At 72.8% G+C, this 56358-nt stretch carries 54 protein-coding genes and 1 pseudogene (1 of these 55 only partly in view); 35 read left to right on the forward strand and 20 right to left on the reverse strand.

The features are described 5' to 3' along the window. The first annotated feature begins 1046 nt into the window (after window positions 1–1046). Window positions 1047–1172, forward strand: a complete 126-nt coding sequence (locus Dsi01nite_RS58500; protein ID WP_275423452.1) for a hypothetical protein — start codon at window positions 1047–1049, stop codon at window positions 1170–1172. Window positions 1173–1595: 423 nt separating this feature from the next. Here Dsi01nite_RS58500 and Dsi01nite_RS40395 read toward each other — a convergent pair whose 3' ends face one another. Further along, a complete protein-coding gene (locus Dsi01nite_RS40395; protein WP_239136527.1) occupies window positions 1596–2711 on the reverse strand; it encodes an alpha/beta hydrolase in 1116 nt (371 codons plus the stop codon). Between Dsi01nite_RS40395 and Dsi01nite_RS40400 the strand changes: the two genes are divergently transcribed. Together Dsi01nite_RS40400 and Dsi01nite_RS40405 are read left to right on the forward strand one after the other, a co-directional pair. Next, a complete protein-coding gene (locus Dsi01nite_RS40400; protein ID WP_239136528.1) occupies window positions 2710–3330 on the forward strand; it encodes a TetR/AcrR family transcriptional regulator in 621 nt (206 codons plus the stop codon). The two genes, Dsi01nite_RS40395 and Dsi01nite_RS40400, sit on opposite strands and share 2 nt — an antisense overlap. Then, window positions 3327–4745, forward strand: coding sequence for a flavin-containing monooxygenase (locus tag Dsi01nite_RS40405; RefSeq protein ID WP_203851689.1), 1419 nt, complete (start codon window positions 3327–3329; stop codon window positions 4743–4745). The genes Dsi01nite_RS40400 and Dsi01nite_RS40405 overlap by 4 nt, the downstream gene beginning before the upstream one ends. An 8-nt stretch (window positions 4746–4753) precedes the next feature. Here Dsi01nite_RS40405 and Dsi01nite_RS40410 read toward each other — a convergent pair whose 3' ends face one another. Further along, window positions 4754–5386: an acetoacetate decarboxylase family protein gene (locus tag Dsi01nite_RS40410; protein WP_239136529.1), complete on the reverse strand. Its 633-nt coding sequence runs from the start codon at window positions 5384–5386 to the stop codon at window positions 4754–4756. A 101-nt stretch (window positions 5387–5487) separates the two neighbouring features. On the opposite strand from Dsi01nite_RS40410, the gene Dsi01nite_RS40415 reads away from it, so the two are divergent. The 3 genes from Dsi01nite_RS40415 to Dsi01nite_RS40425 all read left to right on the forward strand — a co-directional run bounded on the left by Dsi01nite_RS40415 (window position 5488) and on the right by Dsi01nite_RS40425 (window position 7922). Beyond that, window positions 5488–6453 carry an alpha/beta hydrolase gene (locus Dsi01nite_RS40415; RefSeq protein ID WP_203851690.1) on the forward strand — a complete coding sequence of 322 codons (966 nt, stop codon included), beginning with the start codon at window positions 5488–5490 and terminating at the stop codon, window positions 6451–6453. Window positions 6454–6567: 114 nt separating this feature from the next. Next, the gene (locus tag Dsi01nite_RS40420; RefSeq protein WP_203851691.1) at window positions 6568–7497 is read left to right on the forward strand and encodes an alpha/beta hydrolase family protein; all 930 of its coding nucleotides are present in this window, start codon (window positions 6568–6570) and stop codon (window positions 7495–7497) included. Between the two features lie 107 nt (window positions 7498–7604). Beyond that, window positions 7605–7922, forward strand: a complete 318-nt coding sequence (locus Dsi01nite_RS40425; protein WP_203851692.1) for an STAS domain-containing protein — start codon at window positions 7605–7607, stop codon at window positions 7920–7922. Here Dsi01nite_RS40425 and Dsi01nite_RS40430 read toward each other — a convergent pair. Next, the gene (locus Dsi01nite_RS40430; protein WP_203851693.1) at window positions 7894–9162 is read right to left on the reverse strand and encodes an acyltransferase family protein; all 1269 of its coding nucleotides are present in this window, start codon (window positions 9160–9162) and stop codon (window positions 7894–7896) included. The genes Dsi01nite_RS40425 and Dsi01nite_RS40430 overlap by 29 nt on opposite strands. 311 nt (window positions 9163–9473) lie before the next feature. Here Dsi01nite_RS40430 and Dsi01nite_RS40435 point away from each other — a divergent pair, with 311 nt between their 5' ends. Genes Dsi01nite_RS40435 through Dsi01nite_RS40450 form a run of 5 tightly spaced genes read left to right on the forward strand, consistent with a single transcriptional unit; the run spans window position 9474 to window position 15795 of the window. Then, complete coding sequence (locus Dsi01nite_RS40435) at window positions 9474–10313, forward strand: TIGR03619 family F420-dependent LLM class oxidoreductase (protein ID WP_239136530.1); 840 nt, start codon at window positions 9474–9476, stop codon at window positions 10311–10313. Then, window positions 10310–10711, forward strand: coding sequence for a TIGR03668 family PPOX class F420-dependent oxidoreductase (locus tag Dsi01nite_RS57760; protein ID WP_239136531.1), 402 nt, complete (start codon window positions 10310–10312; stop codon window positions 10709–10711). Before Dsi01nite_RS40435 ends, Dsi01nite_RS57760 begins: the two co-directional genes overlap by 4 nt. Window positions 10712–10733: 22 nt before the next feature. Beyond that, window positions 10734–13652 (forward strand): ATP-binding protein, encoded by a 2919-nt coding sequence (locus Dsi01nite_RS40440; protein ID WP_203851694.1) that lies wholly within the window; start codon window positions 10734–10736, stop codon window positions 13650–13652. A 45-nt stretch (window positions 13653–13697) separates the two neighbouring features. Then, window positions 13698–14876 carry an amidohydrolase family protein gene (locus Dsi01nite_RS40445; protein ID WP_203851695.1) on the forward strand — a complete coding sequence of 393 codons (1179 nt, stop codon included), beginning with the start codon at window positions 13698–13700 and terminating at the stop codon, window positions 14874–14876. A 40-nt stretch (window positions 14877–14916) separates the two neighbouring features. Then, the gene (locus Dsi01nite_RS40450; RefSeq protein WP_203851696.1) at window positions 14917–15795 is read left to right on the forward strand and encodes an ABC transporter substrate-binding protein; all 879 of its coding nucleotides are present in this window, start codon (window positions 14917–14919) and stop codon (window positions 15793–15795) included. A 345-nt stretch (window positions 15796–16140) separates the two neighbouring features. On the opposite strand, the gene Dsi01nite_RS40455 is transcribed toward Dsi01nite_RS40450, so the two are convergent. Next, window positions 16141–16344 carry a cold-shock protein gene (locus Dsi01nite_RS40455; protein WP_203851697.1) on the reverse strand — a complete coding sequence of 68 codons (204 nt, stop codon included), beginning with the start codon at window positions 16342–16344 and terminating at the stop codon, window positions 16141–16143. A gap of 265 nt (window positions 16345–16609) precedes the next feature. On the opposite strand from Dsi01nite_RS40455, the gene Dsi01nite_RS40460 reads away from it, so the two are divergent. Continuing rightward, a complete protein-coding gene (locus Dsi01nite_RS40460) occupies window positions 16610–17194 on the forward strand; it encodes a hypothetical protein (protein WP_203851698.1) in 585 nt (194 codons plus the stop codon). Between the two features lie 52 nt (window positions 17195–17246). Here the strand turns inward: Dsi01nite_RS40460 and Dsi01nite_RS57765 are convergent, their stop codons facing one another. Then, on the reverse strand, window positions 17247–17351 hold the full coding sequence (locus tag Dsi01nite_RS57765) for an SIP domain-containing protein (RefSeq protein WP_239136532.1): 105 nt from the start codon (window positions 17349–17351) through the stop codon (window positions 17247–17249). 23 nt (window positions 17352–17374) lie between these two features. Here Dsi01nite_RS57765 and Dsi01nite_RS57770 point away from each other — a divergent pair. Beyond that, a pseudogene (locus tag Dsi01nite_RS57770) lies at window positions 17375–17648 on the forward strand (cobalamin/Fe(3+)-siderophore ABC transporter ATP-binding protein); the annotation flags it as partial. Between the two features lie 142 nt (window positions 17649–17790). On the opposite strand, the gene Dsi01nite_RS40475 reads toward Dsi01nite_RS57770, so the two are convergent. Continuing rightward, window positions 17791–18204 carry an NUDIX domain-containing protein gene (locus Dsi01nite_RS40475; protein WP_239136536.1) on the reverse strand — a complete coding sequence of 138 codons (414 nt, stop codon included), beginning with the start codon at window positions 18202–18204 and terminating at the stop codon, window positions 17791–17793. Between the two features lie 500 nt (window positions 18205–18704). On the opposite strand from Dsi01nite_RS40475, the gene Dsi01nite_RS40480 reads away from it, so the two are divergent. The 3 genes from Dsi01nite_RS40480 to Dsi01nite_RS40490 all read left to right on the forward strand — a co-directional run bounded on the left by Dsi01nite_RS40480 (window position 18705) and on the right by Dsi01nite_RS40490 (window position 22181). Beyond that, entirely contained in the window at window positions 18705–19982 is a 1278-nt protein-coding gene (locus Dsi01nite_RS40480; RefSeq protein WP_203851702.1) for an alpha-hydroxy-acid oxidizing protein, read from the forward strand. Window positions 19983–20115: 133 nt separating this feature from the next. After that, a complete protein-coding gene (locus Dsi01nite_RS40485) occupies window positions 20116–21204 on the forward strand; it encodes an acyltransferase family protein (protein WP_203851703.1) in 1089 nt (362 codons plus the stop codon). An 80-nt stretch (window positions 21205–21284) separates the two neighbouring features. Continuing rightward, the gene (locus tag Dsi01nite_RS40490; protein WP_203851704.1) at window positions 21285–22181 is read left to right on the forward strand and encodes a discoidin domain-containing protein; all 897 of its coding nucleotides are present in this window, start codon (window positions 21285–21287) and stop codon (window positions 22179–22181) included. A 28-nt stretch (window positions 22182–22209) separates the two neighbouring features. On the opposite strand, the gene Dsi01nite_RS40495 is transcribed toward Dsi01nite_RS40490, so the two are convergent. Together Dsi01nite_RS40495 and Dsi01nite_RS40500 are read right to left on the reverse strand one after the other, a co-directional pair. Next, a complete protein-coding gene (locus tag Dsi01nite_RS40495) occupies window positions 22210–23211 on the reverse strand; it encodes an ADP-ribosylglycohydrolase family protein (RefSeq protein ID WP_275423454.1) in 1002 nt (333 codons plus the stop codon). A gap of 48 nt (window positions 23212–23259) precedes the next feature. Then, window positions 23260–23607: a hypothetical protein gene (locus Dsi01nite_RS40500; RefSeq protein ID WP_203851705.1), complete on the reverse strand. Its 348-nt coding sequence runs from the start codon at window positions 23605–23607 to the stop codon at window positions 23260–23262. Window positions 23608–23762: 155 nt separating this feature from the next. On the opposite strand from Dsi01nite_RS40500, the gene Dsi01nite_RS40505 reads away from it, so the two are divergent. Together Dsi01nite_RS40505 and Dsi01nite_RS40510 are read left to right on the forward strand one after the other, a co-directional pair. Beyond that, window positions 23763–25019: a PQQ-dependent sugar dehydrogenase gene (locus Dsi01nite_RS40505; protein WP_203851706.1), complete on the forward strand. Its 1257-nt coding sequence runs from the start codon at window positions 23763–23765 to the stop codon at window positions 25017–25019. Window positions 25020–25051: 32 nt separating this feature from the next. Next, entirely contained in the window at window positions 25052–25693 is a 642-nt protein-coding gene (locus Dsi01nite_RS40510) for a pentapeptide repeat-containing protein (RefSeq protein WP_203851707.1), read from the forward strand. 1 nt (window position 25694) lies between these two features. On the opposite strand, the gene Dsi01nite_RS40515 is transcribed toward Dsi01nite_RS40510, so the two are convergent. Both Dsi01nite_RS40515 and Dsi01nite_RS40520 read right to left on the reverse strand, forming a co-directional pair. Further along, the gene (locus tag Dsi01nite_RS40515; protein WP_203851708.1) at window positions 25695–26816 is read right to left on the reverse strand and encodes a glycoside hydrolase family 53 protein; all 1122 of its coding nucleotides are present in this window, start codon (window positions 26814–26816) and stop codon (window positions 25695–25697) included. A 143-nt stretch (window positions 26817–26959) separates the two neighbouring features. Then, the gene (locus Dsi01nite_RS40520) at window positions 26960–27784 is read right to left on the reverse strand and encodes a class I SAM-dependent methyltransferase (protein WP_203851709.1); all 825 of its coding nucleotides are present in this window, start codon (window positions 27782–27784) and stop codon (window positions 26960–26962) included. A gap of 76 nt (window positions 27785–27860) precedes the next feature. Between Dsi01nite_RS40520 and Dsi01nite_RS40525 the strand changes: the two genes are divergently transcribed. Further along, on the forward strand, window positions 27861–28304 hold the full coding sequence (locus Dsi01nite_RS40525) for a helix-turn-helix domain-containing protein (protein WP_203851710.1): 444 nt from the start codon (window positions 27861–27863) through the stop codon (window positions 28302–28304). Between the two features lie 115 nt (window positions 28305–28419). On the opposite strand, the gene Dsi01nite_RS40530 is transcribed toward Dsi01nite_RS40525, so the two are convergent. Further along, window positions 28420–28899, reverse strand: a complete 480-nt coding sequence (locus Dsi01nite_RS40530; protein WP_203851711.1) for a DUF5677 domain-containing protein — start codon at window positions 28897–28899, stop codon at window positions 28420–28422. Window positions 28900–29174: 275 nt separating this feature from the next. On the opposite strand from Dsi01nite_RS40530, the gene Dsi01nite_RS40535 reads away from it, so the two are divergent. Both Dsi01nite_RS40535 and Dsi01nite_RS40540 read left to right on the forward strand, forming a co-directional pair. Beyond that, entirely contained in the window at window positions 29175–30362 is a 1188-nt protein-coding gene (locus tag Dsi01nite_RS40535; protein ID WP_203851712.1) for an IS4 family transposase, read from the forward strand. 376 nt (window positions 30363–30738) lie between these two features. Next, window positions 30739–30876: a hypothetical protein gene (locus Dsi01nite_RS40540; RefSeq protein WP_203851713.1), complete on the forward strand. Its 138-nt coding sequence runs from the start codon at window positions 30739–30741 to the stop codon at window positions 30874–30876. A gap of 97 nt (window positions 30877–30973) precedes the next feature. Here the strand turns inward: Dsi01nite_RS40540 and Dsi01nite_RS40545 are convergent, their stop codons facing one another. Both Dsi01nite_RS40545 and Dsi01nite_RS40550 read right to left on the reverse strand, forming a co-directional pair. Further along, window positions 30974–31282 carry a hypothetical protein gene (locus tag Dsi01nite_RS40545; protein ID WP_203851714.1) on the reverse strand — a complete coding sequence of 103 codons (309 nt, stop codon included), beginning with the start codon at window positions 31280–31282 and terminating at the stop codon, window positions 30974–30976. 369 nt (window positions 31283–31651) lie between these two features. Continuing rightward, a complete protein-coding gene (locus Dsi01nite_RS40550) occupies window positions 31652–34435 on the reverse strand; it encodes an FtsX-like permease family protein (protein ID WP_203851715.1) in 2784 nt (927 codons plus the stop codon). A gap of 82 nt (window positions 34436–34517) precedes the next feature. On the opposite strand from Dsi01nite_RS40550, the gene Dsi01nite_RS40555 reads away from it, so the two are divergent. From Dsi01nite_RS40555 to Dsi01nite_RS40570, 4 genes are all read left to right on the forward strand, one after another. Further along, complete coding sequence (locus Dsi01nite_RS40555) at window positions 34518–35054, forward strand: DUF3618 domain-containing protein (protein WP_203851716.1); 537 nt, start codon at window positions 34518–34520, stop codon at window positions 35052–35054. Further along, a complete protein-coding gene (gene aqpZ, locus Dsi01nite_RS40560) occupies window positions 35003–35770 on the forward strand; it encodes an aquaporin Z (RefSeq protein ID WP_203851717.1) in 768 nt (255 codons plus the stop codon). The genes Dsi01nite_RS40555 and aqpZ overlap by 52 nt, the downstream gene beginning before the upstream one ends. A 116-nt stretch (window positions 35771–35886) precedes the next feature. Then, window positions 35887–36627 carry a glycosyltransferase family 2 protein gene (locus Dsi01nite_RS40565; protein WP_203851718.1) on the forward strand — a complete coding sequence of 247 codons (741 nt, stop codon included), beginning with the start codon at window positions 35887–35889 and terminating at the stop codon, window positions 36625–36627. After that, entirely contained in the window at window positions 36624–37340 is a 717-nt protein-coding gene (locus Dsi01nite_RS40570) for a polysaccharide deacetylase family protein (protein ID WP_239136533.1), read from the forward strand. The genes Dsi01nite_RS40565 and Dsi01nite_RS40570 overlap by 4 nt, the downstream gene beginning before the upstream one ends. 50 nt (window positions 37341–37390) lie before the next feature. On the opposite strand, the gene Dsi01nite_RS40575 is transcribed toward Dsi01nite_RS40570, so the two are convergent. Continuing rightward, window positions 37391–37798 carry a hypothetical protein gene (locus tag Dsi01nite_RS40575; RefSeq protein WP_203851719.1) on the reverse strand — a complete coding sequence of 136 codons (408 nt, stop codon included), beginning with the start codon at window positions 37796–37798 and terminating at the stop codon, window positions 37391–37393. 228 nt (window positions 37799–38026) lie between these two features. Between Dsi01nite_RS40575 and Dsi01nite_RS40580 the strand changes: the two genes are divergently transcribed. The 7 genes from Dsi01nite_RS40580 to Dsi01nite_RS40610 all read left to right on the forward strand — a co-directional run bounded on the left by Dsi01nite_RS40580 (window position 38027) and on the right by Dsi01nite_RS40610 (window position 47855). Continuing rightward, entirely contained in the window at window positions 38027–39532 is a 1506-nt protein-coding gene (locus Dsi01nite_RS40580; protein WP_275423453.1) for a GGDEF domain-containing protein, read from the forward strand. 8 nt (window positions 39533–39540) lie between these two features. After that, window positions 39541–40566 carry a pyridoxal-phosphate dependent enzyme gene (locus Dsi01nite_RS40585; protein ID WP_203851720.1) on the forward strand — a complete coding sequence of 342 codons (1026 nt, stop codon included), beginning with the start codon at window positions 39541–39543 and terminating at the stop codon, window positions 40564–40566. Next, complete coding sequence (locus Dsi01nite_RS40590; protein WP_203851721.1) at window positions 40563–41759, forward strand: amidohydrolase; 1197 nt, start codon at window positions 40563–40565, stop codon at window positions 41757–41759. Before Dsi01nite_RS40585 ends, Dsi01nite_RS40590 begins: the two co-directional genes overlap by 4 nt. 71 nt (window positions 41760–41830) lie before the next feature. Further along, a complete protein-coding gene (locus Dsi01nite_RS40595; protein ID WP_203851722.1) occupies window positions 41831–43096 on the forward strand; it encodes an MFS transporter in 1266 nt (421 codons plus the stop codon). Window positions 43097–43233: 137 nt separating this feature from the next. Continuing rightward, window positions 43234–43824, forward strand: coding sequence for a response regulator (locus tag Dsi01nite_RS40600; protein WP_308442125.1), 591 nt, complete (start codon window positions 43234–43236; stop codon window positions 43822–43824). Between the two features lie 169 nt (window positions 43825–43993). Continuing rightward, window positions 43994–47275, forward strand: coding sequence for an alpha-L-rhamnosidase (locus Dsi01nite_RS40605; protein ID WP_203851723.1), 3282 nt, complete (start codon window positions 43994–43996; stop codon window positions 47273–47275). Between the two features lie 67 nt (window positions 47276–47342). Further along, the gene (locus Dsi01nite_RS40610; RefSeq protein WP_203851724.1) at window positions 47343–47855 is read left to right on the forward strand and encodes a GNAT family N-acetyltransferase; all 513 of its coding nucleotides are present in this window, start codon (window positions 47343–47345) and stop codon (window positions 47853–47855) included. A gap of 41 nt (window positions 47856–47896) precedes the next feature. Here Dsi01nite_RS40610 and Dsi01nite_RS40615 read toward each other — a convergent pair whose 3' ends face one another. Beyond that, window positions 47897–48712: a hypothetical protein gene (locus Dsi01nite_RS40615; protein WP_203851725.1), complete on the reverse strand. Its 816-nt coding sequence runs from the start codon at window positions 48710–48712 to the stop codon at window positions 47897–47899. 309 nt (window positions 48713–49021) lie between these two features. On the opposite strand from Dsi01nite_RS40615, the gene Dsi01nite_RS40620 reads away from it, so the two are divergent. After that, window positions 49022–49855: an alpha/beta fold hydrolase gene (locus tag Dsi01nite_RS40620; protein WP_203851726.1), complete on the forward strand. Its 834-nt coding sequence runs from the start codon at window positions 49022–49024 to the stop codon at window positions 49853–49855. An 80-nt stretch (window positions 49856–49935) separates the two neighbouring features. Then, window positions 49936–50511 carry a hypothetical protein gene (locus tag Dsi01nite_RS40625; RefSeq protein ID WP_203851727.1) on the forward strand — a complete coding sequence of 192 codons (576 nt, stop codon included), beginning with the start codon at window positions 49936–49938 and terminating at the stop codon, window positions 50509–50511. A 20-nt stretch (window positions 50512–50531) separates the two neighbouring features. On the opposite strand, the gene Dsi01nite_RS40630 is transcribed toward Dsi01nite_RS40625, so the two are convergent. After that, on the reverse strand, window positions 50532–50894 hold the full coding sequence (locus tag Dsi01nite_RS40630; protein WP_239136534.1) for a VOC family protein: 363 nt from the start codon (window positions 50892–50894) through the stop codon (window positions 50532–50534). Between the two features lie 77 nt (window positions 50895–50971). On the opposite strand from Dsi01nite_RS40630, the gene Dsi01nite_RS40635 reads away from it, so the two are divergent. Further along, window positions 50972–51448, forward strand: coding sequence for a phosphoribosyltransferase (locus Dsi01nite_RS40635; protein ID WP_203851728.1), 477 nt, complete (start codon window positions 50972–50974; stop codon window positions 51446–51448). A gap of 41 nt (window positions 51449–51489) precedes the next feature. On the opposite strand, the gene Dsi01nite_RS40640 is transcribed toward Dsi01nite_RS40635, so the two are convergent. The 4 genes in view from Dsi01nite_RS40640 to Dsi01nite_RS40655 are tightly spaced (each overlapping or abutting the next) and all read right to left on the reverse strand, a layout consistent with a single transcriptional unit that may run on beyond the window. Further along, window positions 51490–53406 carry a hybrid sensor histidine kinase/response regulator gene (locus Dsi01nite_RS40640; protein WP_203851729.1) on the reverse strand — a complete coding sequence of 639 codons (1917 nt, stop codon included), beginning with the start codon at window positions 53404–53406 and terminating at the stop codon, window positions 51490–51492. Continuing rightward, a complete protein-coding gene (locus Dsi01nite_RS40645; protein WP_203851730.1) occupies window positions 53406–53846 on the reverse strand; it encodes a response regulator in 441 nt (146 codons plus the stop codon). The genes Dsi01nite_RS40640 and Dsi01nite_RS40645 overlap by 1 nt, the downstream gene beginning before the upstream one ends. Beyond that, a complete protein-coding gene (locus Dsi01nite_RS40650; RefSeq protein ID WP_203851731.1) occupies window positions 53843–55018 on the reverse strand; it encodes a sensor histidine kinase in 1176 nt (391 codons plus the stop codon). Before Dsi01nite_RS40650 ends, Dsi01nite_RS40645 begins: the two co-directional genes overlap by 4 nt. Continuing rightward, window positions 55015–56358, reverse strand: the 3' portion of a protein-coding gene (locus Dsi01nite_RS40655; protein ID WP_203851732.1) for a hypothetical protein. Its footprint extends 51 nt past the window's final position; 1344 of the gene's 1395 nt are visible here — the last part of the coding sequence; its start codon lies off the right edge, out of view; the stop codon is at window positions 55015–55017. The genes Dsi01nite_RS40650 and Dsi01nite_RS40655 overlap by 4 nt, the downstream gene beginning before the upstream one ends.

Genomic DNA, 56358 nt, shown 5'->3' on the forward strand with positions numbered 1-56358 from the left:
CGAACACGCGGGTAGATGACGCGCGCCATCACCGCCGGGCGGCAGAAAGCTACGCCGCCTCGGGCAGGGCCACCTCGGACATGCGAGCGGTCAGGGCGGAGGGCGCGCGGCAAGGACCTGCAGTGGTGCGGTCAATCGACGGCAGCCACCGTGGTTGGCCGGGATCGGGGTGCGATCAGGGCGACTGCACTGAGGTGGAACGCTGTGGCGACCGCGGACCGAGGCCCGCGCACGGTGCTCGTTGCGTCGTGCCGGCGACCTAGGTCGACAACTGGCGGGCAAGCCTTGCTTGGAACGATGCCGCCGGATTGGTCGGAGGTCACGTTCACGGGCGTTGTTGCAACCGGGCGCGGAGACTTCGGCCGCGGCTGGTTCTGTCGTGGCCGCGCCCGGCACGGCGCTGGCGGGCGCGGGAGCCGGGGTAGCGGGCCCTGCAACCTGGCCCTCGACCGCTGCAATCGGCGCAGCAGGACTGACAACCGGGCCACCGATGTCGACACCCGGTTGAACGGGAGCGGCAGCCGGTTGAACCGGAGCCACCGCCTCCCGCGAAGGTGAAGGCGCAGGCATCGGAACGGCGCCTACGCGACCGGCCTCGGGGCGAGCAGTCTTGGAAACCGGGCTCCCACCGCCCGAACCCGGTTGAGCAGCGGCTGGAACCGGCTGCCCAAGCGACGGGGCATGAGCGGCACGATCAACCACAGACACTCGGCGCGCGGCTGCGGCACTCGATCCAACAACCCTGGCATCGGACGGAGCAATAGCCGGTCGAGCAGGCGAACGCACAGGATCTGAAGCCGCCCGCACAGACGAAACCATGCGCGTTGGAGTGCGCCGCCCGGGCGAAGGCACACGAGCCGGAGCAGGACGACCAACCACAGACGCTTGGGACGTGGCCGTGGCGCTCGAGCCGACAACCCCTGCATCCGACGGCACCGAAGCCGACCGCGTGGGTGAAGGCACAGGCACAGGAACCGACCGTGCAGGAACAGGCACAGCCGCAGAAGCCGACCGCGCGGGCGAGGGCACAGGCGCAGAATCCGACCGTGCAGGCACAGGCGCAGCAGCTGGCCGTGCAGGCGCGGGAGCCCGGCCAGCAGGCAGAGCAGACCGCCGCTCAGGAGCAGCCGGGCGCTCAGGAGCAGCCGCAGGCGCAGTCACAGGCGCCATAGGCGCAGGAGCCACGGGCGCAGACGCAGCAGCCACAGGCGCAAAAGCGGGAGCGGTGGCTGCTGGGCTGGCGTCAGCGGTCGGTGTGGCTGCGGGACGGCTTGACGCCGACAGTGCCTCCGCTGAGCGCAGCCGGGCCAGCTTCGTCGCGTGGCGGGCCGCCAGTCCGTGCATGCGGGCCGCCGCGAACTCTGCCCGCACCCGCGCCCGCTCCTCGCGTCGGCGCTGGCAGTCGGCCCTCGACGCTGCGAAACGTGCATCCCAGTCGATCGAATCGAACGGGACAAGAGGATTGGAATCTGGTGCTTCCAAAGAGAAGCAAGGTCTTGGCATGTGCGGCCTCCCCCCGGTAGGCGCTGCCTCCATTCTCGACGGTGCACACGACCGCGTCCAGTGCCATGACGCTCAGCGAGCGTTGCCGTACCTCACGTGGCGGTGGTCTGGATCAGGGTGGCGCAGGACGTAGGGTCGTCGGAGAACGGGAGGTGGCCGCAGCCGGGAAGGCGGACGTGGCGGGCGGAGGGCAGGGCGGCGGCGGCGCGGCGGGCCTGGAAGGCAGGCAGGATCGCGTCGCGGCTTCCCCAGGCCACGGTCACCGGGATGTGCGGTAACGCGCCCGGGTCGCTGAACCGGTGCCCGGCGAAGGCCGCCCGGGCGGCCGCAAAGGCCGGCGCGGCCACGAGGGCGTCGACGTCGGCTAGGCACGTCGCGGGGTCTAGGCGGCCGGGGTGGCCGAAGAACAGGCTGAACAGCACGCGGCGCCCGGCTGCTGTGGCGGCGAGGGACGGCAGCGCCGGGCGGGCGAGTCGGCCGAGCAGGCGTGCGCCGGTCAGTGACACCTGGCACCACCGCCGGGAGATCGGGCCCCAGAAGCCGATCGGCGCGAACGCGGTCACTGATCGGGCCACCCCGCGGCGACCGAGTTCGAGGGCGACGCCGCCGCCCAGCGAGCTGCCGGCGACGTGGAAGGACGGGGACGCGGGAAACATCGAGGCAGCGAAGGCCTCCACCGCGTCGGCGAGAGCCGACACATCCGAGGACGAGGACCCAGCAGACGAGAACGCGGAACCAGCGGACGGGGACGAGGACCCAGCAGACAAGAGCGCGGAACCAGCAGACGGGGACGAGGACCCAGCAGACAAGAACGAGGACCCAGCAGACGGGGACGAGGACCCAGCAGACGCGGAAGAAGACCCAGCAGACGCGGAAGAAGACCCAGCAGACGCGGAAGAAGACCCAGCAGACGGAGACGAGGAACCAGCAGACGGGAACGATGAACCGGCAGGCGGAGACAAGGAACCAGCAGACGGAGACCAGGAAATAGCAGGCGGGGAGGCGCCGAAGCCCGGTAGGTCGAGGGCGACGACGTCGAAGTGGGAGGACAGTGAGGGCAGGAGTGGCTGCCACAGTTGCCAGCGGCTGCCGATGCCGTGGATGAGCACGAGCGGGTCGCCCGTGCCCGATCGGTGGTGCGACAGGGCGGTCACCGGATCACCGTACTTGTTGACACCCGGCCAACAACAGGGCACGGTGGCTGCCATGCGGATGAGCGGCGGGCCCGCCGAGCGGGGCCGGCGGCTGGAGCCCGATGTGCGGCGTGAGCAGATCCTGGCCGTCGCGGTGCGGTTGTTCGGGGAGCGGCCCTACGCCGAGGTGTCCACAACGGACATCGCGGATGCCGCCGGGGTCGCGCGCGGGCTCATCAACCACTACTTCGGCACCAAGCGTGGGCTGTTCATCGAGGCGGTCAGGGTACTCGTCACGATCCCGGCGGTCGCGGTGGAACAGCTGCCCGAAGGGGACCTGGCGACCCGGGTCGACGCGAGTGTCACCTGGTTTCTCGACGTGGTGTCGCGGCACAGCCGGTCGTGGCTGGCGGCCGTCGACGGTGGTGGCGTGGGACGCGACGCGGACATCGAGCGGGTCCTGCAGGAGGCCGACGACGTGGCCGCGGACAGCATCCTCGTCGCGGTCGGACTGGACGGCGAGCGCGAGCACCGTGATGAGCTGCGGGCCATGGTGCGCGCGTACTGCGGCCTGGCGAAGGCCACCGCGCGCGAGTGGCTGGAGCACAAGACGCTCAGCCGGGCGCAGGTGCACGTCCTGCTCTCGACGATGCTGGTCACGCTCGTCGAGAAGGTCTTCAAGGAAATGTCATGAGGATCGCCGTCATCGGTGCTGGGTTCGGTGGCATCGCGGTCGCGCATCTGTTGCGCCAGGCCGGTTTCCGCGATGTCGTCATCTTCGACAAGGCGGACGGCGTCGGTGGTGTCTGGCGCGACAACGTCTACCCGGGCTGCGCCTGCGACATCCCCGCGCCGCTGTACTCGTTCTCGTTCGCGCTCAACCCGGACTGGTCCCAACGGTTCCCGCCGCAGCCGGAGATTCTGCGGTACCTGCAACGCTGCGTCCGCGACTTCGACCTGCAGACACGGCTGGGCATCGAGGTGACCGCCGCGGACTGGACCGGCGACGCGTGGCAACTGACGCTGAACAACACCGAGACCGAGACGTTCGACGTGCTGATCCCGGCGATGGGCCAGCTGTCCCGCCCGGTCATCCCGAAGCTCGCCGGCGCGGAGGACTTCGAAGGTCCGGCGATGCACACCGCGCGCTGGGACGTGAGCCAGGACGTCACCGGCAAGAGGATCGCGGTCATCGGCACCGGCGCGAGCGCGATCCAGCTCGTCCCCGCCATCGCCGGGCAGGCCGCACACGTCACCGTCTTCCAGCGCACGGCACCGTGGACGCTGCCGAAACCGAACCGGCGGTACAAAGCCTGGCGCCGGGCGCTCAACCGCAAGCTGCCGGCGCTGATGCGGGTGGCGCGGGCCGGCACGTGGCTGCTGACGTGGGTGACGGGCAAGGCGGTGACCGGCAGCCGACCGGCCCGGCTCGCGGTGTGGGCGCTGTCCAGCGGGCAGCGGCTCGTGCAGGCGCGGGGCATCCGGAAAGCGGTCACGCCGGACTACGCGATGGGCTGCAAGCGGGTGCTGTTCACCGGCGACTGGTTCCGGACGCTGCGCCGCCCCGACGTCGAGCTCGTCACCGCCGACATCGAGCGGATCACCACCGCGGGGATCCGCACCGTCGACGGCGAGAGCCACGAGTGTGACGTCATCGTGTACGGGACGGGTTTCGCGGCCACCGAGTTCCTGGCGCCGGTGCGGATCACCGGGCGGGACGGTCGCGCGCTGCACGACGAGTGGCAGCACGGCGCCTACGCGCACCTCGGCATGGCCGTGCCGGGCTTCCCGAACATGTTCATGATGTACGGCCCGAACACCAACACCGGCAACACCTCGGTGGTGTACTTCCACGAGGCGCAGGCCCGGTACATCGTGCAGGCGGTGCGGCTGCTGGCCGCGGGGGGCCCGGTCGAGGTGCGCGCGGAGGTGGCGGCGGCGTTCGACGCGGAGATGCAGCGGCGGCTCGGCGCGAGTGTCTGGGTGGGTTGCGACAGCTGGTACCGCACCGGCGGCGGCCGGGTCGTCACCAACTGGCCCGGCATGGCGGGCGAGTACGCCGCCCGCACCGCCACGCTGAACGAAGCGGACTACACGACAGCCCGCTGAACGAAAAGCTACACGACCACCCGCTGAGCGGTCCCGAAGCGCATCCGGAAGTCGGCCGCCACGAACGACAGCAGCGGCCGCCGTCCGGCGAGGAACCGCAGCGGCCCGTCGGGCGCGATCGTCCACGCGACCCTGGCCGGACCGTAGCGGGCAGTCGAACGGACCGGCGTCGTCACCAGACGCCCGGCGAGGTCCTGCAGGACCCGGAACCCCACCGGCAGCCGCGGCGGCAAACCCCGGCCGGACAGCCGCGCAGACGCGATCGCCCCGTCCGGCGTGAGCGCTGAAGCCGCCGTGCCGGACAGCGAGAACGACGCGAGGTCCTTCGGGATCCCCCACAGCTCCCGACCGCCGTCGCGGGAGGCGACGCTGTCGACCCAGATGTGCGTGATGGTGACCCGCGGCCGCCACCCGTCCCGGGTGAGCACGGCCGACAGCAGCTCGCGGTAGCTCAGGTCGCCGCCCGGCTGGTAGTCGACCCACGCGGTGCCGATGAACGCCCGGCCGAAGAGCCGAAAAGGGCGAACCGCGGATGGCACCGCAGGCACGGAGGCGAGCGGCACGGCCCAGACGGACACGTGCATCCGGCCGCGCAGCGACCACGGCGATGGTGGATATGAGCGAAGCCCGTCGATGCCCACGACGGCACTCTACGCCTCTTGACAGTCTGCCAACAAGCGGAGGTAAATGACTCTTCAGGAAACAGCGTTTCGTCCAGCGATACGTCAGGAGGTACCGAAGCATGTTCTCCAAACGGTTCGCCGCACTGTCCGCCCTCCTCATCACGGCCGCCCTGAGCCTGCCCGGCCAGGCCCAGGCCGCGACCTGGACCCAGGTCAGCAACACCGTCGACGTCTCATGCGCGGCGTTCACCTACCACCCCTCGGCCGACTGGTTCCTGCCGGCCGGCACCCCCAAGGGTCTGGTCTACCTGCAGCACGGCTTCTCCCGCTCCAACGGCAACCTGGCCGACCTGGCCGAGCACTACGCCGCGGCCGGGTTCGTGGTCTTCGCCCCGACGCTGCCGTCGGCCGACATCTTCGGCTGCACGGTCAGCAACCTCGGCAACAACGCCCCGTTCCTGAACAACGTCGCGACCTGGCTCGGCCAGGCCAACAACGCCAACGGCGCGCTCGCCCGCAGCTACGCCAACGCGCTGAGCAAGGCCGGCCGCCCGGCCGCGGCCCTGCCCACGTCGTACGTCATCGCGGGTCACTCCGCCGGTGGCGAGGTCGCCGCATACGTGGCGAACCGGCTGCGCACCACGTATCCGGGGCAGTTCGCCCGGGTCCGCCTCGTCCAGCTGCTCGACCCGGTGAAGTCGTTCATCGGGTCGAACATGGCCACCGGCCTCAACGGCCTCAACCTGACCAGCACGCCGATCTTCGCGATCTCGTCGCCGCCGTACACCGCCAACAGCAATGCCAACGGCACGGTCGAGCTCACCACTGACGTGCACCGGCCGTTCCTGGGTGTGCGGCTCACGACCGGATCCCACTGCGACGCGGAGGGGTCGAGCACCGACGGGCTGTGCACGACGCTCAACGGCGCCTCGCAACCGGGCAACGTCACCGCCCTGCAGACCTTCGCGGTCGCCTGGGCCAACGATGCGGTCGCGGGTACGACCAGCGCCACCTACTACCCCGGCGGCGCGTACTACCAGTCACTGCTGACCAGCGGCGTGACGCAGACCCTCAGCGGCGCCTAACCACGAACCCGGGTCCGCTGGAGATGCAAGAAGGCATTGACGGCGGACCCGGGTCTACCCGTACGCTGTCGCCCAAGGGGAAACTTCGTTTCACTATGGGAAACAGAGGTCCGAATGGCTCAACGCTTCAGCCGCCGCGGCGTGCTGCTCGCCACCGGCGGTGCGGTCGTCGCCGGCGCCCTGATCAGCCCGGCCAAGGCCGACGCCGCGTACTCGAACGTCGGCACGTACGGCACCACGGTCAACGGCGACCCAGCCGACGTGTACCACCCCAACACCTCCTCACCGCACCAGCCGTGGCCGGTCGTGCTGCTGCTGCAGGGCGCCAACGTCGGCCGGGCCAACTACGCCGGCTTCGCCCGCAAGGTCGCCTCCTACGGCTTCGTGGTCGTCGTCCCCGACCACACCCGCGTCATCTTCGGCGTCCCCGGCCTGTACGCCGACGGCGCGGAGGCCACCTGGACGGTCGCCTGGGCCGCCGCGGAGAACGCCCGCGCCGGTTCGCCGCTCCAGGGCCAGATCGACGCCGGCACGCTCCTGCTCACCGGCCACTCGTTCGGTGGCGCCGCCGGCCTCGGCCTGTCCACGGGCCTGTCGACCCCACCCTTCACCGACCTGCCGATCCCGGCGCCGCCGCAGCTGAGGGCGGCCGCGTTCTACGGCACGAACAACGCCGTCCCCGGCTCGCCGGTCATCCCGCCGGTCGCCAACACCATCCCGGTCGCGCTCATCCAGGGCGCCGCCGACGGCGTCGGCAGCCCCGCCAACGGCCTGGGCACCTACTCGGTCCTGCTGGGCGTGCCGAAGCTGTACGTCAGCGTCACCGGCGCCAACCACTACGGCATCACCGACGCCCAGAACCCGGCCGGCGCGCGCCCCGACCTGTCCCCGCAGACCCTCAACCAGGCCGCCGGGGTCGAGACCATCGCCCGGTGGGCCGCGCTGTGGCTGCGCGCCCAGCTCGGCGACCCGGTCGGCGCCGCCTGGGTCTACGGCATCGGCGACGCGGTCGACGCGGGCGTCGAAACCCAGTACGCCCGCTGATCAGGGGCGAGCGCCCGGCCGAAACGCCGGGCGCTTGCCGGATGACAACGAACCGTCGGTGAACTGGGCGGATAGTGTTCCAACGATCGACGTTGGGACGGTTTTCGGTGGGATTGAACCTGCACGTGCAAGGACGCATCGGTGGCGGCACCGTCATCGTCGCCCGGGGCGACCTCGACTACGGGGTCGCCGACCGGTTCCGGGCGTGTGTCGAGCAGGCGCTGCAACCGCCGCCCGGCGCGCTGTACGTCGACCTGCGGCTGGTCACGTTCGTCGACTCCAGCGGCCTCGGTGCCCTGGTCTCCGCCCACAAGCTGGCCGAGCGCGCCGGGTCGCGGCTGGTGCTGGAGAGCCCGTCGGAGGCGCTGCTGCGCACGTTGCGCACCGCCGGCCTGGTTACCCTGTTCGGCCTCCCACCGGCGTAGCGTCGTCCTGCCGGAGCCGCCCCGGTTCGAGCGCCTGCACCGGGAGCCGCACGGATGGCGGGACCGGCACCGCCCTGCGCGACCTGGGGGTCCAGTCCTTCCACGCCAGGGCACGCCGCTCGACCAGGTGCCAGGACAGCGCGGCGGCGGCGAACGCGGTGGCGAGCGACATGGCGATGAAGGGCAGGTAGCCCCACCGGCTCCAGCCGAGGCTCGCGAACACCTGCTGGCCGATGAAGCCGTAGATGTAGACACCGTACGAGTAGTCGTTGCGCCGCCCGATCCCGCGCAGGGCCGACGGCATGCGGACGCCCGCCCAGGCGAGGACGTACACCAGCGCCGGGAAGCCGATCACGAAGAAGCCGCCGAACAGCAGCGACCCGGCCAGTGCCGCCAGGCACGCGAAGCCGAGGCCGTCGTGGATGACGACGCGGTCGCGGTACAGCTCCAGCAGGGCCCCGCCCAGGAACAGCAGTCCCAGGTACATGAGCCAGTGCGGCGACACGGCCCCGAGCAGCGGCAGGTGCACCGAGCCGTAGTACGGGGTCGGCGGGCCGAGCAGCGGGCGGCCCTGGATCTGGTCGACGACGACGACGCCGTACAGCACGACCACGAGACACCCGACCAGCCACCGGCGGCGGCGCAGCACCGCGGTCACCGCCAGGGTGCCCGCCAGGGCGTAGCAGAGCACCTCGTACACCAGCGACCAGAGCGCACCGTCGAACACGCTGCCGCCGCTCTGCCGTCCCCACGGGGTGGAGGCGCCGAGCAGGTCGTGGATGCCGTACTGGCGCACACCGGCGAACCAGTTGCCGGTCACGTACTGCAGCGGCCCCTTCGGCCCGGACCAGAACCCGTGCAGGGTCCCCCATTCCCGCAGCGCCACCAGCGGCGCGACGACGAACGCGGTCACCAGCAGGCACACCCACAGCCCGGGCAGGATCCGCAGCATCCGGTGCCACACGAACCGGGGCAGCGACGTCCGCGCCGCGCTGCGGGTGATCAGCAGGCCGGACAGCACGAAGAAGCCGAACACGGCCAGGGTCCCGGTGTTGGTCTGGTTGCGGAACAGCGACTCGGCGAGGTCCTCCCAGCCGAAGCCGAGCGACGTGCCGTGGGTGAACACCACGACGACGGCGAGCCCGAGCCGGATCGCGCCGATGCCGTTGTCCCGCCCCGAGTACAGCTGCCCGAGGGTCGCCCGCGGCAGGCTGTGCCGCGCTTTCGAACGGTGCCACACCCGTGACCGCCGGCGTTGAGAGGGTACGGCCGGCCGTTGCCCGAGTTGCGTCAACACTTTCCTTTCCCTCGCGAGCGACAGCCTGATCAGCTGTCGCAGCACCATGCCGGGGGGAAGGTGTGGCCGTGACGGGCCGGAGGGCGGATGGGGTGACGGCCGGGCGGGCCCGCATCCACGCCACGAGGCTATCGCACGGGTCCGGCCACACCGGGTGAATGCCGGGCGGACCTCTGGTGAAGTGTCATCGGGTGAGATCCGGCGGGTTCGGCGCCACCCCGCGCCGGTGCGGGTCCGCCGGGTAGAGATGGGGCATGGATTTCGGAGTCGGATACTTCCCCACACACGACGCGATGGGCCCCGGGCCGCTCGCCCGGCTGGTCGAGGAGCGCGGGCAGGGCGCGCTGTTCTTCGCCGAGCACACGCACATCCCGGCGAGCCGGGACACCCCGTACGGCGACGGCAGCAAGGAACTGCCGCGGCGGTACTGGCACACCTACGACCTGTTCGTCGCGCTGACCGCGGCCGCCGCCGCGACCAGCCGGCTGCGCGTCGGCAGCGGCATCTGCCTGGTCATCGAGCGCGACCCGATCATCACGGCGAAGGAGGTCGCGTCCGTCGACCACCTGTCCGGCGGCCGGTTCGAGTTCGGTGTCGGCGCCGGGTGGAACCGCGAGGAGATGCGCAACCACGGCACCGATCCGCGGGTCCGCATGCAGGTCCTGCGGGAGCGGATCGAGGCGATGCGGGTGATCTGGCGAGACGAGGAGGCCAGCTACGACGGCCGGTACGTGTCGTTCGACCGGATCTGGTCGTTTCCCAAGCCGGTCCAGTGGCCGCACCCGCCGATCCTCGTCGGCGGCACCGGTCCCGGCGTCCTGGACCGGGTCCTGGCGTTCGGCACCGCGTGGTTCCCGAGCTACGACGAGAGCATCTTCCCGCGCATCGCGGAGCTGCGGTCACGCGCCGAGCGCCCGATCGACGTGCAGGTGATCAGCGTCCCCGACGACCCGGCGGTCCTGCAACGCCTCTACGACGCCGGGGTGCGGCGGGCCAGCCGCTGGCTGCCGTCAGCGCCGCAGGCGGCGGTGGAGCGGGCACTGGAGCGCTGGGAGACCGCGATCGCCGACTTCACCGGCAAGGGCGGCTGGTGACCGAGGCCGAGGCCAGGGCCAGGTTCGCGGCGTCGCCGGTGGCCCGCCTGGCCACCGCGACACCGGACGGCCGGCCGCACCTCGTGCCGATCGTGTTCATCCTGCGCGACGGCACGATCTACCACGGGGTCGACGCGAAACCGAAGCGCGGCACGGCGCTGCGCCGGCTCGCGAACCTCGACGCCAACCCCCACGCCAGCGTCCTCGTCGACCACTACGACGACGACTGGGACGCGCTGTGGTGGGTGCGCGCCGACGGCACCGCCCGCGACGTCGACCCGGCCGGCCCGGAGGGGCGTGCGGCGGTGCGTCTGCTCGCGGCCCGGTATCCGCGGTACCGGCTGCTGGGCCGCCTGATCGCCATCGACGTCACCGGTTGGTCGTGGTGGACCGCGTAGCGGGCGACCTTACGATGGCCACGTGCCCACATTCGTCGGTCGGGAGCGGGAGACGGCGCGGCTCGCGGCCCGGCTGCGGGCCGCCGTTGCCGGCGCCGGGTCGGTGGTGCTGGTGGGCGGCGAGCCCGGCGTGGGCAAGACCCGCCTGGCCACGCAGACCGCCGGCGTCGCGCGTGACCTGGGCATGGTGGTCGCCGCCGGGCGCGCCACGGACGACGAGGGCAGCCCGCCGTACCGGCCGGTGAGCCAGGTGCTCCGCGTGCTCGGCCTGCCCGACCCGCTGGGCGGCGGCGCGGTCGCGGACGGGCGGGCCGACGTGGCGGCGCAGGAGCGGTTCCGCCGCTACGAGGCGGTGAGCGAGGCGCTGCGCGCCGCCGCCGCGCCGGCCGGCCTGTTCGTGCTGCTCGACGACCTGCACTGGGCGGACGCGGGCACCCTGCGGCTGCTGGTGCACGTGGCCCGTGACGTCCCGGGCCGCCTCGTGCTGGTGGCCACCTACCGCACGACCGAGCCCGCGACCGACGCCGTGTTCGGCGGGTCGCTCGCCGCGCTCGCGGTCGAGCCGGTCGTGGAGCGGATCGTCCTCACCGGGCTGTCCGAAGCGGAGGTCGGCCGCCAGCTCGACGCGGTCACCGGTTTCGCCGTTCCGGCCGGGGTGGCGCAGGCCGTCCACCGGCGCACGCACGGCAACCCGTTCTTCGTCGGGGAGCTCGGCCTGCTGCTGACCGGATCGCCACCGGCGGTCGCGGAGCCGGGCCTCTTGCTCTTGCCAGCCGGATCACCGCCGGCGGTCGCGGAACCGGGCCCTTTGCCGGCCGGATCACCGCCGGCGGTCGCGGAGCTGCGGCTGCCGGACGGTGTCCGCGACGCGGTGCGGGCGCGGCTGGCCCGGTTGAGTGCCCAGTGCCGGCGCGTGGTGCGGGCCGCGGCGGTGCTGGGCGCCGCGCCGGACGCGGCGGTGCTCGCCGAGGTGACCGGCCTCGAGCCGGCCGGCGTGCTCAGCGTGCTGGACGAGGCGGCCGCCGCCGGCATCCTCACCAGGGATGCCGGGACCTGGTGGGGCACCGCGGGATCACCGGAGGGCGGCGGCGACGGCTTCACGCACGACCTGATCCGCGAGGCGGCCGCGGCCGAGGTGCCCACCGCCGAGCGGATGCTCCTGCACGCGCGGATGGCCGCGGGACTGTGCGGCCGCCCCGACGCGGACGCCAGGGCCGCCGAGATCGCCCACCACCTCGTGGCATCGCTGCCGTTGGGCGCCGCCGCCGAGGCCGTAGCCTGGTCGCGCCGGGCCGGTGACCGCGCCGCCGCGCTCCTGGCGTGGGAGGAGGCCGCCGCCTGGTACGGCCGCGCGCTCGACGCCGCGGCGGGCCTGCCACTGCCGGCGGCGGAGCGGGCCGCCCTGCTCACCGGGCGCGCCGCGGCGCAGGTGCGCGGGTACGACATGGACGGCGCCCGCGAGTCACTGACCGCCGCCACCGGCGTCGCCCGGGATGCGGGTGACCCGGAGGCGTTCGCGCGGGCGGTGCTCGTGATGGAAGGAGTCTCGGACTTCCTGTGGGATCCGGTCGGGCGGTCCCTCGCGCAGGAAGCGGTGGAGGCGCTGCCGGACGCCGACAGCGGCCTGCGGGCCCGGCTGATGGCGCAGGTGGTGGTGATGGACGCCTGGCGGCAGACCGCCGACGCCGGACCGCGGTCGCTCGCGGCGGTCGAGATGGCCGAGCGGACCGGCGACCGGCGCGCGCTGGTCGAGGCGCTGCGGGCCCGCCAGTTCGCGCTGAGCTCCCCGGCCGGCGCCGAGGAACGGCTGTCGCTCGGCACGCGGCTCCTCGCGATCGGCGCGGACGGCGACGACGACGCGCTGCTGTGGGGCCGGCTGTGGCGGTTCGACGCCTACGCCCAGCTCGGCGACCTGGCCGCCGCGTCCACCGAGGCCGAGGCGGTGGCGGCGCTCGCCGACCGGACCCGCAGCACCCTCGCGGGCTGGCACGCCATCCGGTCCAGAGCCGCGCTCACCGCCGCGACCGGTGACTTCGCCGAGGCCCTCGCACTCGCGGGGCGGAGCCTGGCCCTCGCCCGGCGCTCGGGCAGCGAGGGGTCGATCCAGCCGTCGGTGGGCGTCCTGCTGGGGATCTGCGCGCTCACCGGCGACCGCTCCGCCGTGGCCCTCGAGGGAGCCTTCGGGCTGCCCGAGACGATGGCGGCGGGCTGGCTGCGTGGTGCGCTCGCCCTGTGGAAGCTCGCGGCCGGTGAGCGCGCCGAGGCGGAGCGGCTGTACCGGGGAGTGCCGCCGGTCGAGCACATCCCGCCGTTCGTCCGCCTCCCGGCCGTGTCCGGCATGATCGAACTGGCCGCCGAGTTCGACGACCTCGCGGCGGTGGCCACGCTGCACGACATGCTGCTGGCCGACGCGGACCGGTTCGTCTGCGGCGGCGCGGGCGTCATCATGATCGGGGGCCCGGCCCGCCTGCCGCTCGGCATCGGCGCCGCGGCGCTCGGCCGCCACGACGAGGCGGTCGCGCACCTGCGCGCGGCCATCGACCTCGGCGGGCGGGCCGGGATGCCGCCGGCGGTGGCGACCGCGCGCTACCACCTCGCCCGGGCGCTGCTGCGCCGGGACGACCCGGGTGACCGCGCGGCGGCGGCCGTCCACGCGACCGACGCGGCCGCGGCGGCCCTGCGGCTGGGCATGCGGCCCCTCGCGGCCCAGGTGGCGGGCCTCGAGACGGGCGCGGCGCAGCGGCGGCCCGACCCGCTGACCCCGCGCGAGCGGGAGATCGCCGGTCACGTGGCGCGCGGGCTCACCAACAAGGCCATCGCGGCCGAGCTCTACCTCTCCGAGCGCACGGTCGAGACGCACGTGCAGCGGGTGCTGACCAAGCTCGGACTCGCCAACCGCACGCAGGTGGCGACCTGGCATCTGCGTAGCACGGATACGTGATTGCACGGACGCCCGGGCGGCACCCGCCGCCGCAGGCTGTCCGGCATGACCATCACCGTGTTGCGGGCCGACCGCCTCTTCGACGGCACCGGCGCCCCGCCCGTCGACAACCCCACCGTCGTCATCGACGGCCGGCGCATCGTCTCGGTGAACGCCGCCGATGTCCCGGCCGGGGCCACGGTCGTCCACCTGCCGGGCGCGACGCTGCTGCCCGGGCTGGTCGACACCCACGTGCACCTCGCGTTCGACGCGTCACCGGACCCGGTCGCCGCGCTGGCCGGCCGGGACGCCGCCGAGACGTTCGCCGTCATGTGCACGGCCGCGCGGCGGGCCGCCCGAGCCGGCGTGACCACCGTGCGCGACCTCGGCGACGTCGACCACCTCGCCCTCGGCGTGCGGGCGGCGGCCCGCACCGACCCGACATTGCCCGAGATCCTCGCCGCCGGGGTGCCGATCACCACACCGGGCGGGCACTGCCACTTTCTCGGCGGCGCCGCGTCCGGCGTGGAGGGTGTCCGCGCCGCCGTGCGCGACCGGCACGAGCGCGGCGTCGACGTCATCAAGGTGATGGTCAGCGGCGGCAACATGACGCCGGGCAGCCGGCCGGAGACCGTCCAGTTCACCGACGACGAGCTGCGGGCGCTGGTCGGCGAGGCGCACACGCTCGGCCTGCAGGTCGCCGCGCACGCGCACGGCGCCGCCGCGATCGTCGCCGCGGTCGCGGCCGGCGTGGACAGTCTCGAACACGCCTCGTTCATGACCGCCGACTCGGTCGAGGACATCCCCGACGGACTGCTCGACGAGATCAACCGCCGGGGCGTGGCACTGAGCCTGACCCTCGGCCTCCGGGTCGACGAAGGCTCGACCCTGCCGCCCGCGATGGCTGCCCGCCTGCCGAAGCTGACCGCGAACGCCGCCGCGATGTGCGCGTCCGGCGCCCGTGTCGTCGTCGGCACCGACGCCGGGATCGGCCCGGTCAAGCCGCACGACGTGCTGCCCACCGCGCTGGTCCAGCTCATCCGGATCGGCATGACCCCCGCGGCGGCACTGCACGCCATGACCGGCCGCGCCGCCGAGGTGGTCGGCCTGGGCGACCGGAAGGGCAAGGTCGTTGCCGGTTACGACGCCGACCTCCTGGCCGTCGACGGCGACCCGCTGGCCGACCCGTCGGCACTGCACCGGATCCGGGCCGTCTACGTGCGCGGCGCCGCACTCACCCGGTAACCGTCCATAAAGGACGGACAGGGCGGCGTACAGTCGGGGCATGCGCCTGGTGTCGTTGCTGCCGTCCGCCACGGAGATCGTCTACGCGCTCGGGCTCGGTGAGGACCTGGTCGGGGTCACGTTCGAATGTGACGAGCCACCGTCGGCGCGGGTCGACAAGACCGTGGTCGTCGGCGGGCGGGACACCCGCGGGATGGCGCCGGGGGAGATCGACGCCTACGTGCGGGGCCAGTTCGCCGCCGGCGCGGACCTGTACACGTTGCACGCGGGCGCCCTGGCGGCACTCGACCCGCAGCTGATCCTGACGCAGGACCTGTGCCGGGTGTGCGCGCTGCCGTCCGGTCACGTCGAGGACGCCCTGAAGCACCTCGGCTGCCGGGCCGACGTGCTGTCCCTGGACCCGCACGACCTCGACCAGGTGCTCGGCACGATCCTCGAGGTCGGTGCCCGGGCCGGGGTGCCGGAGCGGGCGGAGCGGCTGGTCGCCGGGCTGCGGGCGCGGCTGGCCGCGGTGGCGGACGCGGTCGGCGGGCGGCCACGGCGCAGGGTGCTCGTGGTCGAGTGGGTCGACCCGCCGTTCACCGCGGGGCACTGGGTGCCGGACCTGGTGACGGCGGCCGGTGGGGAGCCGGTGGCCGCGCACCCGGGCGCCCGGTCGCTGGAGACCACGTGGCCGGCGCTGGTGACGGCGCGGCCGGAGGTGGTCGTGGTGTCGCCGTGTGGCTTCCACCTGGACGGCGCCGTCGAGCAGGCGGAGCGGATCGCGCCGCGGTTCCCGGGCGCCGAGGTCTGGGCGATCGACGCCGACGGCATCGTGGTGCGGCCCGGCCCGAGGCTCGTCGACGGGGTCGAGGCCCTGGCCGCGATCCTGCACCCAGGCGCGGTGCCCGACCGGCCGGACCGGGTGCGACGCATCTGACCCGAGGCTCATCGACGGGGTCGAGGCCCTGGCCGCGATCCCGCACCCGGGCGCGGTGCCCGACCGGCCGCGACGCATCTGACACGGTCCCGGACCCGGGCGGGGCGCCCGATCGGGTGCGACGCACGTGACACGTTCCCGCACCCGGGCGCGGTGCCGACCGGCCGGACCGGGTGCGACGCACATGACAAAAGGGCCCGTGCCCGACCCACCGAAATGGGTCTGGCACGAGCCCGATCTGTCCAACCAGCGGGGCCGCGCTCAGGTGCACCGAACGGTGCTACGAGTCGACGGCACGCGCGCTGCGGTCACCGGCATGTGCACGGCTTCCGAAGCAGGTGTTTGTCAGACGCCGCGAACGTTGTCAGCCTGCGGGCCCTTCTGGCCCTGGGTGACGTCGTACTCGACCTTCTGGCCCTCGGCGAGCTCGCGGTAGCCGCTGCTCGCGATGGCCGAGTAGTGCACGAAGACGTCCGCGCCGCCGTCGTCCTGCTGGATAAAGCCGAAGCCTTTTTCGGAGTTGAACCACTTCACGGTACCGCTAGCCACGCGTTCCTCCTGAACACAGTGAGTCCTGCCAGCCATCTTTGCCGACAGTGAAGACCTCACCGAGAGACACGGTACTGCCAGTGACGTCGCAGAGACAGCCGGGAACGCCATCTAAACCCGGCTGATTGCAGCATTCCCCTGGTCGAATGAGCCATAAATCAGGCGAAAGTCCCACAAACAAACCTGAAAACTTTCACTAGATCGTTTGTATTTCGCAACACACCTGTTCGCCCGATGGACTGAACCGAAACAAGAATGTGCGGTCATGAGCGCCTTCACCCATCTTGACCTGACCGGGTTCCAGCAGATCGACCAGTTCGCGTGGCGCGACGAACAGGGCACGGTCATGTCCCTGCACTTCTTCAACCTGCGGCCGGACCTGCCGGCGTCGCTGACCGAGCCGGCCGCCCTGCTGGCCGGGCTGGCGAGGCACACCGCCGGCGCCGGCGCGGGGCTCATCGACGCGACGATCGAGCCGGTCGACGGCGTGCCGGCGGTGCGGCAGCTGCTGAAGGTGCGCCACCCGCAGGGCCACGGGCAGGTGTTCATCGGCTCCTACACGGTGCCGCGGGCGACCTGCAGCACCGTGCTGAAGCTGCAGGCGCCCGAGGTCGGCACGACCGGCATGCGAGAGGCGTTCATCATGGCCCAGCTCGGGCCGGACCGGTTCTACACGCCGTCGCCCTACGCTCAGGACGCCACCGGCGGGCTGCCCTACCACTGGGCGGACCACGAGCAGCACGACGCACAGTTCCCCCAGCACCCGCTGACGCTGATCCGGGCGGGGCTGCGCCGCCTGCTGCCCAGCGCCCGCCTGGACGAACGCTTCAAGGCCCTGCCGGCCTTCTGAAAGGCCGCACCCAACGGCCGCACCAACGGCCGCACCGAAGGCCGCCGTCGGATCAGCCGTCCAGCAGGTCGTCCTCGGTGGCGCCGCGGCGCCAGTACCCGGTGAACATCACCCGCCGCTTGTCGATGCCGCGCTCCGACACCAGGTGCCGGCGCACGCCGCGCACCACGGGACCGGCACCGCACGCTCGTCGCGGTGCTGCACGAGCTGAACCCTGGCGGCCCGCTACGCCACGCACCTCGTCGCGATGCGCGGCGGGCGGGTCGTCGCGGCCGGACCACCCGCCGGCGTGCTGACGGAGCCGATCGTCGAGGCCGTGTTCGGGTTGGCGTGCCGGGTCATGCCGGACCCGGAGACGGGAACCGCGATGGTGATCCCGCGTCGTACGCCCGCTGCCGCCGGATCCGGCGCACCTGGCGCTCGACCCGGACCTCCTGCAGCAGCGTCACCGTAGCCACCCCGGCGAGCGAACCGACGAACCACAGCACGGGCGCGGTGACGACCGCGGCGGCGACGGACAGCAGCACGAGATGCCTCCCAGGGGGTCGGAGCACTCCATGATGAGCGCCAGCCGTTGCGGCCCGGTTGCCGGGCGGTCACGCCCCGGAGAGGCTGTCCCGCCACGGACCTTCCGGGACGAGCGCGGCCAGGACCTCCAGCAGGTGCGGCGGCTCCAGCGAGTCGGGCAGCGCGGACAGCTCCGCCCACTCGACCCAGGCATGGGTCTGGAGGTTGGCCTGCTCGTCCGGCAGCAGCCCGGCCCGGCCGATCACGGGCCGCTCGCCGTCGAACCGGGCGAGGAAGAAGTGCTCGGTGCCGACATACCGGGTGCCGTTCCACCACAGGTCCCGCTCCACCGGCACCGCGCTGTCCCGCACCGCGGCCGGGTCCAGCTCGGTCTCCTCGGCCAGCTCCCGCCGCGCCGTCTCGAACGGCGTCTCGCCGGGCTCGATGCCACCGCCGGGCGGCTCCCACAGCAGGTGACCGTCGGACGGATCCCGCCAGTGCATCAGCAGCACACGGTCGGCGGCATCCAGGCAGATGATTCGGGCGGCGGGCCGGAACGTCGTCACGCCCCGACGCTACTTCCCTTCCCATGATCCGGAGGACCCGCGATGGGCAGCAGATGCCGGATCACCGGTGGGCCGTCGGCGAGCGCGGCGGCCGCCCGCTCCTGCGCCTGCTCGTCGCGGGTCTGCCGGAGGTGGTGCTGGACGCACGCTGTACGTCACGGTCACCAGCCCCGGACCGGCCACCGGTTCGGGTTCCATGACGAGGTGCGGCTCCGGCCAGTACGCCGCGGGGCTCTGGTTGACGCCCCTGGTGTCCGGCAGCGGCCAGCGGGCCGCCGTGAGCACCCCGGCCACAGGGCCGCGCCGACGCCGAGCGCGAACGTCGACATCAGCAGCAGCCCCGGCTCCAGCTCACCGGTCGCACCGAGCGCCGAGATGGCCGCCACCACGGGCCGCTACCCGCCCGGCGGAGCCAGCAACTGCCATGATGGGCAACCATGACGAGCACTCCCGGACCCGGGCGGGTCAGGCAGAACGCCATCTACCGTGCCGGGGTCCTCGGGCGGGCGCCGTCCGTGCCCACCGACGCGGCCGAGCTCGAACGGCGGGCCAGGAAGGCCATGTCGCGGAAGGCCTGGGCGTACGTGGCCGGCGGGGCCGGCGGTGGGGCGACCATGCGGCACAACCGGGCGGCGTTCGAGCGGTGGAGGATCGTGCCGCGGATGCTGCACGGCGTCACCGCCCGCGACCTGTCCACGACGGTGCTCGGCACACCGCTGCGCGCGCCGCTGCTCGTCGCACCCGTCGGCGCCGGGGCGCTCATCACCCCCGACAGCGACGTCAAGATCGCCGAGGGCGCGGCGGCGGCCCGGGTGCCGTACATCTTCTCCAGCCAGGGCTGCAGCCCGATGGAGCGCACCGCCGCCGCGATGGGTGACACCCCGTTCTGGTTCCAGCTGTACTGGTCCACCGACGAGCCGCTCGTCGACTCGATGATCCGGCGGGCCGAGGACTGCGGCGCGCGGGCGCTGGTCGTCACGCTCGACACGACGCTGCTCGGCTGGCGGCCGCAGGACCTCAACCTGGGTTCGCTGCCGTTCGCGCGGGGGCTGGGCATCGCGCAGTACACCTCCGACCCGCGCTTCGGCGAGATCGTCCGGGAGCGCATCGCCGCCGCGGCCGGCCGGCCGGCCGAGCGGCCGAAGGTCACCCTCGCGGCGCTGCGGGCCCTGCTGTCGATGGCCCGCGAGTATCCCGGCGGGAGCGTGCTCTCCCCCGAGCCGCGGGCCGCGGTCGAGACGTTCCTCGACATCTACTCCAACCCCGGCCTGAGCTGGACCCACCTGGAGACGCTGCGGCGGCGCACGACGCTGCCGATCCTGCTCAAGGGCATCCTGCACCCCGACGACGCCCGGACCGCGATCGCCGCCGGCGTCGACGGGATCATCGTGTCCAACCACGGCGGGCGGCAGGTCGACCACGCGATCGCGGCGCTCGACGCGCTCGTCGGCGTCCGCGCCGCGGTCGGACCGGACCCGACGGTGCTGTTCGACAGCGGCATCCGTTCGGGCGCGGACGCGTTCGTCGCGCTCGCCCTGGGCGCGGACGCCTGCCTGCTGGGCCGGCCGCACCTCTACGGGCTGGCCGTCGCCGGCGCGGACGGGGTGCGCCAGGTCGTCGAGAACGTCGTCGCGGAGCTGGACCTGACGATGGCCCTCGTCGGCGTCCCGGACGTCGCCGCCGTCACGCGGGACCTGCTGGTCGCCGCGCCCTGAGTGCCGCTACCCGGCCGCCTGCGCTCAGCGTCACTCTTTCGACAGTTCTCAACCCAACACACCTGCTCATGCGTGCTCTCGCGGTAGAAGCCGGCCGATGGAGGTCGATGGACTGACGCGAGGGGACCCCGACATGAGCGACACACTGCAGCTGAGCATCACCGCGACCACCGCGCCGGAGCGGCCGCCACGACCGCGCGAGTCGTGGGCGGACGTGGCCAAGGGCGCCTGCATCCTGCTGGTCGTGCTGTGGCACGTCATCACCAAGGACTATCTGCAGGTCGACTGGCGGCTGGCGCTGCCGCTGCCCGGCGCCTGGGGCCTGCTCGGCGAGCAGCTGCTGCCGCTGCGGATGCCGCTGTTCTTCGCCATCTCCGGCATGTTCGCCGCCGGCGCGGTCGACCGGTCGTGGCGGGTCCTCGGCCGGTCCAAGGTGGCGAAGTTCGGCTACCTGTACGCCGTCTGGCTCCTGATCCACACCGCGGTGCTGGCGCTGGTGCCCGACTTCGACACCGCCCGGGCCGGCGGTCCGCTGGAGCTGCTGGAGCAGCTGACGATCACACCGTCGAACCTGTGGTATCTGCTGGCACTCGCCGTCTACTTCACCGTCGCGAAGGCGGTGCGGCGGTTGCCGACGGCCCTGGTCCTCGCGGTCGCCCTGGCGCTGTCCGTCGTCGTCGCCGCGGACCTCCTGGCCACCCCGGGCAACCGCGGCGGGCTGCTGCAGAACCTCGTGTTCTTCCTCGCCGGGCTGCGCCTGCGGCCGGTCGTGGAGGGTCTCGCCCGCGCCGCCAACTGGCGGCGGCTGGCCGTGCTCGGCGGCGGCTACGCGGCCGGCCTGGTCGTGCTGCGCCTGCTGCCCGCCACCGGGCCACTGGTCAGCGTGGCCGCGGTCGCGTTCGGGGTCACCGCGGCGGCCCTCGCCGCGCGGTCGCGGGCGGTGGCGCGGGTGCTCGGCGACATCGGCCGGCGGACCCTGCCGATCTACGTGCTGCACATGCCGGTCCTGGCGGTCTGCCACGCGGTGCTGATCGGGCCGATGGACCGCGCGGACCCGCCGATGCAGCTGCTGCTCGCCGTCGCCGAGCCGGTGCTGCTGACGGTCCTGGTCACCTGGTTCTGCCTGGCGCTGGAGCGCAGCCTGCCGGCGGCGCTGCTCGACCTGCCGTCCCGCCCCACCCGCGTCGCCGCCGTCCCGTGGCAGTCCGGGCCGGTGCGCTGACGCCCGTTCCTCAGCGGCGGCGGCCCGCCGGCCCTATGCTGCGAACCGGCGGGGTGATCACACCGGAGGGAGTCCGTCCGGTGACGAACGAGGACCCCGAGCCGCCCCGCCTGGTCCGGCCGTACGTGACCGGGCCGGCGCCGGACCCCCTGGAGCCCGCCGGACCGGTTCCCGGGGCGCACCGCCCTCCCCCGCAGCCGGCCGCACCACGGCGGCGCACCGCTGGCCGGCCCGGCCCGGCCGGCGGGCCCGGGGCCGACGAGCGACCGCCCGCCGGACCGGGGCGGCGGCGGGCCGTCGTGATCGCCCTGACGGCGGCCGTGACAGTGATCGCCGCGCTGGTGGCGGTCGCCGTCCTCACCGGCCGCGACCGCACGGACCGGACCGGCGCGGTACCCTCGGCGCTGCCGGCGCCACAGGACACCGGTGACCTGTCGGGCGCGACACCGGACCCGTCCGTGCCGGGCCCGGCCACGCCGGGGTCGTCCGGCGCGGCCGCGACGTCCGGCGCCACCAGGACCCCGTCGCGGACCGGCCCGGCGAAGCGGTCGGCGTCGACTGCCGGCACACCCGAGGCGGCCGCCAACCCCGGCGGGACCGACCTGGCACTCGGCCGGCCCGCGACGGCGTCGTCCGTGGAGGGTGAGGCCTACGCGCCGCGGTTCGCGGTCGACGGTGACCTGGGCACCCGGTGGAGCAGCGCGTTCAGCGACCCGCAGTGGATCAGCGTGGACCTGGGCCGGCTGTGGCTGGTCACCCGGGTCGTGCTGCGGTGGGAGGTGGCGTACGGCGTCGAGTGCGACCTCGCGGTCAGCGCCGACGGCACGACGTGGCGAACTGTGTGGCGGACCGGTGAGGGCGCCGGCGGGGTGCAGGACGTGCGGATCGCCGCGACGCCGGCCCGGTTCGTGCGGATGACCGGCACCCGGCGGGTCACCCAGTACGGCTACTCACTGTTCGCCTTCGAGGTCCGCTGAGGCCTTTTCGAGGTCGTCTCCACCCCGGTCAGTCCCAGGCCTGGCCGAGGCGGGCCAGCTGCCCGGCGTATTCGATGCGGTCGAGCCAGGCCGGCGGCCACGCGGCCATGCCCCGCTCGGCGCCGATGAACGCGCCGGCCAGGCAGGCGATGGAGTCGGAGTCGCCGGAGGTGGTGGCGGCGCGGGCCAGCGCGGTCACCGGGTCGTCGGCGTGCCGGACGGCGCACAGCAGCGCGGTGGCGAGGGCCTCCTCGGCGATCCAGCCGGCGCCGGTGGCCGCGCACGGGTCGCCGCCGTCGTCGGGCCGCGACAGCGCGAGGTCGAGGCGGTCGAGCACGGCGACGCACTCGTCCCAGCCGCGGCTGATGAAGTCCTCCGGGCTGGTCACGGTCGGCTGCTGCCACAGCGTGCCGAGCCACTCGCCGTGGTACGTGGTGCGCTGGGACCGGCACCGGTCGCGCAGCGCCCCGGGCAGCGCCGCGAGCCCGGCGCCGTCGCGCAGGATCCGCACGGCGTACGCGGTGAGCTCGCTGGCCGCGAGGGCGGTCGGGTGGCCGTGGGTCATGGCGGCCTGCAGCTGCGCCACCCCTGCCAGGGTGTCCAGGTCGTAGCCTGCGACGAGCCCGACGGGCGCGACCCGCATGTTGGCGCCGCAGCCCTTGGAGCCGGCGACGGTGGCCTCCACCCAGGGCAGCCCCTGCGCGAGCCCACCGCAGGCGCGCAGGCAGGTCATCCCCGGTGCCCGGTTGTTGTCGGGGCTGTGCGCCCATTCGACGAACCGGGTCCGCAGCAGCGGCTCCAGTGCGGCCGGGGTCGGTTCGGCCGCGTCCAGCAACGCCCAGCCGACGGCGAGGGTCATCTGCGTGTCGTCGGTGACGAGCGCGGGGTCGCCTTCCAGGTCGCGGGGACCGCCGTAGCCGTACCGCTGCTCGATCGCGGAGACCGTCATGAACTCGGTCGGTTTGCCGAGCGCGTCACCGTACGCCAGTCCGAACAGGCACCCTGAGGCCGAAGTCGACACGCAGTGGATCGTAACGGCCCCGGCAACCGTTCGCCGGGGCCGATCGGGGGCGGTCGGCTACCGCAGCGGGTCCGCGAGCGTCGCCGGGGTGGCGGTGCTGCGGCGCGGGGCCTTCGGCGCGGCGGTCGCAGGCGTGGCGGTCGCAGGGGTGGCGGTCGGGGGGTTGGCGGTCGCGGGGTTGGCGGTTTTCGTCGCGGCCGGTCGGGTGATCGCGGCGGGCGTGGCCGGCACCGGCTCACCGGGGGCCGTCGCGAGGTGCTTCGCCGTCGCCTGCGCCTGGGCGAGCGTCGGGTTGGCACGCAACTGCCGGGCGCCCTCGACGATCTGCTCGTACTTGCCGCGGCCGGCCCGGGTGCCGAGCACGTAACCGGTGGCGAGCCCGGCGGCCAATGTCAGCAGTCTCATCCTGGTCTCCCTCTGCGTCGCTCGACTCCTCCGCCGTGGTGCCCGCCCCACCGGCCCCTCAAACCCCGCGTGACGATCCCTCCACGGAGGTGACGCCCCGCGCCGCGGAATTCGTGATCGTGCAGGGAGGCGATGTTCCAAGGAGGCACCGGTTCATGGGTACACCCCTTCGCACGGTCGCCTTGGTGCTGGTGCTCGGGATCCTCGGCGGCTGCACGTCGGATGCCCCCGCCAAACCGCCGCCGTCCACCACCCCGGGGGTGGTCGACCCCACGGACTTCAGCCTCGGCCCGGTCAACCCGTCGGCGAGCGGCGACGCCGCGGTCTCGGTCAGCACCGTCGCCCGGCACCTGGACATCCCGTGGGGACTGACGTTCCTGCCGGACGGCAGCGCACTGGTCACGGAGCGCCGGACGCTGCGGATCCTGCGGATCGGCCCCGGCCGGGCCGCGAACGGTTCGCTGACCGTGACGCCGGTGACGAAGATCAGCGAGGCGACCGCGGACAACGAGGGTGGGCTGCTCGGCATCGCCGCGTCGCCGCGGTTCGCCCTGGACCAGACCGTCTACATCTACTACACGACCGACATCGACAACCGGATCGCGAAGCTGAAGCTCAACGAGCGGCCCAGACCGATCGTCACCGGCATCCCCCGCGGCGGCATCCACGACGGCGGCCGGCTCGCCTTCGGCCCCGACGGGTACCTCTACGCGACCACCGGCGAGGCGTCGCTCACCGATGCCGCGCAGGACCTCAACAACCTCGGGGGGAAGGTCCTGCGGATGACCGTGGACGGCAAACCCCCGCCGGGCAACCCGTTCCGTGGCTCGCTCGTCTGGTCCTACGGCCACCGCAACCCGGAGGGCATGGACTGGGACGCCGACGGCAACATGTACGTCGCGGAGATCGGCCAGGCGGTCTGGGACGAGCTGAACGTGATCCGCCCCGGCGGCAACTACGGCTGGCCGCGCGTCGAGGGGATCGGCAACAACCCGAAGTACATCGATCCCGTGGTGGCCTGGCATCCGGAGGTCGGGGTCAGCGCCGGCGTCGCCGTGGTGGGCGGCACCGCCATCGTCACCTGCCTGCGCGGGCAGCGCATCTACCTCGTCGGCGTCGAGGGCGTCGGCAAGCAGGAGGCGGAGCAGCAGGCGGGCAGCCGCCCCTCGGAGGGCGCGGGCCCGGACACCCTCGGGGTCCGCTGGCGGCCGAGCGCCGGGGTGACGAAGCAGCCCGCCGAGGCGCTCACCATGAAGTACGGCCGGCTGCGCACCGCCATCAAGGCACCGGACGGCAGCGTCTGGCTCACCACCTCCAACCGCGACGGCCGCAACCCCAACGGGCCGACCGTCGAGGACGACCGGATCCTCCGGCTGATGCTGCGCCCCGTCGCGGCGCCGGGCCCGCGTTGACGCTCCGCCTGACGCTGCGAAAACGGCGGAGGGTGGCGGCCGCCTGCCTCGCCGTCGCCGTCGTGCTCGGTGTTGTGCTGTTGGCACGGGCGCGATCCGGCGAGACGCACGGCAGGCGCTGCGCCGATCCGGGCGCCGTGTCGATGGCCGGCCGGGCCGTCGTCGACTCGGACCTGTCCCAGCGGAAGCTGCGCTGCGCCGACCTCGAACGCTCCACTGTGGAGGGATTCGTCCGGGAGGCGAACCTGAGCGGATCCAACCTGCACGCGGCGCACCTGCGGTCGGTGTCGATGGAGAACGTCGACCTGTCCGGGGCGGACCTCACCGACGCCGCCGCCCGCGACACCACGCTCACCGGGGTCGAGCTCGGCCGCGCCGACCTGCGCCGCACGGCGTGGCAGGGCAGCACGTTCACCGACGTGGGGCTGCGCGACGCGGTGCTGCGCGACGCGGACCTGCGCCGGACCGAGATCCGCCGGTCCGACCTCGGCGGCGCGGACGCCCGCGACGCCGACCTCACCGGTGCCTGGCTCGTCGACACCGACCTGCGCGGCATCCGCCTCAAGGGCGCCAATCTGCACGACACCACCTGGGTGAACGTGGTCTGCCCCGACGGCACCAAGTCCGCCGCAGACCGGCACGACGACGGCTGCGCCGGCCACCTGAACTTCTAGATCAGCGGGTGCGGAACACGTCCAGCGCCGGCAGGGCCCGCCCGTCGAAGTCGAACAGCGCCTGGTTCTCCCATCCGTTGCCCGACGTCGGGTCGGCGGGATCCCAGCCGGCACCGGGCACCGCGGTCCAGGTCGGCTCCCAGTAGACGACGCCGAGCCCGCGCGGCACCGATGCGACAACGTCGCAGATCGCCCGCAGCGCGTCGGCCTGCCCCCGGGGCGTGGCGGGATGTCCACCTGCCGCGGCCAGATCAGCGGTGAAGATCTGCGGGGTCGGGTCGTCCTCCTCCGTCGTGAACCCGTAGGCGGTCTCGGCGACGAGGACGTCCTTGCCGTACCGGGCGGACAGATCAACGAGGTTGGCCCGCAGGCTCTCGGCGGTGCCGTGCCAGTACAGGTAGTGCGACACCGCGATGACGTCGAACGGCACACCGAGCGCGGTGGCGTTGTCGAACCACCAGCGGTGCCCGCCGTTGTTGCCGCCCTCGGCGAGGTGCAGCACCACCCGGGTGCGGTTGGAGACGGCTTTCGCGACGGTGGCGCCGGCGGTCAGCAGCGCGGCGAGGTTGGGCCAGTTGTCCCAGCGCCCGTCGGGCCAGAGCAGCCCGCCGTTGATCTCGTTGCCGATCTGGACGAAATCCGCCGGGGTGCCCTGGCGGTGCAGGGCGTGCAGGACGTCGTAGGTGTGGTCGCGCACGGCCGCCTTGAGCTCCTCGAAGGCGTAGGTCGCCCAGGCGGCGGGCTTGTGCTGCTTGCCCGGGTCGGCCCAGGCGTCGGAGTAGTGGAAGTCGATGAACAGCCGCATCCCGCGGGCCTTGGCCCGGGCCGCCATCCGCAGCACCTTCGCCTTGGTGTTGTAGCCGTCGGCCGGGTTCACCCAGACCTTCAGTCTCGCGACGTTGACGTCGTGCTCGCGCAGGATGGTGAGCGCGTCGGCGCGGCGTCCGTCGGCCCGGCGGTACACCGCGCCGAAGTCCTCGTTCTTGGCCAGCGTCGACACGTCGGCGCCGCGGACGGCCAACCGTCGCCGGGGCCTCGGGTTGGCGGCCGACGCCGCGGACGGTGTGGCGACTGCGGCGACCGGCGCTGCCGCGGCGGCGGCCAGCATGGTGCGTCTGCGCATCGGGTGTCCTCACTTCGACTGTGAACGCTCCCAGTTTCCGAACTGCATGATGCTGCCTTTTCCCTGAAGAAATCAAGAGGCTTGACTGGGAGCGTTCACGGACTTCTGCCGACGGCCGGGGCGCAATAGTTGGTCCGCCGGTTTCAGGCGGCCGCGTCGACCTGCCAGCAGGCGGCGGTGAAGCGGACCTCATCGCCGTGCACGTACGGGGCGAACGCGGCCCGGACGGTGTCCACGACCCGAGCCCGGGTCTGCTCGTCGGCGCCACCGAGGACCAGGCCGAGCGGGCCGAGCCGGGTGAAGTAGCGCACCAGGTCGCGCTCCGGCAGCACGCAGGCGACGTCGACCGGCCGGATGTCGACCCCGTCCCAGCCGGCCCGGGCGAGGATGTCGCGGACCCGCTCCGGGTCGGCGAACGCGAACTGTCCGGGCTCGTCGGGGCGGCGCACCGGCAGGGCGGGCACGAGCGGCGCGGCGGCCCGCTCGGCGGTCGTCATGAACGGGTTCTCCGCGACGCCCCGCCACACGACGGCCCGCAGCGCGGCGCCGGGTGCCGCGGCCCGGCGCAGGTTTTCGAAGGCGCGCACCGGGTCGGCGAAGAACATGACCCCGAAGCGGGAGATGACCGCGTCGAACCCGGCCGGCGCGAACCCGTGCTTCTGCGCGTCGGCGTGCACGAACGTCACCGGCACGCCAGCACGCTCGGCGCGGGCGCGGGCGGCGGCGACCATCGGCTCGGCGACGTCCACCCCGACACAGCCTTTGCCTTTGCCTTCGCCGAGCCGCCGGGCGACGGCGACCGTGGTGCTGCCGGTGCCGCAGCCGACGTCGAGCACGCTCCCGGCGCCGACCGCCGCGACCTCGCTCACCAGCAGGTCCTCGAACGGCTGGAACAGCTCGTCCAGCATGGCCTGCGCGTCGATCCAGGCCTGTCCCGCGGTGCCGCTCCAGCGTGCCGTCTGGTTCATGTCGTGTCTCCTGAGGTTGCGGTGTACCCGGTCAGGATGCGACGGTGTCACTTCAAGCCGACTTGAGGTCAACCCGATGACGAACCTGGACATCGCCGAGGTGGCGCGGCGCTCCGGCCTGCCCGCCTCGACCCTGCGCTACTACGAGGAGAAGGGCCTGATCGCCTCGTCCGGCCGGGCCGGGCTGCGCCGCCAGTTCGATCCCGGCGTCCTGCAACGGCTGGCGCTGATCGCCCTGGGCCGCACCGCCGGGTTCTCCCTCGACGAGATCGTGCTGATGTTCGGCCCGGACGGGCAGCCCCGCATCGACCGCACCATGCTCACCGCGAAGGCCGCCGAGTTGGACACCACGATCGGCAGGCTCACGGTCCTGCGCGACTCGCTGCGGCACGCCGCCGCCTGCCCGGCGCCGAGCCACCTGGAGTGCCCGACCTTCCGCCGCCTCATCCGCGCCGCCGAGTCCGGCACCGTCGACCCTCCTCCACCCGCGCCACTCCGCAAACACCGGCAGAACTGCTGACCTGCCCGCCACGTTCGTCGGCGGCGCTGGCTGTGCTCGACTGCCATGGTCTGGCAGGTCGGCTGCGTCCGGCTGGTCCTCAGCGTGCTTGATCGGAAACAACTCGCCACTGTCCTCAACGAGGACAGCGCCGCAGCGCGTCGAGTGCGTGGGATCCGCCGCTGAGGACTCTGAAGATCAGATAGAGCTGACTGTTTCCGTGGAAGGACTGGCACATGTCCTCCATCTTCTGGACCGAGATGTCGGGCGCGGGCTTGACAACGGACTTCCTGAGCTCGGTCACTCGGGCTTCGATCTCTGTAGGTATCGGAACGGCGGCCTTCTTGAGTTGCTGCATGAGGTTGTAGTCGTTGCGGAAGGTCTCATGCAGGAGGGCGTTTACGACGGCGGTGTCGGATTGCTGGACCCACGCCGCCAACACCGCAGACTCGAAGCAAGTTCGGGCCAATGGCACGGTTTCCGCGTAGATCCCTTGGTCCCAGAGCGTGCAGGCGACCCTTGCGTACCGATAGGCGTTCGCCGCGAAGGCCACGGCGGCCCGGCCGGTGGGTGCCTGCTTGATCCGAACTTCGAAGCCCTGGTCCGAGTCCCACACGTCGCAGCACGCCTGTCGGCAACACGGCTCCGACGGCGAACTCCACCACTGCTGCCTACCCGACCGGCTATTCCACCGCCGACGAGCTGAGTCGACCCCGGCGAACAGATCGACCGCGGCGGGTAGCGCGATCGCCGCGTGGCGCCCTGGCTCAATGCCGCGTAGCTTAAGTTGATCTTCGGTTGGTGTGGGCGGCTCCGACGCGGCGTGGACTGCGGTCGAGTACCTCGTTCTAATGTGGTCGGGTGGCGGATCGGTCTGAGGTGTCGGTTGGCGTGGGTGGGCTGGCCGGCGGCCCGGATCTGGTGTCGCTGGGGGTGTTGGTGGCGGCGGTTCCGCGGTTCAAGGTTGATGAGGCCGCGGCGGTGTGCGGGGTGGCGGAGGCGCGTCGTGGTGGGAAGTTGCCGCCGCATGTGACGGCGTATCTGACGATGGCGTTGTGTCTGTTCGCGCAGGAAAGTGCGGAAGAGGTCGCGCAGAAGGTGACTGGGTCGCTGTCGGCGTTCGGGGTGTGGGATGCGGCGTGGACGCCGCCGACGTCGTCGGGGATCACGCAGGCCCGGATGCGGCTGGGTCGGGAGGTGTTGCGGGAGACGTTCTACCGGGTTGCCGAGCCGGTCGCGGCGCCGTCGACCCGGGGTGCGTGGCTGAGCGGTCGACGGTTGGTGGCGATCGACGGGTTCGATTTCGATGTTCCCGACACGGCCGAGAACGCTGCCGAGTTCGGCTATGCCGGCAACGACCGGAGCAGGTCGGCGTTTCCCAAGGTGCGGGTGGTCGCGGTGTCCGAGTGCGGGTCGCAGGCGTTCATCGATGCCGAGGTCGGTCCGTGGGCGGCCAGTGAGAAGGCTATGGCCGCACCGCTGCTGGCGGCGTTGTCGTCGGATTGGCTGCTGCTGGCTGACCGCGGCTTCTACAGCTTCGCGGCATACACCGCCGCCGCGGGTACCGGTGCGGCGTTGTGCTGGCGGGCACCGACGCAGTTGGGGCTGCCGGTGGTGAAGGTCCTGCCCGATGGCACCTACCTGTCGGTGCTCATTGACCCGAGCATCCGGGGACAACACCGGGAACGGTTGCGTGCCGAGGCGGCCAGCGGTGCGAAGCCCGACCCGGCCGCAGCGCATGTGGTCCGTATCGTTGAGTACGAGGTCCCCGATCGTGACGGCAGTGAACTGATCTGCCTGATCACCAATGTCCACGACCCGGCCGACGTCAGCGCCGCCGACCTTGCCGGCTGCTATCAGCAACGATGGGAAAGCGAAGCGGCCAACGGCCAACTCAAGACGTCGCTGCGCGGGTCCGGGCGGGTGCTGCGATCCCGCAGCCCGGACCTGGTCCTCCAGGAGGTGTGGGCCTATCTGCTGGTCCAGTACGCGATCAGCGCCCTGATCTGTCAGGCCGCCACCAGCGCCGACATCGACCCGGACCGGAGCAGCTTCGTCAAAGCGCAGTCCAGATCATGATTGAGGCGGTCGCGATGTTGCCCGTATCCTGTGCCCCAGGTCAGGTAATGCGCCCCTTCCAGACAAACGGCAGATGCAGTCCAATGCCACGCATTCGATCCTACCCTTCGCCGGCACGGCGAGCTTCGCTCTCGACTCGACCGATGAACCGTACAAGTAGGCGCGTGTTCGCTAACGGATCGTCTGGCTGCTCATAGTTCAGTGCTCCGTCCGCGATCTCATCGACCATACTGAAGCGGTGATTCTCGTCTATCAATTCCCACAGAATTGACGAGCACGCCCTGAACAATTCCAAGGGCATCGGTCCTGCATAAGGTTGCACAGGTTCGTCACTACCAAGAGGCTGGCCGGGATATGTTCGATCCCACCACGCCCGATGAACCAGGATGGCGGCCGCACCGACATCCCGCCCCGCAGCCGCTTCCACGACAAGGTCCATAACGTCATTAATGAGCGCGCGATCGACAGCGGGCATATCTTCGTCGCACAGCCGCCGATAGTCGGAGAGAAATGAAGCGATACATCTCAGGTAACTATCGCAAGAGAGTGTGGCAAGCATTTCGCGGAGCCGCCTCCACACGTCCCACGGATCCACTCCTTCCAGCTCGACTTCACTTGTTCCACTCATAAACCAGCTGTCTCCCTGCATCTTTCAACCGCGTTACCTCGTACAGGTTCTGAGCCTTCTGTTCCGGGGTCAGGTTATCTTGCTCGTAGAAAGTAGCCGGACCATTGCCAGCGTATGCGTTACCATTGGCCTGTTGGGCATCGGCTACATCGGTAAGGGCGTCGTCGGAGATGAACCGGCCGGTGCTGGTTGGGCCAGGTCGGATCCGCGCCGCGGGGGTTGCCGAACTTGGCGATGAGGCGGCACCGCCGGCGTCGGAGATGTAGCTGCTGACACCAGCGGTGGCGGTCACGGTGGCGAGGTGGCCTTCGCTGTCCCAGGTGAGGGTCTGGCCGGGTTTGCCGGTGATGATCCCCGAACGACCTGTTCACACAGGTGCTAATCGTGTGCGCCCGGGCCGGGTTCGTTCGGCTCGGTGTCGTCGCGGTCGACGGCACGAAAATCACCGCGAACGCGTCCATCGACGCCAGCCATGAACGCGGGCACTACCAGGCCAAAGTCGCTGCGATGACCGCTGAGGCCGCAACCGGCTCCGCGGCCGCGACGGCCCGTAACGGTGGCTGGAGTGGAGCGCCGCCCCGCTTCCCGGGCAGGCGTTGATGGTCGCGGTCGCCCGCGACGTGACCGACGCGGTCACCGCCGAGGCAGCGCTGCGCCGCCGTCAGGTCTCCTCGGCCAGGAGCTGCGCGGTGGGGAGGCGTTGCAGGAGGGCGGCCGGGACCAGGGCGGCGCAGGTCGCCAGGACCGCGCCGGCCGCGACCGCCGACCCGGCGGTGGTGAGCAGGCCGCCGGTCAGGTCACCGACCAGCCAGGCGGCGCCGGCGACGCCGAGGCCCGCGCCGACCGCACCGCCGAGCAGGCCGATGCCGAGGCCCTCGGCGGCGACGAGCTTCGCCAGGGACGCCGGCGTCCAGCCCGTGGCGCGCAGGGTGGCGAGTTCGGCGGCACGGTCGCGGATGTTCAGGTAGAGCACGTCGGCGACGGCGAGGGCGCCGAGCAGGATCGTGGCCACGACCGCGATCGTGTCGACGGCCCTGACCCGCAGGGACACCGCGTCGCCGAGCAGGGTGCCGACGATGGCGCCGTGGAAGGTGTACGTGATCGCGCCGAGGACGGTGGCGGCGGCGATGCCGATGGCGAGCGCGCCCGCGCCGAGCGCGGTCCGGCCGGGGACCCGCACCAGGTTGAGCAGGCCCATGGTGAGCGGGCCGCGGGGGCGGCCGGCGCGGCGGGGGCGGGCGACGGCGGGGCGCAGGCCGGCCGCCGGGCGGGCGCGGGCCGCGCCGAGCGCCGGGATCAGGCCCGCGATCAGCGACAGCACGACCGCGGTCGGCACGGCGAGGAGCGCCTGCGTCCAGGTGGTGTGCACGTCCAGCAGCGCCCCGAGCGGACCGGCGAGGGCGAGGGCACCGAGGCCGGCGACGGTGCCGATGGTCGCGACCTCGCCGAGGACGGCGGCGAAGATCCGGTGCGCGGGCCAGCCGAGCGCGGACAGTGTCGCCAGCTCGGTGCGCCGGTCGCGGACCCCGGCGGCGACGGCGTTGGCGAGGAAGAGCGCGCAGACGACCAGGACGAGGCCGAACAGCACGGCGCTCTTGCGGTCGATCGCGGTGATGATGCTCGCCGCGACGCCCTTCTTCACCCAGTGCTCGGTGACCCGCAGCTCGGGTCGCTGATACTTGCCGGCGACCAGGGTCACGGTCTGCGGGGCGGGCGACGAGCCGTACGTGATGTCGACGTCGAGGCCGGTGCGGGCGGAGATCTCCTCGGCGACCAGGCGGACCCGCTCGCGGGAGGTGTCGGAGAAGCCGTGCACACCGGCGACACGGACCCGGATGGCGCTCAGCGGCGCGTCCTTGTTGGTGCCCTGCGTGTCGCTGAGCAGGTCCGGCAGGTCGGCGATGCTGGTCAGCAGCATCGGCGGCGAGGACAGGTAGCCGGCGGGGTTGCCGTTCGGCGCGAGGGTCCGGTCGCCGAGCAGGTCGCGGGTGCGCTGGTCGGCGCCGACGACCAGGGGCGGCTCGTAGGTCTCCATCGGCACCCGGCTGAGCGGGTTGAACGTGGTGAGCCGGGACGGGTCGAAGGTGCCGACGACGCCGAACTCGGTCGCCGTCGGGTCGCCGTCCGCGCGCACCGACACGTTGCGCACCGTGCGGAAGGACGTGTCGTCGATCTGCCAGGGCGTCGGAAAGCCGAACGAGTGCGGCAGGACGTAGGCCTGCGCGTCGTAGGGCACCGGCACGGCGGCGAGGCTGCCGTCGGGGGCCTGCAGGTAGGTAACGCCGCCGACCTGCAGGAGCCATTCGTGGCTGTACGCGAAGCCGTAGCCCTCGCCACTGCGGGCCAGCTGGACGGCGGTGGTGTGCCGGTAGGCGGCCTCGGTGTCGAGGAGGGCGTCGCGGAGGTGGGTCGCCGGCGCGGCCGCCATCGCGGCGAGCACGCCGTCGGGGGCGCCCGCCGGCAGCGGGGTGTCCAGCCGGGCCCGGGAGAGGCCGATCGACGCGGTGGTGTCCGCATATCGGCGCGAGGTGGCCAGGACGGGCACCACCTTCCTTGATGGCATGCCACCCTCGGTGCCGGTCGTGCGGGGCGGCGCGTCGCTGAGGAAGGTGCCCTGGGTCGCGCCCCGGAGCCCGACGAGCCGGTCCTCGGACTCGGGGTCGACGGCGGCGATGAGCATCGGCTCCCGCCACGTGACGGAGATGACCAGGCGGTCCCCCGTCGGCGGTCCGTTCCAGGCTCCCGTCTCGAACCGCCCGTCGGGGCGCAGCCGGGCCAGGAACACGACCTGGCCGGTGGCGTCGGTGATCTGGCCCTGCTCCGGGAACGGGCACACCTGCCGGCCGTCCTCCAGGATGCCGATATTGCCGTCGCAGAACTGCTGGGACGGGATCTTCTGCCCGCCGGTGAACTCCAGGTCTGCGCCGCCACCCAGCTTCGGCCAGGAGACCTCGTGCTTGGTCACGTAGACCCAGATCGGGGTGGCCGGGGCCCGGCTGAGACCCCGGTCGGCGAGCAGGGTCCGGTCGACCCGGATGACCTGCCGGTCCAGTGCCGGGTCGACGAGGTCGGTGATGTCGACCGGCGCGGCGACCCCGGCGTTGACCGAGCCGGCCATCGCGATCGGCGCCGCGACGTCGATGCCGGGCACGGCGCGGACCTTGGCCCAGTCGTCCATGGTCAGGCCGCCGTAGATGCCCGAGACCGCGTTGGGTCGCAGCAGCGCCCGGTCGTCCTCGAGGGGCAGCCGGCTGCCCTTGGGGCGCACGAGAATGTCATACGCGGCACGTACATTGGCGTCGACGGTGCCGGTCACCTCGAGGCGCGCGGTGGCGGTGGCACCGGTGAGCACGGTGAATCCGGTGGTGGCGGTGAGCACCCCGACGAGGAGTGCCACCGCCCTTCCCGCCCGCCCCCGTAGATGCGCCCAGACGAATCGGATCACGTCCACACCTTCGCGCATACATTGTCACAATGCAAGACCGGTTTTCGGTGATGGGAGGTGTACGGATGGGTACAGCGCCGGGGTGACCACACCGATCTCGCAGGACGACGAGGCGACCCGGCTGCGCGCCGACATCGCCCGGACCAGGGCTCGCCTCGCGGAGAGCGTCGACGCGCTCACCGCCCGCCTCGACGTGCCCGGCCGGGTCCAGGACGCGGCGTCCCGGCGGGCCGAGCCGCTGCGACGGCTTGCCGACGCCGCCGCCATGAGAGCCACCGGCGCCGCCACGAAGGCCGCGACCGCCGCCACCAAAGCCGTGAACGCCGCGACGAAGGCGAAGGGCGCCGCCACGAAGGCGAAGGGCGCCGCGGAGAAGGCGTCGGGCGTCGCACGGGGGCTCGCGCGGGACGGGGTGGGCATCGGTGTCGGGCTCGCCCGCTGGGGTGCCGGCAGCGTCGTCAGCGCGTTCATCCGCCGCGGGCGACCGGAGCCACGAACGGCCCCCGGCCAGCGCGTTCACGCGCCGCGGGTGAGGCCCGGCGGCGGCGACGTCGGCAAGGTCGACGGGTGGGAGAACCAACGCCGCCCGGGCTCGGCCGGCGGCTCGCCGTCGAGCTGATCGGCACGTTCTGGCTCGTGTTCGCCGGTTGCGGCACCGCGGTGCTCAGCGCCCGCTTCGACGACGTCGGGGTGGGCCTGCTCGGCGTCGCCCTGGCGTTCGGGCTGGCGGTGCTGACCGGGGCGTACGCGTTCGGGCACATCTCCGGCGGCCACTTCAACCCGGCGGTCACCGTCGCGCTGTGGCTCGGCCGGCGCACCCCGACCGCCGACGTGCTGCCGTACATCGTGGTCCAGCTGGCCGGTGCCCTCGCCGCGGCGGCGGTGGTGTTCGCCGTCGCCGAGGGCCGGTCCGGGTACAGCCTCGCGCGGGACGGCCTGGCCACCAACGGCTACGGCACGCACTCCCCCGGCGGCTACGGTCTCGGCGCCGCACTGCTGATCGAGGCCGTCCTGACGGCGATGTTCGCGCTGGTGATCCTCGGCGCGACCGACCGCCGGGCGCCGCGCGGCATGGGCCCGTTGGCGATCGGCCTGACCCTGACCGTCATCCACCTGATCAGCATCCCGGTGACGAACACGTCGGTGAACCCGGCCCGTTCGACCGGCCCGGCGCTCATCGCCGGTGGCGCCGCGCTGACGCAGCTGTGGCTGTTCTGGGTCGCGCCACTCGTCGGTGCGGTCATAGCCGGGATCGGCTACCGGTACGTGACGGGCGGCACCGGTACCGTCGAAGCCGCCGAAGAGGCACAGGACGTCGACGACCGTCCACTGTGAACAGAAGGCCCGCGACCTGAGGTTGTCCTCAGGGGCGCACTGGGGGATCACCCTAGGTCGAAGTCGGGGGATCTCCGGATCGTTTCGGCCCGGCCGACCGCCGAATAATCCAGCACATGACGGAAAAGCCCAGGTTCAGCGTCGTCATCCCGTGCCTCAACGAGGAGCGGTACCTCGCCGACGCGCTCCTCTCCCTGCGCAAGCAGGACTTCGACGGGCTGTGCGAGGTCATCGTCGTCGACAACAACTGCACCGACGAGACCGCGGCGATCGCCCTCGAGCTCGGCGCGCGGGTCGTGGCCGAGCCGGTGGCCGGGGTGTGCAACGCCCGCCAGCGCGGCACGGAGGCGGCCCGCGGTGAGATCGTCGTCTCGGCCGACGCCGACACGGTCTACGACCGCGACTGGCTCAACCGCATCGACGCGCACTTCCGCGCCGACGCGGGTGTCGTCGCGGTCGTCGGCCCCTGCGCGTACGCCGACGGCCCGCGGTGGGGCCGGCAGTACGGCCGGACGCTGTTCGCGGCGGTGCAGGGCGTCTACCGGCTGACCGGCCGCGCCGTGTACGCCAGCGCGACGAACATCGCCTTCCGCCGCGACGCCTGGACCGGCTACGACACCAGCCTGACGCAGGGCGGCGACGAACTGGACCAGCTGCGCCGGCTGCGCAAGCGGGGCCGGGTCGTCTACGACCACGCCAACCCGACCTACACGTCGGGTCGCCGGCTCAGCCGCGGGCTCGCGTACAACCTCTTCGTGACCCTGCCCGTGCACTACCTGCTGACCTACGCCGTCAACCGGGCGGCGGGCCGGCGGGTGCTGGGATCGGCGCCCGCGTTCCGTGAGGTGGCCCCGTGATCGTCCTCGCCGGGTTGCTGTCACTCGCCGGGATCGGCGTGGCGTACTGGCTGCTGATGTCGCCGTTCGCCCCGACCGCCCGGGACTACCCGTACCACGGACCGACCGGCGAACGGCTCGTCGCGCTGACGTTCGACGACGGCCCGAACGAGCCGTACACCTCCCAGATCCTCGACATCCTGGCGGCGCACGACATCCGCGCGACCTTCTTCCACGTCGGGCGGTGCGTCGAGCGCCATCCCGGGACCGCCCGGCGCGCCGTCGAGGCCGGTCATGTGCTGGGCAACCATTCGCTGAGCCACCGGTTCGGCACCTACCTGCGGCCGGGGGCGTTCGAGCGGGAGGTCGGGCAGACCCAGCGCATCCTGGCCCGGGTCACCGGCCGGATCCCGGCGCTGGCCCGCACGCCCTGGTTGTGGCGCCGGCCGGCGCTGCTGCGCATGCTGCGCCGCAGCGGCCTGCACCCGGTCGCCGGGGAGTTCGGCCACGCGCTGGAGGTGTTCCAGCCCTCCGGTGTCCGCATGGCCCGCCGCGCCGTCGCCAAGGCACGCCCCGGCTCGATCCTGATCTTCCACGACGGGTTCGACGGCCGGGGCGGCAACCGCGCCGAGACGGTCGTCGCGGTGCGGGAGACGGTCGAGGGGCTGCTGGCCCGGGGCTTCCGGTTCGTGACGGTGGACGAGCTGCTCGGCGTCCCGGCGTACCAGACCTGAGGCGCCGCACCCGGAACCGCGGCATCACGGCGCTCGCGGCGCGTGCCGGCCTACAGCCGCGACAGCGCCGGGTCCCGGTCGACGCGGTCACCGTCGGCCAGGAGGTGCCGGGCGGCGGCCATGGCCGCGAGGGCCGCCCGGCGAGGGCCGCCCGGCGAGGGCCGCCCGGCGAGGGCCGCCCGGGCGCCGGCGGCGTCGCCGCGCTCGGCCCGGACGTGGGCCAGGGCGTCGAGGGCGAGGACCTCGATCTCGGCGTCGCCGGCCGCGCGGGCGGTGCCGGCCACCGACGCGAGCCGGACCGGGTCGCCGTCGAGGGCCGCCAGCACCAGCAGGGCCAGGGGCAGCCCGTCGCCGCCGCCTGCGGTCGCATACCAGTCGGTGCTCGGCGCGGTGTCCGCGGTGCTGATCCTCGCCGGGGTGCTGTCCCCGCTGGACCTGCCGGGGGTCGATCTGGCCAACTTCGCCGGTTATGTCCGGTGGAGTGCCTGGCTGGTCGCGTTCGCGGTCGTCCTGGTCCGCACCCCCGAGCCGGCGCGGGCGTGACCGGCACGCACGGCATCTTCGGCACCTGCGGAACCCGTGCCGGGCTGGTGCGGGGACGGTGCGGGATGGTCTGATCGTTCAGGTTCACCGCGGCCATGCCGATCTGACCGCTGGCGATGATCAACGGCACCGGGAGGCACGACATGCGGCGGCCCCGGGGTGTCGACGCGCTGCTGCCGGCCGGTGCGACCGCCGCGGTCGTGGCGGTGCTCGCGGCGCTGATCCTGCCGTCGCAGGCGGCCGAGCCGGTGATCGTCCTCGTCGACCTGGCGCTGATCGGCGCGCTGACCTCCATGTTCCACCGCACGGCCCGGGTGCCGGGACTGCCGCCGCCGACCGCGCGGTTCTGGGCCAGCATGACGCGGGCCCTGCTGGTCTACGCCATCGGCATGGCGGTCGACCTCACCGCGCTGCTGGTGACGGCGGCCGGCGGCCGGACCGTGCCGATGTACGGCGCGCAGCTGGTCTACCCCGTCGCCGGGCTGCTCATCATGTACGCCGTGTTCAAGTACCCGACAACGGCGCAGAACCGGTCGGAGCGGCTGCGGCTGGGCTTGGACGCCGCCATCGTGCTGGTGGGTGTCGCCTCGTTCGTCTGGTATTTCACGGTCAGCCGGCGCTGGGCACCGGGGCAGAGCTGGCTGTCGCTGTCGGAGAGCCTGGCGCTGCCGGTCACGGTGCTCGTCGCTGGGTTCGGGGTGCTGCGGGTCGCGTTCGTCGGCGCGCGGCTGCTCACCCGGCCGACGCTGGCGTGCTACGCCGCGTGCATCACGCTGACCGGGGTCGCCACGACCCTGCCCGCCCCGCCGGAGGCGGTGCCGCTGGGGGCGACCACGCTGCTGCTGCTCGCCCAGCTGTGCTCGCTCGGCGGGTCGTTGCTGCAGTACCACGCCAGCCTCGGCGGCACCACGCAACCGCCCGGCCCCACCCGGCGCCCGTTCAGCGTCCTACCCTACGGCGCCTCGGCCGCCGCGTTCGGGCTGCTGGTGATCGTCGTCGGGCCCGACCTCGACTGGCGCCGGTGGGGGGTCCTGGCCGGCACCGGCGTCCTGCTGTCCCTGGTCACGACGCGGCAGCTCACCGCGCTGCGGGAGAACGGCCACCTGCTCGCGCGCAACCGGCTCCTCACCGAGCAGTTGCAGCACCAGGCGTGGCACGACGAGCTGACCGGCCTGGCGAACCGTGCCTACCTGGGCCGGCACGTCGAGGAGGCGATCCAGCGGTACACCACCACGGGCGCCGACACCGCGCTGCTGCTCATCGACCTCGACGGGTTCAAGGCCGTCAACGACACGCTGGGCCACGAGGTCGGCGACCGGTTGCTGTGCGAGGTCGCGGACCGACTCGTCAGCGTGGCGCACGAGGGCGTCGTGTGCCGGCTCGGCGGCGACGAGTTCGTCGTGCTCATCGAGCGGCGGCTGGCCGGCCCCCTCGCGGACCGGCTGGTCCGTGCCGTCGCGTCCCCCGCCGTCATCGGCGCGCACACCACCAGGGTCGGCGCGAGCATCGGGGTCGCGTACATCAGCCACTCCCCGACCGGCATCGTCGACCTGCTGCGCCGGGCGGACGCCGCCATGTACGCCGTCAAATCCGCCGGCAAGAACAACTGGCGCCTCAGCGAACCGGAGAAGGTGGCCGCCCGCCCCTAAGGTGAGGCATGACTTCGTGGTTCGCGTCCGCGCAGGCCCGCTCCTGGACGTCGGTGGCGTCGGCCGGCGTCGCGCACGACTTCCACCGCTCACTGCCCGGATACGAGCCCACCGCCCTGGTGGACCTCCCCGCGCTGGCCGCCGAACTGGGCGTGGGTCGGGTGCTCGTCAAGGACGAGTCACGGCGGCTGGGCCTGCCGGCGTTCAAGGTGCTGGGCGCGTCGTGGGCCTGCCGGCAGGTCCTGCGCCGGCACCCCGGGGCGGACCTCGTCACGGCCACCGAGGGCAACCACGGGCGGGCGGTGGCACGGATGGCCAAGCACTTCGGCGTTGCCTCGACCGTCTTCGTGCCGCGGGCGATGCCCGAGACGACCGGGGAACGCATCGCCGCGGAAGGCGCCGGGATCGTCCGTGTGGACGGTGACTACGACGCGGCGGTTCGCGCCGCGGCCGGCTACGCCGAAGGCGCCGCGGACCGCGCCCTGGTCCAGGACACGGCCTGGGAGGGCTACACCGAGGTGCCGGCCTGGATCGTCGAGGGGTACCAGACCCTGCTCCGCGAGGTCGACGACCAGCTCGACGGTCACCCCGATCTGGTCGCCGTCCCGGCCGGGGTCGGTTCGCTGGCCGAGGCGGTGGTCCGCCACTACCGGCGGCCCCGGACGCATCACCCCGCCGTGCTGGCGGTCGAACCCGACACGGCCGCGTGCGTGCTCGCCAGCCTCACCGGCGGCCACCCCGTCACCGTGGGCACCGCGGACACGGTCATGGCGGGACTCAACTGCGGCACCATCTCCGGCGCGGCGTGGCCGGTGCTGCGCGACGGGTGCGACGCGGCCGTCACCGTGAGCGACGCGGAGGCGCTGCGCGCCGTCGAGGACCTCGCCCGGCTCGGCATCTCCTCAGGGCCCAGCGGTGCCGCCCCGCTCGCCGGGGTGCGGGCAGCGCTGGGCGACCCCGCGCGCCGCGCCGCTCTCGGACTGCGCGACGACGCCGTCGTGGTCCTTCTCAACACCGAAGGGAACCAGGCATGAGCAGCACCGACGATCGCCTGCGCGGCTGGCGGCACCACCTGCACCAGATCCCCGAGACCGCGTTCGCCGAGCGCGAGACCAGCCGCTTCGTCGCGGGGGTGCTCCGCGACCTCGGATTCGAGGTGACCACCGGGGTCGGCGGGACCGGGGTCGTCGGGTCGCTGACCCGGGGCCGGTCGACGCGAGCCGTCGCACTGCGATCAGAGCTGGACGCGCTCCCGATCGACGAGCGCAGCGGCGTGCCGTTCACGTCGAAGCATCCCGGCGCCATGCACGCCTGCGGCCACGACGGGCACCTGGCCATGGCGCTGGGGGCCGCCGCGGTCCTGGCCGAGGAAGGAGGGTTCGACGGCACCGTCCGCATCATCCTGCAGCCGGCCGAGGAACCGGGCCGCGGCGCGCGGGCCATGGTGGACGACGGCCTCTTCGAACGGTTCCCGGTGGACCGTCTCTTCGGGCTCCACAACCTCCCGGGCACCCCCGCCGGTCACCTGCTGACCCGCCCCGGGCCCCTGATGGCCAGCGAGGACAACTTCACCATCCGCGTCGCCGGGCGCGGCGGGCACGCCTCGGCGCCGCATCTCGTGATCGACCCGCTGGTCATCGGCGCCGAGATCGTCCTCGCCCTGCAGCAGGTCGTGGCCCGCAACGTCGACCCCATCCACACCGCCGTGCTGTCCTGCACCGACCTGCGCACCGACGGGGCCCGCAACGCCATCCCGAGCAACGTGACCATCACCGGCGACACCCGCAGCTTCGAGGCGTCCGTCCAGGCGCTGCTGGAGCGGCGGATCCGCGAGATCGCCACCGGCCTCGCCGCCGCGCACGGCGCCACCGCCGAGGTCACCTACACCCACGAGTTCGCTCCCACGGTCAACGACGAGGAGTGCGTGGCCATCGCGGGCGAGGCGGCGATCCGCGCGCTCGGCGAGGACCGGGTCCGGCTGGCCGCCGATCCCATCATGGGCAGCGAGGACTTCGGCGTCCTCGCCGGCCACGTCCCCGCATGCCTCGCGTTCATCGGCAACGGCACCACCGCCGGCGAGGGTGGCACGCCCCTGCACAGCCACGACTACACGTTCAACGACGGCATCCTCTCCGCCGGCGTCGCCTACTACCGCGAGGTCGTCCGGACCAGTCTCGGCTCGACCCGGCCGCACCTTCTGTCACCGGCCGGCTACGAGCGGTCGTAAATGCGCGCGTGACCGCTCGCTCGGCGCGTACCGTACGAGACCGCGCCGGGCGGGAGGGGGCGAACGACCGTATGAGCCAGGACGTGGTCGAGCGTGCGCCCGTGGGTGGGCTGCTGCGGACGCGGACCTTCGGCCTGCTGTGGATCGGGCAATCCACCAGCGCGGTCGGCTCCGCGATCACGTCGGTGGCACTCCCGCTGGTGGCCATCTCGACCCTGCACGCCGGCCCGGCCACGGTCGCCCTGCTCACGGCCGCCAGCTGGCTGCCGTGGCTGCTGATCGGGCTGCCGGTCGGGGTCTGGGTCGACCGGTGGCCGCGCCGGCGCACCCTGCTGATCGCCGACCTCGTCTCCGCGGCGGTGCTCGTCGTCATCCCGGTCGCCGCCTGGACCGACGTGCTGACCGTCGCCATGCTGCTGGTGGCCGCGCTGCTCGCCGGGACCGCCGGGGTGTTCGCCAACGTGGCGTTCAACGCGTTTCTGCCCCAGCTCGTCCGCACGGAAGACCTCATGGAGGGCAACGCCAAGCTGCAGACCAGCGCGTCGATCGCCCTGGTCGTCGGACCGGGCCTCGGCGGCCTGCTGGCCCAGGCGGCCGGCGCGGTCAGCGGTGTCCTCATCGACGCCGTCACCTTCCTGGTGTCGGCGGCCTGCCTGCTCGGCCTGCGGTCCGGGCCGGAGCCACGCCCTTCCCCGGGCGACCGCCCGGGGATGCTGCGCCAGATCGCCGAGGGCATCGGGTTCATCATGCGCGGACGGCTGCTGCAGGCCATGTTGGTGGTGGCGGCGCTGACCAACTTCGCGATGCTGGGCATCACGGCGCTGCGCATCGTCTTCCTGGTGCGCACCGAGGGCGCCGCGCCGGGAACCGCGGGCCTGGTGATCGGCGTGGGCAGCCTCGGCGCCATCCTCGGCGCCGCACTCGCGTCGCGGGCGTCCCGGCGCTTCGGCAGCGCCCGCACCTACCTGGTGGCGAACGTCGCGGCCGCGCCGTTCGTGCTGCTGCTGCCGCTCGGCGGCCACGGCTGGCGCCTCACGCTGTTCGCGGCGGGCTCCTTCATCGCCCTGGCCGGAGCCACGATGTCGAACGTGATGACCATGACGTACCGCGGCAGCTTCGTGCCCGCGCACCTGCTCGGCCGGGTCACCGCGGCGTCGCGGATCTTCGTGTTCGGCGCCGTCCCGCTGGGTGCGGCCACCGCCGGCCTCCTGGCCTCGACGCTCGGCGTCCAGGCCGCCATGTGGACGCTCGCCGTCCTCTACGTCATCGCTCCCCTGCCCCTGCTCGCCACCGAGGCCCGCACCGACCGTGACTTCCCGGCCCGGCCACCCGGCTGAGAGCGCAGCGCCCGACCGGGGCCGCCAGGTGGACCATTGCGTCGAATTTTGCGTCGATTTCGGCAGGGTGATCAGAATGCCGGGAGGGCAGGACCGTTCCGCCCGTCCGGTGGCGGCACCGGGCCCGGTGCCGTACTGTGCCGCTGTCAACGTCCGCGACCGGACGCACCCCGGGCCAGGAGACGACCCGCGCCCCCGACACCGCCGACCATCCGGCGGCGGGCCGAGCACTGGAGAACCCCGCGATGCCGACTGAGTCCGCCGTCCTGCAGGTCCTGCTCGTCGAGGACGACCTCGCCGACGTGGCCCTGATGGAGAGCGCCTTCGACGACCACCGGCTCCCCAGCGAGCTGCACCACGTCGCCGACGGCGAGCAGGCCCTCGCGTTCCTCTACCGGGAGGAGCCCTACACCGACGCGCCGCGGCCGGACCTGATCCTGCTCGACCTCAACATGCCCCGCGTCGACGGCCGGCAGGCGCTCACGCTCATCAAGCAGGACGAGAACCTGAAGTCGATCCCCGTGATCGTCTTCACCACGTCGTCGACCGACAGCGACATCATGGCGAGCTACAGCAGAAACGCCAACGCCTACGTCACCAAGCCCATCGACCTCGACCAGTTCGAATACGTCGTGGCCGAGATCCGCAACTTCTTCGGTCACACCGTGACCCTGCCCAGCCGCGCGTCCGACGCCGCCCGCCTCGAGGCCGGCGACGACGCCAACTAGCTTCTGGAAATACCTGACCGAACCCGGAGCGGCAAAAGCCGCGATTGCGGGCATCATCGCGGTCACATAAGGCAGGTACTGGCCTACCGGACATCGACGGTGTTAGCGTGAGACGACTCCCGATTGAAAGGTTTCAAACGACGTAGTCGTCCCGTGAAAGGACACCGCCATGTTCGTTCACATCCGCGCCGCACTGTGCCTGGCCGCCGCCGCCCTCGCCCTACCGGCCGTCATCGCCCCGGCCCCGCCCGCAGCCGCGGCAGCCGCCGCGCTCACCGTCACCGACCTGCGCGTCAACACCGTGACCGACCCGCTCGGCATCGACAACGTCCGGCCCAGCCTCAGCTGGCGGCTCACCTCGCCGGTCAACGGCGAGCGGCAGACCGCGTACCGGATCCTCGTCGCCAGCAGCCCGGGCCGGCTCAGCCCCGGCAGCGCGGACGTCTGGGACAGCGGCAAGGTGGCCACCGCCAACTCGATCGCCGTGCCCTACGGCGGCCCCGCGCCGCAGCCGGCGCGCACATACCACTGGACCGTGCAGGCCTGGGACGCCGGCGACCAGCCGTCGGCGTGGAGCCCCGCCGCCCGCTGGGAGACCGGGCTGTTCACCACCCAGGACTGGAAGGGCGCCCAGTGGATCAGCCCCGACGCGTCCACGGCCGCGGCGCCGATGCTGCGGGCCTCGTTCACGCTGCCGTCCAAGGCGATCGCCGGCGCCCGGGCCTACGTCGACGGGCTCGGCTTCCACGAGCTGCGGCTCAACGGCGCCAAGGTCGGCGACCAGGTCCTGGCGCCCGCGAACACGCCCTACGGCGAGCGCAACCTGTACAGCACCTATGACGTCACGTCGGCCCTGCGCGCCGGCGGCAACGCGGTCGGGCTGTGGCTCGGCGACGGCTACGGCCCGCGGTTCAGCCCGTACGGCTTCCGCTGGTCCGGCCCGAAGCAGGCGATCCTGCTGCTCGACGTCACGTTCGCCGACGGCACGCATCAGACGGTCACCACCGACCCGTCCTGGAAGTGGCAGACCGGCCCGATCACCGCGAACGACCTCTACGCCGGCGAGGCCTACGACGCGCGGCTCGAGCGCGCCGGCTGGGACCAGCCCGGCTACGCCGACACGGGATGGCGGGCCGTGCGCACCGTCGCCGCGCCGTCGGCCGCGTTGACCGCGGCCGCGCTGCCGCCGGTCCGGGTCGTGGCCACGCTGCCGGCCGCGCGGCTCAGCCAGCCCCAGCCCGGCGTCTGGGTGTATGACTTCGGCCAGAACATCGCCGGCTGGGCGCGCCTGCGCGTGCAGGGGGCGGCCGGGACCACGGTGCGGCTGCGCACCGCCGAGGAGCTCCTGCCCAGCGGCCTGCTCGACACCGCCACGAACCGCAGCGCCGCATCCACCGACACGTACACCCTCGCCGGCACGGGCGCGGTCGAGACCTGGGAGCCGCGGTTCACGTACCACGGCTTCCGCTACGTCGAGGTCACCGGCTACCCGGGCACGCCGGTCATGGGCAGCCTCGACGCCCGCGTCGTGCACGCCGACGTGCGCTCCACCGGCACCTTCAGCTCGTCCGACGCGCTGCTGAACCAGATCTGGCAGAACAACCGCTGGGCGATCCTGAACAACTCGATGAGCATCCCGACCGACAACCCGGTCCGCGACGAGCGCACGCCGCCCGGCATGGACGTCCAGGCGTATCACGACGCGTCGATCCGCGAGTTCGGGATGAACGCCTTCTACGCCAACTATCTCGCCGACCTGCCGCCCGGCACGGCGCTGCCGAACGACGCCGGCAACGCGCAGCAGCCGGACATGGGCGGCAACCAGGTCGTCCTCGCCTGGGCGCTGTTCGAGCAGTACGGCGACCGCGACACCCTCGCCGCCACGTACCCGGCGATGCAACGGTTCGTCGACACCAACGGGGCGAAGGTCTGGACCACCGGGTTCGGTGACTGGTGCCCGCCGGACCTCGGCCCGAACGCCAACGGCGGTCAGGGCAACCCGAGCGCCGGCGCCTGCCAGAGCGAAGTGTCCATTGTGAACACCGCGCTGTCGTTCCGCCAGGCGCAGGCGGTCGCGAAGGCCGCCGCGGCGCTCGGCCAGACCGCCGACGCGACCCGCTTCAACCAGCTCGCCGACAGCATCAAGGCCGCGTTCAACGCCCGGTTCCTCAACGCCGACGGCGCGAGCTACGGCAGCGGCCGGCAGACCACGAGCGTGCTGCCGCTCGCGTTCGGGCTGGTGCCGGACGCGAACGTGACCGCCGTCGGCGCGCGGCTCGTCGACACGATCCTCAACCGCAACGGCGGGCACCTCGACACCGGCATCTTCGGCACCCGGTTCCTCATGGACGCGCTCGCCCGCATCGGACGCGTCGACGTGGCGCTGACCGTCCTGGACTCCACGACGTACCCCGGGTTCGGCTACGAGATCGGGCGGGGCGCGACGACGCCGTGGGAGCAGTGGACCTACGTGTCCAACATGGAGACGCACGACCACGCCATGTTCGCCGGGATCAACGCCTCCCTCTACACCCAGCTCGCGGGCATCCAGCCGACCGGGCCGGGGTACGCCACGCTCGTCGTCGACCCGCACGTCCCGGCCGGGCTGCAACGCGCCGCCGCGTCCATCGACACGGTGCGGGGCACGGTCGCCAGCTCCTGGACCGTCTCCGGCAGACAGTTCGCGCTCGACGTCACCGTGCCGGTCGGGGCGACGGCGACGGTGCACGTGCCGAACTTCGGCCGCGGCACCGCCACGGTGAGCCCGTCCGCCGGCGCGACCCAGGTGTCGGCGGACGGCACGCGGACGGTGTACACGGTCGGCTCCGGCGGCTGGCACTTCACCGGATCGGTGGCGCCGGCCGCGACGACCGCGCTGCCGGGCGCGTGGCCACGGTGCGCGGGCGAGACCGGGACCTGCGCCTTCACCGGCGCCCAGACGGTGGCCTTCGGCGCCGCCGGCCGGTTCGGCTACGCGACGCTCACCGGCGGCACCACGTGCGGCAACGGGGTGTTCGGCGACCCGGCGCCGAACGTCTCCAAGGCCTGCTACGTCACCGCTCCCCCGCCGGCCGCGGACACCTGGACGCAGTGCGCGACCGAGACCGGCACCTGCGCGTTCGCCGGCACCGCCACGGTGGCGTTCGGCGCGGCGGGCCAGTTCCGCTACGCCACGCTGACCGGCGGGACGGCCTGCACCAACGCGGTCTTCGGCGACCCCGTCCCCGGCACCGCGAAGGCCTGCCATCTCACCGCCCCGCCGCCGGGGACCACGACCTGGACACCGTGCGCCGACGAGACCACGACGTGCGCGTTCACCGGCACCCGCGAGGTCGCGTTCGGCGCGGCCGGCCGGTACACGTACCGCCGCGTCACCGGCGGCACACCGTGCACCAACACGATCTTCGGCGACCCCGTCCCCGGCACCCCGAAGTCCTGCTACGTCCAATGACCGCAACGGCGACGGAGCGGGCCAAATCGGCTTGGCCCGCCCCGTCCCCGGGCCGTAACGTGCTCGCATGCAGACGACGCTGCGCGGTGCCCTGGTGACGCTGCGGCCGGCCGCGGCCACCGACGTTCCCGAGCTGGCCCGGATCCGCGCCACGCCGGAGGTGTACGAGCGGTGGCGCGGCGGTGACGACCTCGCCGCCGCGGTGGCCGAGGACCTCGACGACCCCGACAGCCATCCCCTGGCCATCGAGCACGACGGCCGGGTGGTCGGGATGATCCAGTGGGGTGCGGAGACCGACCCTGACTACCGGCACGCGAGCATCGACATCTACCTCGACCCGAAGGCGCACGGCCAGGGGCTGGGCACCGACGCCGTGCGGACCCTGGCCCGGCACCTGTTCGCCGAGCACGGCCACCACCGCATCGTCATCGACCCCGCCGCGGACAACGCGGCCGCCATCCGGTGCTACGGCAAGGTCGGCTTCCGGCCCGTCGGCGTCATGCGGCGCTACGAACGCGACGCCGACGGCGGCTGGCACGACGGGCTGCTCATGGACCTCCTCGCGGACGAGCTGACCTGACCCGCCGGACGGCAGCCCGAAGGCGGGTCAGGTCGGCCCGATCAGCACCAGCCGGCGGACACCGGGGCGCTCTGGAACGATCCGGAGACCGCGGTCACCGTCGTGCGGCAGTCCGATCCCGAGGTCTGGGTCGTGGCGGTGACTTCGTCGGTACCGGCCTGCGCCGGCACCGTGATCTGCCGGTCGACGTAGTACGCGCGGTACAGCTGGCCCCAGCGCGGGTCGGTGTACGGCTCCCAGTACTGCCGGGTGATGGTGACCCGGAAGGACGTCTCCTCGACGGAGTTGTCCTTGAACCCGAGCACCGTGGTGCCGTCCTGCGCCCGGGAGATGGTGCGCGGGTTGCCCGGTGCCGCGAGCACGCCGGTGTACGTCCTGCAGCCGAGCGACGGGTTGCCCGGGTTCGGCGCGCCGGCCGGCACCACGCTGATCGCCCACGCGCACACCTGGTGGGTGCCGAGGCCGGCCGGGACGGTGGCGTCGAAGCCGCGGTAGGCGCCGTAGGACGGGTAGGCGTCGGCGACGTCCTGGCGGTACGTGTCGGCGGTGAGCGTCCGCTTCCACGCGCCGTCGAGGTAGATGTCGACGACGAGCGGCGCGCTGCCGCTGTCCCGGTCGATGCCCCAGCCGCTGACCCGCACGGCGTTGCCGACGTAGGTGACCGCGTCGAGCGTGCCGTGGACGGGGATGTCCCGCGGCGCCGGCGGCGGGTCGTCCCCGCCGCCGTCACCGCACGCGGGCGGCGGCACCGGCCGGTCGCACATCGGCTCGGCGCCGGCCGGGCCGGCAGGGATGACGACCGCGCCGAGCAGACCGGCCAGCGCGACCGCGCCGGCTCGAAGAAGGTGTCGTTGCAAGGTGTGCTCCTCTGCTTCGGTCACCCGTGTTGGTGACGCAGAGCAATGTACGAATGCGGCTCGGCCGCCGATCCGGTCCACCGTGGACCGTGGCACAAACTGGGGACAGGCCCGGCTTCCGGGACACACGTCGGGACACAACTCGGGACACTTGTCCCTGTACGACCAGGTCAAGCGCCTGCTGTACTGCAACGGGTCCACTGTGGATCCACAGTGGACACCTCGTCGACCCCCGGCGGGCAAGCCCGACCCGGACAGCTACGGAAGGTAATCAACGGGGTGAGGGGTCGCGGCGGATAGCATCCACGGGTGGAAATCTTTGACGGTATCGACGGCGCCCGGCTCGCGTACCACCGCATCGGTGCCGGCAGCCCGCTGATCTGCCTGCCGGGCGGCCCGATGCGGGCCTCGGCGTATCTCGGTGACCTCGGCGGGCTGTCGGCGCGGCACACTCTCGTCCGGCTGGACCCGCGCGGCACCGGCGGGTCGGCCGCCGCGGACGACCCGGCCGGCTACCGGTGCGACCGGCTCGTCGAGGATGTCGAGGCGCTGCGGGCGCACCTCGGCCTGGACCGCGTCGACCTGCTCGGGCACTCCGCCGGGTCGGCCGTGGCGGTGCTCTACGCCGTGCGCCACCCCGACCGGATCGGCCGGCTCGTGCTGCTCAACCCGTCCCCGCGGGTGGTCGGCCTCGACATCACCGACGCCGACCGCCGCGAGGTCGCCGAACCGCGCCGCGGCGAGGCCTGGTTCGCCGACGCGTTCGCCGCGTTCGAGCGGATCTGGGCGGGCACGCAGACCGTCGCCGACTGGGACGCGATCACGCCGTTCACCTACGGCCGGTGGGACGACGCCGCGCGGGCGGACGTGATCCGGAAGAAGGACGACCGCAACGACGCCGCCGCGGCCGCCTACTACACCGGCTACGACCCGGCGCCGGCCCGGGTCGCCGTCGCCGACCTGCGGACCCGGGTGCTGCTCGTCGCCGGTGAGCACGACGTGGCGCTGCCGCCGAAGGTCGCCGCCGAATACGCGGGGCTGTTCCCGCACGCGGAGGTCGCCGTCCTGGCCGGCGGCGGGCACTCCCCCTGGCTCGACGACCCGGCCTGGCTCGCCACGACCGTCGCGGCCTTCCTCCGCTGACCCGCACGCAGCGCCGCATGCCGGGTTGACGGCGGTTTGTACGTTGATCCGCTCGCGGGATCAACGAAGAAGGAGCATGCATGCGACGCCTGGCGTTATCGACCTTCGTGGCCACCCTGCTGGGTCTGGCCCTCACCGGCTGCGACAAGGAGGCCGTGGACTCTCCTGCCGTACAGCAGCCGACCACGCAGGCCTCCACCGCGCGGAGCGCGGCCGGCGACGCGTACCCGGAGACCGAAGAGGGCGCGAAGGCGCTGCTGCAGGCGCTGCCGAAGAACCCGCCGCTGGTGCTGCGGCTGAAGCCGACGACCGAGGACTACCGCGCGCTGTTCGTGGGTGACGCCGCGGCGAAGGCCGAGCGGTTCTACGCGGCGAACCTGTGGAACGATGCCAAGCTCACCGCCGACGCCGGGCAGACGCAGCTGCAGGTCTTCAAGGCCACGAGCGACGAGATCCGGTCCTGGTCGCCGACCGCCGAGGCGAACTTCCCCGGCGGCTACCAGCAGGCCGGCCCGCATCTGAAGCCGGGTTTCACCTGGTACCGGTGGCGGTACGCCGAGCCGGGCAAGGACTCCGGGATGGCGTATGACGGCCTGGTCCATGTCAACGGTCACTGGGTGTGGACCCCGAAGCCGTGGCGGGCCCTGGAGGGCTGACGGCCCGCGCGGCACCGGCGTCACGCCGCCGGGTCGACCCGCTGCATCACGCAGAACTCATGACCGGCGGGGTCGGCCAGCACGACCCAGTGCACGTCGCGCTGGCCGATGTCGACGCGGGTCGCCCCGAGCGCGACGAGCCGCTCAACCTCGTCGGCCTGGTCCCGGTCGGTCGGCCACAGGTCGAAGTGGATCGGCGTCTTGCCGCGCTTGGGGTCGGTGGTGCCGATCAGCAGGATCGCCGGGCTGGACGGCGGCCCGGCGATGGCGACGCCGGTGTCGTCGCGTTCGGTGATCCGGTAGTCCAGCGCCGCGCACCAGAAGGCCGCGGAGGCCTCCGGGTCGGGACAGTCCATGATGATGTCGCCGATCTTCGATGCCACGCCGGTGATTCTCGCAGACGTCACCGCTGGGTAAGCTCGAAGCGGCACCGGCCCCCGCGATGTGAGGCAGACGAACGATGGATGAGCGGGAAGAGCTGGACTGGCAGACGTTCGGCGGCGCGTCGCGGGCCCTCGCCCAGGCGGTCGTCGACGACGGGTTCCGCCCCGACGTGGTCCTGTGCGTGGCGCGCGGCGGGCTGCTCCTGGCCGGTGCGCTGGGCTACGCGTTGGACGTGAAGCACCTCGTGATGATGAACGTCCTGTACTACACCGGCGTCGACGAGCGGCTCGACGCCCCGGTGGTGCTGCGGCCCACGCCGGATGGGGAGGACCTCGCCGGGAAGCGGGTGCTCATCGCCGACGACGTGTCCGACACCGGGGCGACGCTGCGGGTGGTCCGCGACTTCTGCGTACAGCACGCCGCGGACGTGCGCTGCGCCGTGCTGTACGAGAAGCCGCAGACCACCGTGCGGTGCGAGTACGTGTGGCGGCGCACCGACCGCTGGATCAACTTCCCGTGGTCGAACGAACCACCGGTGGTCCCGTCCCGCTGAGGTGGACCGCTGCGGTGGACCGCTGCGGTGGACCGCAGCGCTCAGGACAGCGTGCGGGTGCGGTGCAGGACCTGCCGCAGCTGGTGGAGCAGTTCGTCGGTGGTGAAGGGCTTGCGCAGCAGCGGGTCGTCGGTCAGGGTCCGCCCGCCGGGCAGGTTGCCCGCCGTGTAGCCGGACATGTAGAGCACCGGCAGCTGCGGGCGCAGGAGCCGGGCGGCGTTGGCGAGCTGCGGCCCCGCGATGTCGGGCATGATCACGTCGGTGAGGAGCGCGTCGACGGTGAAGGCCGGGTCGGCGCACAGTTCGAGGGCGGCGGTCGCCGAGGCCGGGGCGGTGACCCGGTAGCCGGCTCTGGTCAGGATCCGCACGACGATGTCGCGGACGTCCTCGTCGTCCTCGACCACGAGGACGTGGCCGCCCGGCTCGCCGGTGCTGGCGGGGACGGCGGTGCCGGCGGCGGCCGCGGTGTCGGGCAGCTCCGCCGACGGCAGCAGGACCGTGATGGTGGTGCCGCGGCCGGGCAGGCTGTCGATGTGGATGTCGCCGCCGGCCTCGGTGATGACGCCGTAGGCGGTGGCCAGGCCCAGCCCCGTGCCGTTGCCGGGTCCCTTGGTGGTGAAGAACGGTTCGAACGCGCGGGCGACGACGTCGGCGGGCATGCCACAGCCGGTGTCGGTGACGGTGAGGCTGACCGTGCCGGCACCCGAAACGCCTGGAGCCAACGGCATGACGCGGGTGGTGGTGACGGCGAGCCGGCCACCCTCGGTCATCGCGGCGCGGGCGTTGACGACGAGATTGACGATGACCTGTTCGAGCTTGCTGCGGTCGATGGTGACCGGCGGCAGGTCCGGGTCGAGGTCGGTGGTGAACGTGATGTCCTCGCCGATGGTGCGCTGCAGCAGCTGTTCGGTGTCGGCGACGACCTGGTTGAGGTCCAGGACCTCCGGCTGGGACGGCTCGAGGCGGCTGAAGATGAGCAGCTGCCGGGTGAGCGCGGCGGCGCGTTCCGCGGCGTGGCTGATCCGCAGGATGTCGGGCTGGCTCGGATGCGCCGGTCCGAGGGCGTCGGTGATGTCGCTGGCGTACGCGGTGATGATCGCGAGGAGGTTGTTGAAGTCGTGGGCGATGCCGCCGGCGAGGTGGCCGAGGGAGTCGAGCCGTTCGGCCTGGCGCAGTTCGTGGTCGAGCCGCTGCTGCTCGGTGACGTCGCGGAGGGTGCCTTCGACCGCGATCGGGGTGCCGTCCCCGCCGGCGATGAGGATGGCGCGCTGCTCGATCCACAGCTGCCGGCCGTCGGGGTGGTGGGCGCGCACGACGAGCGGTCGGGCCCGGGGCAGCAGCCAGGAGGTCTTGAACGCCTCCCGGTCCTCCTCGTCGACGATCCCGACGAGCAGCGACGGGTCGGCGCACACCTCGGCGGGGTCGTGGCCGGTGATGACGGTGATCGCCGGGCTGATGTATTCGAGCCGCCGGTCCGGTTGCAGGCGGAACCGGAAGATGATGTCGATGGAGTGCTCGGCGAGGAGCCGGAAGCGTTGCTCGCTCTCCCGCAGCGCCGCCTCGGCGGCCCGCCGCTGCCGCCGTTCGTCGGCGTCGCGCAGCTCGCGTTGCACCGCGGGCACGAGGCGGCTGCTGCGGTCCTTGAGGACGAAGTCGCTGGCGCCGGCCTTCATCATCGCGGCCGCGGTCTCCTCGCCGACCTGCCCGGACACGAGGATGAACGGCGCGTCGCCGCTGTGCTCGCGCAGCGTCCGCAGCGCCTCCTCGGCGGTGAAGGACGGCAGGTTGTAGTCGGAGATGACGAGGTCCGGCGGATGCTGGCGGAGCGCGGCGCGGAACTGCTCGGCGGTGGTGACGATGTCGACGGTGAGGTCGAGGCCGCCGCGGTGCAGCCGGGTGACGATGAGGCGGGCGTCGTCGGGGTCGTCCTCGACGATCAGGACCCGGGTCTGCGGCATCAGAGGCTGCCGGGGCGGGCCGGGACGGGTTCGTTGACCAGCAGCCAGTACATGCCGAGCACGTTGGTGGCGTTGACGAAGTCGGCGAACACGACGGGTTTGCGCACGTAGCTGTTGGCGCCGAGCCGGTAGCTCTCGACGATGTCGCGTTCCTCGCTGGAGGTGGTGAGGACCACGACCGGCAGCGGCTGGGTCGCCGGGTCGGCGCGGATGCGCCGCAGCACCTCCAGGCCGTCGTACTTCGGCAGCTTCATGTCGAGCAGGATCAGCGCGGGCCGCAGCGGCGTGGCGCCGTCGGGCGGCTGCAGCAGCTCGATCGCCTCGGCGCCGTCGGACGCGACGACGACCCGGTTGCCGATGTTGTTCTTCGCGAAGGCGCGCAGGGTGAAGGTCACGTCGTCGGGGTTGTCCTCGACGAGCAGGATGACCCCGTCGTTCATGGTGTCTCCGGTGCGAACGGTGCCGGGCCGCCCCGGTTCGGGGCGAGCGTGAACCGGAAGACGGCACCGTCACCGACCGTGCCGTCGGCCCAGATCCGGCCGCCGTGGCGGGTGACGACGCGGTGGACGATGGCCAGCCCGATGCCGGTGCCCTCGAAGTCGCTGGCGGCGTGCAGCCGCTGGAACGGTTCGAACAGCTTGCCGGCGAAGCGCATGTCGAACCCGGCGCCGTTGTCGCGCACGAACAGCACGGCGGCGGGTTCGGCCCCGACCTCGACGGCGGCGTCGTCGCGTTTGGCGGTGAACTTCCACGCATTGCCGAGCAGGTTCTGCAGCACGAGCCGGATCAGGTCGGCGTCGCCGGCGGCGGTGAGCCCGTCGGCGACGCTCACCCGCACCTGCCGGTCGGGGTCGGCGGCGCGCAGCTCGGCGACGACGTCGCGGGCGATGGCGGTGAGGTCGACGGTGCCGCGGTGCAGTTCGGTGCGGGTGGCGCGGGACAGGTTGAGCAGGTCGTCGATCATCGCGGCCATCCGCGCCACGTTGGCCTGCAGGCGGTCGAGGTATTCGCGGCCGTCGCCGTCGAGCCGGTCGCCGTAGTCCTCCAGCAGCAGCTGGCTGTAGCCGTCCAGGGACCGCAGCGGCGCGCGCAGGTCGTGCGACACCGAGTACGCGAACGCGTCGAGCTCCTGGTTGGACGCGTGCAGCTCCGCGGTGCGTTGCAGGACCCGGTCCTCCAGCTCCGCGTTGAGCCGCCGCACCTGCTCCTCGGCCCGTTTGCGCTCGGTGATGTCGGTGGAGATGCCGCAGACCGCGTACGGCGCGCCGTCGGCGCCGATGAGCGGGAACTTCACCGTCACGTAGGTGTGCGGGCCGTCGTCGCCGGGCGCCTCCTCCTCCATCTGCACCGGCCGGCCGCGCCGCGCCGCCTGCAGGTCGTTGGCCCGGAACTCGTCGGCCATCGCGGTGGGGAACAGGTCGTGGTCGGTGAGCCCGACGATCGCGTCCCGGCTGACCTCGAACAGCCGCTCGTATTCGCGGTTGACCAGCATGTACCGGCCGTCGAGGTCGCGCATGTAGATGACCGCGGACGTGTTGTCGATGAGGGCCAGCAGCTGGTCGTGCCCGACCCGGGGGTCGTAACCGGCCGGTGCGGCCGCGTCGGCGTTCACTGCTGCCCCGGCGGCCGGTCGCCGGTCGCGCCGCCGTCCGGTGGGTCAACGTCGCGGGTGTCGTCGTCGCGGGCGTCGTCGTCGGAGGTGCGTGGTCGTACCAATGCCGCCGACGAAACGGCGAACCGCGCCTCCGCGCGCAGGTGGGCCCGCAGGACGTCGACGCCGGCCAGGGACTCCAGGTCGGCCGTCGGCAGCCGGCGCAGCGCCGTCAACGGGTGCCGGCCGCGGATCCGGGTCAGGCGCTCCAGCGCGGTCTCGTCCATGCCGGTGGTGCCGCGCCGGTTGGACACCACACCGGTGTCGCCGACGCCGGCGCGGTCCCGGTCGCGTTGCGGCGTGAACAGGTACTTCTTGGCGAGCATGAGGTGCGTGCTGGAGACCCGCGCGTGCGCCCGCAGCACCAGGTACAGCGCACCGAGCGCCGGGCAGGAGCCCAGCAGCACCCGCAGCCCGGCCGGCGACTGCTCGGCCAGGTCTCCGGCCGGTCGCAGCCGGGCCAGCAGCAGCTCGGGCAGGCCGGGGCGGTCCATGACCACGCCGAGCCGGTCCCATTCGCCGGCGAGCATGCCGGGGCGCAGCCGGGCGATGTGCCGGCGGTAGCCCGGCGGGTCGACGCCGAGCAGGAGGTCACGCTCGAGGGCCTCGGGGTCCAGCGCGCCGCTCGGCGGCACGTCGCCGGGCCGCCAGTGCACGGCGAACTGGCGGAACACGTCCATGAAGTGCCCGGCCCGCAGGCCGTCGGCCGGTGGCAGCGCGGCGAAGGCGGCGTTGAGCCGGCGGATCGCGTCCAGCAGCTCCGCGGCGACCCCGAGCCGGTGCACCGCCTCGGCACCGCACACGTCGACGGTCTCCTCGGCCAGGGGCGCGAGCGTGCCGTTGACGGCCCGTTCGAGGGTCTCCGTCAGCTTGGTCAGCTCGAGGAACCTGACCTCGTCGCGTTCGCCGGTGTACGTGCGGACCAGCCCGTCGTCGAACTCGCCCGGCAGCGTGGCGAGGCGGGTGTCGCCCCACCACGCCTCGGTGGCCGGCAGGTTCCAGCGGGTCAGGGAGGCGTACGCGTCGCGCTGTGGGTGCCCGGTGCGCGCCGCGAGCCTGGCGAAGTAGTCGAGGAAGGGCACCCGGTCCGAGCCGGCGGTCAGGTCGAAGGCCCGCTCGGGCCGCTGCCGGTGCGCCGGGTCCCGCTCCTGGTGGTGCCGGCCCAGGCCGGCGCCGACGAGGCCGAGCAGGACCACGAGGCGCCGGGCCTCCTGCGGCGTGCACCGCTCCGGCACCACCGCCAGGGTCGACAATGCCGCGGCGGCCGCCGCGGGGAACTCCCCGGCCGGCCGGCGCCTCGC

Origin of the sequence: Dactylosporangium siamense, assembly GCF_016862795.1 — a bacterium.
In the GTDB taxonomy this organism is placed as follows: domain Bacteria; phylum Actinomycetota; class Actinomycetes; order Mycobacteriales; family Micromonosporaceae; genus Dactylosporangium; species Dactylosporangium siamense.

Coding starts and splice junctions, on each gene's coding strand:
- Dsi01nite_RS40400 (WP_239136528.1), top strand. CDS start 2,710: ATGCGGATGAGCGGCGGGCCCGCCGAGCGGGGCCGGCGGCTGGAGCCC.
- Dsi01nite_RS40395 (WP_239136527.1), bottom strand. CDS start 2,711: ATGGCAGCCACCGTGCCCTGTTGTTGGCCGGGTGTCAACAAGTACGGT.
- Dsi01nite_RS40405 (WP_203851689.1), top strand. CDS start 3,327: ATGAGGATCGCCGTCATCGGTGCTGGGTTCGGTGGCATCGCGGTCGCG.
- Dsi01nite_RS40415 (WP_203851690.1), top strand. CDS start 5,488: ATGTTCTCCAAACGGTTCGCCGCACTGTCCGCCCTCCTCATCACGGCC.
- Dsi01nite_RS40420 (WP_203851691.1), top strand. CDS start 6,568: ATGGCTCAACGCTTCAGCCGCCGCGGCGTGCTGCTCGCCACCGGCGGT.
- Dsi01nite_RS40435 (WP_239136530.1), top strand. CDS start 9,474: ATGGATTTCGGAGTCGGATACTTCCCCACACACGACGCGATGGGCCCC.
- Dsi01nite_RS40445 (WP_203851695.1), top strand. CDS start 13,698: ATGACCATCACCGTGTTGCGGGCCGACCGCCTCTTCGACGGCACCGGC.
- Dsi01nite_RS40450 (WP_203851696.1), top strand. CDS start 14,917: ATGCGCCTGGTGTCGTTGCTGCCGTCCGCCACGGAGATCGTCTACGCG.
- Dsi01nite_RS40460 (WP_203851698.1), top strand. CDS start 16,610: ATGAGCGCCTTCACCCATCTTGACCTGACCGGGTTCCAGCAGATCGAC.
- Dsi01nite_RS40475 (WP_239136536.1), bottom strand. CDS start 18,204: ATGCACTGGCGGGATCCGTCCGACGGTCACCTGCTGTGGGAGCCGCCC.
- Dsi01nite_RS40480 (WP_203851702.1), top strand. CDS start 18,705: ATGACGAGCACTCCCGGACCCGGGCGGGTCAGGCAGAACGCCATCTAC.
- Dsi01nite_RS40485 (WP_203851703.1), top strand. CDS start 20,116: ATGAGCGACACACTGCAGCTGAGCATCACCGCGACCACCGCGCCGGAG.
- Dsi01nite_RS40500 (WP_203851705.1), bottom strand. CDS start 23,607: ATGAGACTGCTGACATTGGCCGCCGGGCTCGCCACCGGTTACGTGCTC.
- Dsi01nite_RS40505 (WP_203851706.1), top strand. CDS start 23,763: ATGGGTACACCCCTTCGCACGGTCGCCTTGGTGCTGGTGCTCGGGATC.
- Dsi01nite_RS40515 (WP_203851708.1), bottom strand. CDS start 26,816: ATGCGCAGACGCACCATGCTGGCCGCCGCCGCGGCAGCGCCGGTCGCC.
- Dsi01nite_RS40520 (WP_203851709.1), bottom strand. CDS start 27,784: ATGAACCAGACGGCACGCTGGAGCGGCACCGCGGGACAGGCCTGGATC.
- Dsi01nite_RS40525 (WP_203851710.1), top strand. CDS start 27,861: ATGACGAACCTGGACATCGCCGAGGTGGCGCGGCGCTCCGGCCTGCCC.
- Dsi01nite_RS40540 (WP_203851713.1), top strand. CDS start 30,739: ATGAACCAGGATGGCGGCCGCACCGACATCCCGCCCCGCAGCCGCTTC.
- Dsi01nite_RS40565 (WP_203851718.1), top strand. CDS start 35,887: ATGACGGAAAAGCCCAGGTTCAGCGTCGTCATCCCGTGCCTCAACGAG.
- Dsi01nite_RS40580 (WP_275423453.1), top strand. CDS start 38,027: ATGCGGCGGCCCCGGGGTGTCGACGCGCTGCTGCCGGCCGGTGCGACC.
- Dsi01nite_RS40585 (WP_203851720.1), top strand. CDS start 39,541: ATGACTTCGTGGTTCGCGTCCGCGCAGGCCCGCTCCTGGACGTCGGTG.
- Dsi01nite_RS40590 (WP_203851721.1), top strand. CDS start 40,563: ATGAGCAGCACCGACGATCGCCTGCGCGGCTGGCGGCACCACCTGCAC.
- Dsi01nite_RS40595 (WP_203851722.1), top strand. CDS start 41,831: ATGAGCCAGGACGTGGTCGAGCGTGCGCCCGTGGGTGGGCTGCTGCGG.
- Dsi01nite_RS40605 (WP_203851723.1), top strand. CDS start 43,994: ATGTTCGTTCACATCCGCGCCGCACTGTGCCTGGCCGCCGCCGCCCTC.
- Dsi01nite_RS40610 (WP_203851724.1), top strand. CDS start 47,343: ATGCAGACGACGCTGCGCGGTGCCCTGGTGACGCTGCGGCCGGCCGCG.
- Dsi01nite_RS40625 (WP_203851727.1), top strand. CDS start 49,936: ATGCGACGCCTGGCGTTATCGACCTTCGTGGCCACCCTGCTGGGTCTG.
- Dsi01nite_RS40635 (WP_203851728.1), top strand. CDS start 50,972: ATGGATGAGCGGGAAGAGCTGGACTGGCAGACGTTCGGCGGCGCGTCG.
- Dsi01nite_RS40640 (WP_203851729.1), bottom strand. CDS start 53,406: ATGCCGCAGACCCGGGTCCTGATCGTCGAGGACGACCCCGACGACGCC.
- Dsi01nite_RS40645 (WP_203851730.1), bottom strand. CDS start 53,846: ATGAACGACGGGGTCATCCTGCTCGTCGAGGACAACCCCGACGACGTG.